The following is a 51278-nucleotide window of genomic DNA, read 5'->3' as shown; positions in this document are numbered from 1 at the left end:
ACGGCAAGAAAATCCTTCGCAGTTTCGATCGGTAATTCACGGGTCGAAATCCGGTTACCCTCACGCAGATTACTGGTGATGTAATTTTTCAGTGACTGCTGATTAATCAGGAATGCCTGATCAAGTACCTGCTGAATATAAATATCGCGGCGGGCGTCCTGATCAAAATCCATTGGACCATCATCCAGTCCGGATTCAATAGCGCGGCGCTGACGTGGCGCCTGCAACCGCACCTGCGCCGGATCAACCAGAGCGATTTCAGGCACCGCCATACGCTCAGCCGCTTTACCCAGTAATTCGTCCTGTTGTTTTTCCGGCATCGCCGCCAGACGCTTGCACACCGCCAGAACATCATTGTGCTGCTGTGACGCCAGATAACTCATCTGACGGATAATAATGTCGGCACGCTTGGTGAAGCTCTGCAGCGCTTTGCGCAGTGCCGGCAACATAATGTCTGAAGCATTGCGCAGACGCATTTCAATGCCGTCGAGAATATTCCACAACACAGACTGTTGATCACCGGCCAGTTCCGGCAACAGTTCGCGCAAACGACGCTCAGCGTTGGCTTTAAAGATTTTATCTTTTTTACGGATATCCTGAATCAGGCGACTGATCTGATCTCTGTGCTTTTCAACGTTATCCGCCGACAGTCGTACCGACAGATCCGGCTGGAAGCGGTTTTCCATAAAATCGAAGAAGGCTTCACTGGCACGCTGCACCAGCAGCTGATCTTCCATCTCCCGCACCAGATCGCGCTTACGCTCTTCCAGTTCTGCGATCACGTCGGTGAAGTCACTGATGATACGCTCGGAATATTCATAAGCATCCAGCAGATCATAAACGTCACCGCGCTCCAGAAAGGATTCCAGTGAATTACGGGTATTCCGCGTATTACGATGACGAGTACGCGCCATGCTGCGGCTTTCCGCAACAAAAGGCTCAGTAAACAGGCGACCATAGCGGGTAAAGGCAAAAGTGCTCTGCAGCGTCGCTTCATCGACCTGCTTTTCTACCCAGCCGTGTTCCAGCAGCTGATTCAACACCCATACCGCCTGATCGCGGCTGCTGCGGAAACGGCCTTCGCTGTCATCCTGAGCTGCCGGCTCATCTTCACCGTCCTGATCATTACTGGCCAGAGCCGGAGAGCGGACCAGCGCCTCCTGAAAAATTTCTATCATGGTGTCACGCGCCAGCGCCTGACCGTAATCGGCACTGCTGGAGCTGTACAGCCGCTGATATAGCTCACGCAGACATTCCATGACCTGGGCCCGGTATTTACCGGTCAGAGGCCGGAAAAACTGCCCTCGTTCCTGTTCAAAAAACATACATTCTTCTGTCTGATAGACCGCCGCAAAAGACCGGTTAGATTACTCAAAGGAGGCGCTTAAGGCCAGTAAAGAAACACCCTGGGCGGCGCCGGGTTTTATCCTTATAAATATTCCGCCAGAGGCCTTCAGCGGATGGTTTTCAGGGGCATTATCTGCGGATATACTGATGCCAAATCCCCCGGGACGTGACCATGCAGGATCAGCCAACGCCAGACAGCCCGTCGGGCTCCGATGCAGCCTTTTATCAGGTAGGCACCGAAAAGTTCATTGAGCTGACACTGGTCACCTTCGGCCTGTTTGGCTTCTGGTGGACTTACCGCCACTGGTGCGCAATCAACCAGCGCCTGCAGAATGAGCAGCAACCCGGCGTTCAGCCACTGCTGCGTACCCTGCTGTCGGTGTTTTACCAGCATGATCTGTACAAACGCATCGCTGCCCGCGCCCGGGTGGAGGGCGAACCCGTACGCTGGGACCCGACACGCCTGTTCGTATTATTTGTCGTATTCACTCTGATTCCATTCTGGCTGCTGATCACCGAACATCCATGGGGCTTTCTGGTGAACCTCATCACCCTGCTGCCCAATCTGCTGGTCAACCAGAGCGTCAACCGGGTGAACGAACACCATCTGCAGTTTTATCAGCAGAATACCGAAATGTCCGGTCTCGACTGGGCGTTGATTGTCGCCGGCCTGATTGGCTGGCTTACACTTCTTGTACTGGCTTTGACCAGTGATTTTTCTTGATACCGGGACAGTAACACTATGGCCACCATCCGGGCCCTGCTCAGCCTTTTCATTTTCAGCCTGATCCTTCCGCTCAGTAACGCACAGGCAGCAGAACCACCCCTGATGACCCTGAATTCGCCCGGTGATTTCAAGCTCGGCGAATACTCTGTCTGGTATGAAGACAGCAGCGCCGTAATGACCCCGGCTCAGGCACTGGCGCTGAGCAGCGAAGCCTGGCAGCAAAGCACCAGTGAAGCGCTTAACTTCGGCTTCACTCATTCCGCCTACTGGCTGCGCCTGAAGGTTATCAACGATTCCGTGCTGAACTGGTCGATCTGGATTCGATACTCCCTGCTGGATTACGTCGACATCTATCTGTGCCCGGCCGGCGAAACCGACATCACACAATGCCACCAGAAGCATGGCGGCGATGAGTACCCTTTCGCCGAAGGCCGTGATATCGACCATCCCAATCTTATTTTTAAAACCCCGATGACCCCGGGACGAGAATACAACGTACTGATGCGTGTTCAGACCAGTGGTACGCAGCAGATTCCGGCGGCTTTTGTCGATGATCAGACGCTTGAGCACGAACTGCTCAACAACAACATTATCCGCGGCGGCTATTACGCCACCATGCTGGTCATGGGCCTGTACAACCTGTTTATCTTCTTCTCTACCCGGGAACGCAGCTACCTCTACTATTCAGCGGTCACCCTGACCTTCCTGATGTTCCATATGAGCTACGAAGGGTCTGCCTTCCAGTTTTTCTGGCCAGGTTACGCCAACCTCAACCACTACGCACTGCCGCTGATGTTCAGTATCAATATGGTATTTATCAGCCTGTTTGTGCCGAACTTCCTGCGCCTGAAGAAATACAGCCGCCCGGCGCACCGCCTGTTCCGGGTTTACACTGCCATGTCGCTGATGTCGCTGGTGATGTTGCCACTGACCCCATATCAGCTGCTGGTGCCACTGAACAACCTGCTGTCCACCCTGCTGCTGATTTCAGCCTTGCTGGTCGGTATCCGCTTCTGGATTCAGGGTCAGTCGTCCGCGCGCTTCTTTACCATTGCCTGGGCCGCACTGATTACCGGCCTGATACTGGCCAACGCGCGCAGCCTCGGCCTGATTCCAACCAATACCCTGACACTCTATGCCTACCAGTTTGGCTCCTTTATGGAAATCATTCTGTTGTCACTGGCACTGGGTGAGCGCATCGTGCGCCTGCAGAAAGAACAACTGGAAGCCCGTCAGGCCATGATGAAGAGTCAGGAAGACGCCATTCAGTATCTGCGGGATTATGAGGATCTGTATCAGAACTCTCTCACCGGTAAGTTCCAGCTGGATGAAGACGGCTACTTTATGAAGAGCAATCCAGCCTGGCGCAAAATGCTCGGCTACAGCGATCAGGCACGCTTTACCAACGAGAATCCGCCCTTCAACAGCCTGCTGGCGGACAGCACCGAACAGCACAAACTGTGGCGCACCCTGCGTGATCAGGGCAACGTACAGGGATTTGTTGTGCAGATGCACGCACCGGGTTCAACTGAGCGCCTGTGGGTGTCACTGACCATTCGCCGCCGCGCAACCAACGAACGCGCCGCCTGGATCGGCTCCGGTCAGAACGTGACCGATGAACACCATACTGAAGTCGCGCTGATTCATCTGCAGAAAGAAAAAACCCAGGCGCTGCGCCAGCTGGTGATGGGGATCGCCCACGAAATGAACACCCCGCTGGGCAATATCCGCATGGCTGAGTCCTTCCTCAATGAGGAACACGAAGACTGGACTGAGGAAGAAATTAACAGCCACCTGAAAGAAGGCCTGAGTCATATTCATGATGGCATTGAGCGCCTGAATTCACTCAACCAGCTGATGAAAAATGCCATCGTTGAGGAAAATCAGTACCCGCAGGAAAAACTGCAGCTGCGTCCATGGCTGGATAACTGGAAACAGGAAATGCACACCCTGCATCCGCAGATCAAACTGAACGCCGAAGTACACAGCTATCTGATCGAATGGCAGACCTACCCGGACGCGCTGAGCATCGTCCTCACCCAGTTGGTCGACAACTCCTGCCGCCATAATCCGCAGCTGGTGGAAAAAGGTGAACTGTGCATCCGTATTGATTTCCGCGAGCGCAACAACCAGTTTGAAATGCAGTATCAGGACAACGGTAAAGGCATCGACGACGAGCAGCGGGAGGTCATTTTTATGCCTTTCTACACGACCCAGCGCACCGAAGCGCGCAGCAAAGGGCTGGGACTCTACCAGACCTACAACCTGGTGACGGAGTTACTGCAGGGGCAGATTGAATGGCCGCGCGATCCTGAAGGCTTTGCCCTGACCGTGCGTTTTAACCTGCCCAAAGAAAAACGTACTGACGATATGGATACCGACCTGCCACTGGACGACCTGGCCGCTGACTGATTATGGGCAGCCTTAACAGCTGCCACAGAGATGTAACACACCCGGTTTAAGCTGCGCACAAAATAAAAGACAACGCAGCTTAAACCCAATGAAATCTGCCCCAGCCTTTATTCCGCACAATCTGACCAGTCACCTGCCGTTCACGCGCGCGGGTAAACCGGGCAGGAATCTCAGAACACTCCGTGCACTCAGGCACCTGCGCAACCTGCCACAGCAAAACTTTGAAAATATTTACCTCGCGCTGGTGTGCGACGTGGCCACGGGAAATGACGACGCAATAATCTTCTGCGCCAGCTTTCCCCTAAGCCACAGCAAATATTCACCACTGCTGCGCCAGGCCGCGCGGATGCGCCATATCACGGCATTACAGAGTGCACGTCAGCAACGCAGCCGCCTGACACAACGCCTGCTACTGGCCGCCGCCACCCTTATTCTGCTGCAACTGCAAAGCAATATGGACAGTCATAACCTGATCAGTGCCGTACTCTGATTCGCCCAGGCGTTCACCGGCGGTATACTGAATCTTCTGGACTGATCCATCAGCAAATAAAGGAACACGCTTATGTACATCGCTATGAACCGCTTCCGCATTAAGCCGGGCTGCGAACAGGATTTTATCGAGATCTGGAAAAACCGTGACAGCCATCTGCAGGATGTACCCGGCTTCAAAAGCTTTAACCTGTTGCAGGGAGCCAGCAACGACGAATTTACCCTGTTCTCTTCCCACGCCGTATGGGAATCCGCTCAGGATTTTGAAAACTGGACCCATTCCGAAGCCTTCCGCAAAGCCCACGCCAATGCCGGCAGCCGCCGCGACATTTATATGGGCCCACCGCAGCTGGAATGTTTTGAAGCCGTGCTCTGAAAAACGGTGATTTATTAAACAAAAAAGCGCCATTAAAGGCGCTTTTTTGTGGATGATGGCCGCTTAACTCTCAACCATCACAACGCAAACATCACAATTCAGTCTTCACAACTCAATCTTCATTAGTTGCTGCGATTTTATGAATCGCCAGATCGGCACCGTTAAATTCATCCTCCTGCGACAGACGAATTCCGGATACGGCTTTAATCAGACCATAAACGATAAACCCGCCAACCACAGCGATCAGAATACCCGCCAGCGTACCCACCAGCTGAGCCATAAAGGTGACACCACCCAGGCCGCCAAACGCTTCTGTGCCGAAGATGCCAGCCGCGATCCCGCCCCAGGCACCGCACAGACCATGCAACGGCCATACACCCAGCACATCGTCAAAATGCGGAAAACGATTCTGAGCAGCGGTAAACACGAACACAAACAGCGCGCCGGCAACACCACCAACAACCAGAGCGCCAACCGGATGCAGAATATCGGAACCGGCACACACTGCCACCAGACCCGCCAGCGGACCGTTATGAATAAAGCCCGGATCGTTGCGGCCCACCAGCATGGCGACAATCGTACCACCGACCATAGCCATCAGACTGTTCACTGCCACCAGACCGGAAATGCCATCCAGCGTCTGCGCGGACATGACGTTAAATCCGAACCAGCCAACGATCAGTACCCAGGAACCCAGTGCCAGAAACGGAATATTGGACGGCGCAAACGCCACCACCCGGCCGTCGCGGTAACGGCCATTACGGGAACCCAGCAGGTAGACTGCAGAGAACGCGATCCAGCCACCGACACCATGCACGACCACCGAACCGGCAAAATCATGGAAGCCAGCACCAAAATTGTTTTCCAGCCAGCTCTGGAAGCCATAGTTACCGTTCCAGATCATGCCTTCGAAAAAGGGATACACAAACGCTACGGTCAGTGCTGAAGCAATCAGAATCGGATAAAACTTTGCCCGCTCAGCAATACCACCGGAGACAATCGCCGGAATCGCTGCAGCAAAGGTCAGCAGGAAGAAGAATTTGACCAGATCATAACCGTTGTTTTCGACCAGCTCAGAGGCGCTGCCAAAAAAGTTAACGCCGTAAGCGATCTGATAACCGATAAAGAAATACGCCAGCGTCGAAACACCAAAATCGGTAATGATCTTAACCAGCGCGTTCACCTGGTTTTTATGGCGGACGGTACCCACCTCAAGGAATGCAAAACCCGCATGCATTGCCAGCACCATCGCGGCGCCAAGCAGAATAAACAGGGTGTTGGCGCTTTGCATCAGCGTCTCAACTGCGCTGTTAATGCTGTTCACGTCAATAGTATCCACTGTAAGCCTCTCGTTTTCTTTTTTTAAAACACCCAGGAAGTCCAACCCATACAGGTGCTCTTCTTGATAAAAATCCCACTTTCAGTGCAGAATTTAATTTTCGCGAGGCTGATTAGCAGGTTTCATACCAGGATTGTCATCTTTGTAATTCACCAGTGGGATATTTAACCGTACTTTTGCACACTTTCAGAGCCATCGGGCCCTGAAAGCGATCAAAAACCGGTGTATTAACGGGAGATGTGGAAGCAGTGATGAATATTCTGCCGACGGGAGAAGTCAAATGGCACTGATTTTGAGCTTACATCCTTAATTGTGAACTCATTTAGTGCATCAATATCCATTTCAAAGCGGCGTAAATTGGTGGAAAAGATCAGCAGACCACCCGGATTCAAGCAAGCCATGGCCTGCTGGATCAACAGCCCATGATCACGCTGGATATCCAGCACCCCTTCCATGCGTTTGGAATTTGAGAAGGTCGGCGGGTCCATAAAGATCAGATCATAACCTTTACTGCGTCCGGGTAAGTTCTCCTCCGCCGCATCGGCCAGCCACTGCAGGCAGTCTGCCTGGATAAATTCATGACGCTGTGGATCGAGATCGTTAGCGCTGAAGTTATCGCGCCCCCAGTTCAGATAAGTGCGCGACATATCAACACTGGTGCAGAATGCTCCGGCAGCGGCGGCGTGCACACTGGCAGTGGCGGTGTAACAGAACAGATTCAGGAAGCGTTTGCCGCCAGCCTGCTCTGCAATAAACAGACGGGTTGGACGGTGATCAAGAAACAGTCCGGTATCCAGGTAGTCTTTCAGATTAACGCGCAGCTGTACCTGCCCTTCGCGCACATTGAAGTAATGCTGCTCGGTATTCTGCTTTTCATACTGCTTACGGCCGCTCTGACGCTCACGACGCTTCAGCACAATGCGCTCAGACGGAATCTCAGTAATCTCCGGCAACACTGCCAGAATATCCAGCAGGCGGCGCTCGGCTTTTGACTCATCCACAGATTTCGGCGGTACATATTCCTGCACGTGCAGCCAGTCTTCGTAACGGTCAACCGCCACAGCATATTCGGGAATATCCGCATCGTAGAGACGCAGACAATGCACATTCTCGCGCTTCGCCCATTTATTCAGCTGTTTCAGGTTCTTTTTCAGACGGTTGGCAAAAGCCTCTACCGGACCACGGATCATACTCACCTGAGGCTGTTCTGAACGCTCATCGGCAGCACCGAACACCAGCAGGCGGGTCTGAATCTGGCCATTCATAAACTTGTACTGTTTATCCAGCGGACGACGGATGCTTTTTGCCAGATCGACGTTGCCGGTAAATACCGCCAGGCGCCAGTCCGGCAGTTTCATGGTGGCATCGTGGAATTTCTGATACAGCGGCGCCAGCTGCGGCAGTTCACTGAGGCGCTCACCATAAGGCGGGTTACACACCACCAGACCACCATCTGCGACGGTATCCTGCTGAATGCGCAGATTTTCGATGTCGCGTTTTTCAAAGTGCGCTTTACCCGCCAGCGCAGAACGGCTGAGGTTGTGTGCCGCTGCACTGAGCTGGCCAGTATCAATATCAAAGCCATAAAGACGGTTCTTCATAGCATTCAGGCCTTCAGTACGACGCTTACGGGCGCTTTCCACTTCCGCCAGCCAGACATCTCGACGGTGCCCCAGCCACTCATCAAAGCCCCACTTCTGGCGGTTCAGACCCGGCGCAATATCCGCGGCGATCATGCCGGCTTCCATGACCAGGGTGCCGGAGCCACACATAGGGTCCACCAGGTGCTTACCTTCTTTGGCCATTTCGGGCCAACCGGCACGGATCAGAATGGCCGCAGCGAGGTTTTCTTTCAGCGGCGCTTTGCCCGGCTGCAGGCGATAACCACGACGGTGCAGACTGTCTCCGGACAGGTTCAGATAAAGGTAAAGCTTGCCTTTGCGCAGCTGAGCTTCGATACGGATATCCGCATCTTTGCTGACCGAAGGACGCCCGCCAAGGTCTTCCCGGAAGCGGTCGACGATGGCGTCTTTGATCTTTTGTGCGCCAAACTGGGTGTTATTGAGGTAATCGGTCCGACCGTGGAAGTCGATGCGGAAGCTGGCTTTCACCGGGAACAGCATCGGCCAGTCCACCAGATTGGCGACTCTGTAGACGTCATCGACACTGTCTACCTGACTTTCCTGCAAAGGCAACAGCAAGCGGGAGGCCAGACGCGACCACAAACAGAAACGATAGGCGGTAACAATATCACCACGCCAGTGCACGCCAAGATGCGTTTCCCGTTCAACTATCCCTCCTAAGCCGTTGATTTCATCTGCTAACAGCGGCTCGATGCCTTTTGGGCAGGCTGCCAGAAAAGTCATTGCGGCGTTCGGGGTTTCGTTTTGCATGTCGATAAAGCCTGTTTCGTCAAATAGCCAAAGACTGTAAGAAAAGCGTCTTTTAGAAGTAATAAATAATTAACAATGACCGCCTCACTTTGTTAGAAATGATAGTGCGCCTGTCATCGCTCTGTGTCGTTTTCCGGAACCCGACGGGCGCACCACTCTCTAAATGATCAGTTCACACAGCGCAGTGCTGATCCAAAAAACAATCCAGCGAGGATGCTTTCTATGAAAAAACAGAAACGCGATATGCAGGAAAGAGCTTTTGCACGTGGTTACCGCGCCGGCGTTGATCGCCGTTCCAAAGATCTCGCCCCACCGGGCTCATACCGCGACGCCTGGCTTGCAGGCTGGCGCTCTGGCCGCGCCGATAACTGGGATGGTTATACCGGCGTTTCTGGTATTCATAAAATAGCAGTCTGATTTCACGGGCCATTAAGCCCAATCCAGCGCTTCCCCTCAAAGGAAGCAAAGCCCCGCTTTTCAGCGGGGCTTTTTTATTGCAGTTTCAGTCAATCTCAATCATTGGCCTGTAATGCCGCAATGGCATCCACGGCCTCAGCGATCAATTGCGGACCACGGTAGATAAAGCCACTGTAGATCTGCACCAGATCCGCACCGGCCTGCATTTTCGCCGCAGCGCCTTCGCCATCAAGAATACCGCCCACGCCAATCACCGGCATTTTGCCATCCAGTGCGCGGCTCAGGTGTAAAACTGTTTCAGTGGCCATCTCTTCCAGTGGTGCACCACTCAGGCCGCCAGCTTCATCACCATGGCGGATACCTTCCACACCATCGCGGGACAAGGTGGTATTGGTGGCGATAACACCGTCGATGCCACTGTTCACCAGAGTCTCGGCCACCATCACAACGTCTTCGTCTTCCATATCCGGGGCAATCTTCACGAATACAGGCTTGTAGCCCCATTCGGCTGCCAGCTGCTGCTGACGCTCCTTGATCGGATCGAGCAGAGACTTCAGGGAGTCACCAAACTGCAGGTTACGCAGCCCCGGAGTGTTGGGAGAGGAAATATTCACGGTAACGTAAGTCGCGTGTTCGTAGACCTTATCGAGACACTTCAGGTAGTCAGAGGCGGCGTCTTCCACGGCTGTATCAAAGTTCTTGCCGATATTGATGCCCAGTACACCGTCAAATCGACTGGCCTTTACCCGCTCTACCAGGTAATCAACACCTTTGTTGTTGAAGCCCATGCGATTGATGATGGCGCGGCGTTCCGGCAGGCGGAACAGGCGTGGTTTCGGGTTGCCCGGCTGAGGGCGAGGCGTAACCGTGCCGATTTCGATAAAACCGAAGCCCAGGCGCGCAAACGCGTCTATGTATTCGCCGTTCTTGTCCAGTCCGGCAGCCAGACCAACCGGATTAGGGAAATCGATTCCCGCCACGGTGACCGGCAGACCAGCGACCTGAGGGGCAAGGTACTTCAGCAGGCCCAGACGCTCACCGGCGCCCAGCATATCCAGCCCCAGTTCGTGGGAAGTTTCCCCCTGCAAACGGAACATCAATGCCCGACTTACGCTGTACCAATCCATAACCACCTCAGATAACTGTATTTAAAACCGGCGGCATTATATGTCACAGCAAAGCTGCTGTAGACGGGTGGTCGGAAAAAAGTGCAGCAGCTGGCAGGAAAAAGCGCGCTGCAGGTCAGAAAACCTTTGGCACAGGACTGTTTGCAGCCTAAACCAGCCGCTCAATGCTGAGAAACTTGCCGGAATCGGAGAAATGGATGCGGAAGCGTCCGTATATGCCGTTGTGATCCACGACTTTCTGCAACACATTAGCCGGGAAACGGGCATTGCGCCCATCTGTGGTGGTCGCCACCACGTGTTTTACGCTGCCACTGTAATAGCGCAGATAATCGTCTGCAGAAATGGAAAGGTCGACCACTATGGCTTTGCTCAAAACTCTCGTCCGCCACCGGCATTGCTATAAAAGGCGGATGATAACGGCAAACAGGCTGGCGTACTATCGCCAGCCTGTCGCTGTTTACGGCCTGACGGGGTTCGGCTGGCGGCTACTGCAGTTCATCATCCACTGAAGTGGTGTGCCGACTGGCCTGGGCCAGATCCAGCAGCTCCCTGAGCGCCACAGAGACCATCGGGAAGCCCACGGTGTCGGTGGCCTTCAACTCATTGAGCATGCTCTGCCAGCGACCGATCAGGCTTTCATATTCGCTTTCCCAGCGTTCGATGGTCTGCTCCAGCGGCTCATCATCCAGCTGACCATTGAGAATACCCACGGTCAGCGCACGCTGTTGCCAGTCCAGATCATCACGCATGGTTTCCCGCGCAAGCGCTTCCCAATGGGTTACTGACGCCAGCGCGTTGACCTGCTGCATAAACCAGTTCAGTGACAGGTGCTCACCCATTTCAAAATAAGCCTGCGCTACCTGATCAATCGGTCGCCCGGTGAGATCCGCGGCCTCGATAATGCCCAGCGCGGAATACAGGTTGGCAGCACCGGCGGTCACTGCCGCCAACTCCTCCGGCACGCCGGCGTCCATACGCTGCTGGTAGGTTGCCTGCCAGCGATCATAGGCAGAACCTTTAAGCATCTGCCCGAGCTTAGCAGCAATACTGCCCACCGCCGGACGGAAGCGCTCGACCTCGGCCTTGATATCCATATTGGCGCGACGGTTACGCAGGAACCAGCGTGCAGCGCGACGCACCAGGCGCATGAGATCGACCATCATGTCTTCCTGTAGCTCAGTGGTGATCTGATAGTCCAGCGCCGTGATGGCCTGCCAGTGCTGATCAAGACAGAAGATATCCCGCGCCGTGGTATAGGCTGCGGCAATATCACAGATGGTCGCGCCGGTAGAATCATGCAGGCGGTTCACAAAGGTGATACCCATGTAATTAACCAGATCATTGGCCAGCTGGGTGGCAATGATTTCACCGCGCAGACGGTGGCGATACAGAGGTTCGTGGAAATCTTTCACCAGTCCCTGCGGGAAAGCAGTTTCCAGAATATTGGCGATGTAACTGTTTTCATTAATCTGCGGACGGTTAAGCTGCTCTTTCAGATCAGCTTTGGTGTACGAAATCAGCACTGATAATTCTGGTCGGGTAAGACCCAGATCCGCCGTTTTACGTTCAAGCAGCGTGTCTTCTGACGGCAGGAATTCCAGCGCCCGGTTGAGCTTACCCTGCCCTTCGTATTCCCGGATCAGCCGTGCGTATTCATCCAGCCGCACCTGACAGTCACGGTAAGCTAACGCAATGGCCTGGGTTTGACGGTAGTTATTATTCAGCACCAGCGCAGCGACGTTATCGGTCTGATCCATAAAGATCTGATTGCGTTGTTTACGCGTCAGGTCACCACTGTCGAGCACATCGTTAAGCATAATTTTGATGTTCACTTCGTGGTCAGAACAGTCAACGCCACCGGCGTTATCGATAAAGTCGGTATAAGACGCCCCGCCATTGAGGCCGAACTCGATCCGGCCCAGCTGAGTCACCCCGAGGTTACCGCCCTCGCCAATGACTTTGGCACGGACTTCACTGCCGTTAATCCGCAGGCTGTCGTTGGCTTTATCACCCACCTGTGAATGCCGTTCCGCAGAACCTTTAATGTAGGTACCGATACCACCATTCCAGATCAGATCAACCGGCGCCTTCAGAATCGCACTGATCAGTTCCGCCGGCTGCAGATGATCTTCGCTGATGTCGAAGCATTTTTTCATTTCCGGCGAGATATTGATGCGCTTGGCCGAGCGCAGGAAAATACCACCGCCTTTGGAAATTAATTCACGGTTATAGTCATCCCAGCTGGAGCGTGGCAGCTCGAACAGCCGCTTGCGTTCTTCATAACTGCTGGCGGAATCCGGCGTCGGATCGACAAAAATATGCATATGGTTAAACGCTGCCACCAGGCAGATATGTTTCGATAACAGCATACCGTTACCGAAAACATCCCCGGCCATATCGCCGATGCCCACCACAGAAAAGTCCGTATCCTGAACGTTAACACCCTGCTCACGGAAATGACGCTGCACGGATACCCAGGCACCACGCGCAGTAATCCCCATTTTTTTGTGGTCGTAACCAATGGAGCCACCGGAAGCAAACGCATCGCCCATCCAGAAACCCCGGTTAACCGAAATTTCGTTGGCAATATCAGAAAAGGTCGCCGTGCCTTTATCCGCAGCTACCACCAGATACGGATCATCACCGTCGTGACGGACGACGTTTTCCGGTGGGATAATCGCCCCCTCACTGAGGTTATCGGTAACGTCTAACAGCGCACTGATAAACGTCTGGTAGCTGGCAATCCCTTCTGCCATAAAGGCATCGCGGCCGCCGTCTTTCGGCAGGCACTTGGCGATAAAACCGCCTTTAGCGCCAACCGGCACAATCACCGCATTTTTAACCTGCTGGGCTTTCACCAGACCGAGAATCTCAGTACGGAAATCTTCGCTACGGTCAGACCAGCGCAGACCACCGCGGGCAACCGGACCACCGCGCAGATGCACACCTTCGACCCGTGGCGAATAAACAAAAATTTCATACATTGGCCGCGGCAACGGCATATCGGACACCGCATGCGGATTAATTTTAAACGACAGGTAAGACTTACTCTTTCCTTCGTCGTCCAGTTGATAGAAGTTGGTGCGCAGAGTCGCTTTAATTAATTCGATATAACGGCGGATGGTGCGGTCTTCATTCAGCTGATCCACATCTTCCAGTGCTGCAATCAGCGATTCTTCGCATTCACTGACCTGCTCAGCACGTTGCTCTGCACTGACATCACGCAGGTCGAAACGCAGATGAAAGAGTTTGACCAGCTGGGCACTGACATGAATATAGCGGCACAGGGTTTCGGCAATATAGCTTTCGGAAATACCAAAGCGGATCTGCTTCATATAACGGGCGAACGCCCGCAGAATGGCAATATCTTTCCAGCCCAGCTGACCACCCAGCACCAGACGGTTAAAGCCGTCGTTTTCTGAAATGCCATGCCAGATAGCACTGAATGAATCCTGAAACAGATTCTTCACTTCGGCAATGTTAATACTGTCTGACAGCGTGTAACGCAGCAGGAAATTATGAATCCAGACTTTCTTCCCATCAGAACAGGTAATTTCATACGGATGCTCACCGAGCACCCGCAGACCAAGATTTTCCAGCACAGGAATGACGTCGGATAACGGCAGAATCGTATCGCGGTTAAACAGCTTGAACCTGAGCTCGTTCTCACCTTCCTCCAGCTCGCGGTAAAAGCTCATGGCCAGATCGCCTGCCGGTTTATCACGCAGTGATTCCATATGCTGAATATCCGCCACCGCCGTGCGCGCGGTGAACGCTTCACGATAACCGGCCGGAAATGCTCCGCGATACAGGTGATACTGATGGTTACCCTGTTCTTCGCCCACCTGCTCACTGAGCGCCGCCTGCAGATCATCCGGCCAGGAACGCACCACCTGAGAAATGCGGCGTTTCACTTTTTCTTCGTCAAAATTAACCGGAGAGTCCGGATTCAGGCGCAACAGGTAATAGGCACGTGCCAGCACCGACTCAGAGAAATAGGTATTAAATTCAACATCCAGCGTATCAAATTCTTCACGCAATACCGCTTCGATTTTGAGCCGCATTTCGGTGTTGTAAACATCCCGCGGCGTGTACACCAGACAGGAAATAAATTTGCTGTAGGAATCTTTGCGCAGATAGACACGGGTCTGGCGCCGTTCCTGAATATTAAGAATACTGACCGCGGTTTTCACCAGCTCTTCGGCTGACGACTGAAACAGCTCATCGCGCGGGTACACTTCAAGAATACGGTTCAGTTCTTTCGCGCTGTGACTGCCCGGGGTAAAGTCGGCCATCGCGCGCACGGCGTTGAGTTTTTCCCGCACAAACGGAATATTGTTGGGTGTCTCGATATACACCATAGAGGTATACAGACCGAGGAAACGCACACCGCGTACCACTCGACCGTCTTTATCGAGGATTTTCACCACTACATAATCCGGATACGCCGGACGGTGTACCCGCGAGCGCGAGCCGGATTTCATAAAACTGACGATACTGGAATCGGTAATAAAATCCCGTACCTCATCTTCCAGATCCGTCAGCTTCAGACGGTCGCGGCTGGCCTTATTGTGGCGGAACAGACCAAGGTCTTTATCGCTGTCGCGCACCACGTAAGACTCACCTGCGTCTTCCTCAATATGGAATTCATCACAGGCGAGGAAGGTAAAGTGATTGGCCTGCAGCCACAGGATAAACTCGCGCGCTTCACGGTAATCCGCCTTGCGGCCTTTCTCTGCCGGTTTGGCCAGCGCCGCCGCACATTCTTCCGCGCGTTCCGAGATGGCCTGAAAATCCGCCACACAGGCGTGCACTTCGGCGATAACGTCCAGTAATTCACTTTCCAGCTGTGCCAGCAGCGCGGCATCAGAATGATGATCAAATTCAATATAGATAATGGCTTCCGGCGTACTGTCTTTTGCCGCCCGGCTCCAGTCATCTTTGCTGATCAGAGTATGTTTACGATCACGCTTTGCGTGCATCACACAATAATGGATGGCGTGCAGCGACAGCTGATGGCTGTTGAGCAGCATACGGATGGAGTCCACCAGAAAAGGGACATCCTCACAGACGATCTCCACCACAGTATGCATCGACTGCCAGCCATGGTTTTCATAGTCCGGATTAAAAACCCGCACCCGGCTTTCACCCGGCTTACGCTGCTGAATGAACTGCCAACAGGACAAAGTGGCACCGTACAGGTCCTCCAGTGCCCGGGCCATCATTTCATCTTCAGGGGCACCGGAGAAATAAATCCGTGCGAAACGCTGAAGAATATCCGCCTGTTCTGCCTGATTTCGCTCCGCGATCAGGGAATTCAGTTCAGTGAGCATAATCTTTTCCATTTTATTGTGATTTTTTCAGCTTAGAACATTTACGACAATTTAAACGCCCGGATGTTACGTTTTTGTAAGCTGCTGCGATTAACGCAGATCGTGCCCGGCCCAATGCAATACGCCATTGATCTGTGACGGTAGCGGGTAATAAGTACGGTAATAAGCCGGGCAATGGTCGACGGCCATTGCTCAGACTGCGACAATCCGTCCCGGTGTGGCCGGAACTTTCTTCAGCCACGCCGCTCTGAGCCATTGACCTGACTCTTGCAGTCAATAAAATCCCTGTTAAATCAACGCTCTGGAAGAAAGGACTATGACAGTACAAGAGGGTTTCGCCCGCCTCAATTCGTCTTTACAGGAACAGATCATCGGCCAGCCGCATCTGGTTGAACGCCTGCTTATCTGTCTGTTAAGTGACGGCCATTTACTGGTCGAAGGGGCACCCGGTCTGGCGAAAACCAAAGCCATCAATGCCCTTGCGCAACGTCTCGAAGGTGACTTCAAGCGTGTCCAGTTCACACCCGACCTGCTGCCCGGCGATATCACAGGGACTGAAATCTACCGTCCGCAACAGGAATCCTTTGATTTTCAGGCCGGTCCTATCTTCCATAACCTGATTCTTGCCGACGAGATCAACCGTGCTCCGGCCAAGGTGCAGAGCGCCCTGCTGGAAGCCATGGCAGAACGTCAGGTCACCGTGGGTGGTGTTACCCGCCCATTGCCGCCGATGTTTATGGTGATGGCGACTCAGAACCCGATCGAACAGGAAGGTACCTACCCACTGCCGGAAGCTCAGCTTGACCGCTTCCTGATGCATGTGGTGATTGATTATCCGGCAGCGGAAGCAGAGCAGCTGATTCTCCGTCTGGCCCGTGGCGAGGCACTGCAGCAAAGCACAGGCAGCGATGTCAAACTCAGTCAGGACGATGTGTTTGCTGCACGTAAAGAGGTACTGAACCTGCACATGAGCGATGCGGTTGAGCAGTATCTGGTGCAGCTGATCATGGCTACCCGCCGTGCCGAAGGCTATGGCAAAGACCTCGACAGCTGGATCGAATTCGGCGCCAGCCCACGGGGTACCATTGCCCTGGACCGCTGTGCCCGCGCCCACGCCTGGCTGAAAGGACGGGATTACGTCAGTCCGGAAGATGTTCAGGCCGTCGCCCATGATGTGCTGCGTCATCGTCTGCTGCTGAGCTTTGAAGCCGAAGCTTCCGGCATGACCGTCAACAAAGTGATTAACGAACTGCTGCAACGGGTACCGGTAATCTGATATGAGCCGCTCCGCCCGTTCCAGCGATCTGCAGTTTTCTGCCGGTGCCGTGATCGATGCCGCCAATCTGGTGCGTCTGCGTGCACTGTCAGGCTTTCTGCCGCTGCATCGCCAGCGCAAAATTCTCAACGACCTGTCCGGCAGCCATACTTCTGCCGTACGTGGCCGCGGTCTCGATTACGCCGAAGTGCGCGCCTATCAGCCGGGCGACGATATCCGTGCCATGGACTGGCGGGTAACCGCCCGCACTGGCGACGCCCATATCAAAGTGTTTAAAGAAGAACGCGAACGGCCGGTGATCATCGTCTGCGATCTGCGCTCGGGCATGCATTTCGGCACGCGCCACGCATTTAAAAGTGTACTGGCTGCCGATCTTGCTGCACTGCTGGCCTGGGCCGCCAGCAATCACGGCGATCGGGTTGGCGCGCTGCTGTTCAACGATGAAGACGAAACCGACCTGCGTCCGAAAACCGGCCGCAAACAGGTACTGCAGATCATCAATGCTCTGGCAGAAGCAAAACCGCAACCTTACCGCACGGGCCGCATGCAACAGATGTGTCGTCATCTGCGGCGCGTGGTTCGCCCCGGCAGTGCGGTATATTTCATCAGTGATTTCGCCGGATTCGACGATGAATGTGAACGTCAGCTGTTCGACCTGACCCGTCACAGTGATCTGATTGCCCTGCAGGTTTCCGATCCGCTGGAAGCCAGCCTGCCGCCACCCGGTGTTTATCAGTTTGCCTGGCAGGATAAAAAGCATCTGGTTAACGCCGCCGACCGCCGTTTGCGTCAGCAATACGAAGACGCCTGGCAGCAGCGCCGTGATGACCTTAGCGCCCACATGTTGCGGCTGAAATCGCCGTTACTGGCGTTAACTACCGACATGGCGGATCCACTCACAGCGCTGCGCAATGGTCTTGGCCTGAGCGGCAGTCGTACGAGCGGGAGGCGCGGATGAATCCGATCACCCCGCAGTTGCCGCTGGAAGATATTATTCTGCCCGCCGCGCCTGGCGCCTGGCCACTGGCACCCGGCTGGTGGCTGCTGCTGGTATTAATGCTGTTGTTGATCGCCGCCACTTTCCTGCTGCTGCGCCGGCGTAAACGCCTGCAGGCGTTGAGCCTGCCCTACCGCCACATCACCATCCGTCTCAATGATTTGCAGACGCAACATAAGCGTCTGAGCCCTGAAATGATTCAGGATATTAATACCCAGCTGAAAATCTGGTGCCGTCACCGCTATCCACAGGCGGTTAACCTGTATGGCAAAGACTGGGCGGTTTTTCTCGCCAACTCCAACAACAGTTTCAGCACAGATGAATTACGCCTGCTCGGCACCGGCGCCTATGTCCCTGAGGGACGCTTTGACGGCGATGCCGGCCAGCTGTTCGCTGCGGTAACGCAGTGGCTTGAACAGAGTGAAAAGCACTGGAGGCGTTCCAATGTCTGATGTCCTGCCCGATTTCCTGCCTCAGTTCCACTGGCTGTGGGCCTTTGCTCTGCTGCCGCTGCCGTTGCTGCTGCGTTTACTGATTCCAGCAGTGAAGCGCCAGAGCAGCGCCCTGAAAGTGCCGGTCCCGACACTGTTGCCGCAACAGAACAGCGAACACAGTGATGCGCCTGAGCGTGACGCCCTGAGCTGGATTCTGCTGGTGATCTTATGGCTCAGCCTGGTCATAGCCCTGGCGCGCCCCTATCAGGCCGGCGATGTGGTGGAAATGCCGGTCAGCGGTCGTGATCTGATTCTGGCCGTGGATTTATCCGACAGTATGAAGATGGGCGACATGCAACTGAATGGCCGTCAGGTTAACCGCCTGGATGCAGTAAAACATGTGCTGAATGATTTTATTCCCCGCCGTCAGGGCGACCGTCTGGGGCTGGTATTGTTTGGTGATGAAGCCTACCTGCAATCCCCACTGACCTTTGATACCCGCACAGTGCAAACCTTAATGAACGAGGCCCAGATTGGTCTTGCCGGTAAACGTACCGCCATTGGTGATGCGCTGGGCTTAACCATTAAACGTCTGAAAGATAATCCGGAAGACAGCCGCGTGGTCATTCTGCTCACCGACGGCGCCAATACTGCCGGTGAAATCGACCCGTTAAAAGCCGCAGAGCTGGCCGCCACCTACAAAGTAAAAATTTATACCATTGGTCTGGGGGCAGATCAGATGGAAGTCTCCAGCTTCTTTGGCAGCCGTACCGTGAACCCTAGCCGGGATCTCGACGAAAATGCCCTGCGTACCATTGCCCAAAGTACCGGCGGTGCATTTTTCCGCGCGCGCAACCCGGAAGAACTGCAGCAGATTTATGCCTTAATCGACGAGCTTGAGCCAACGGAAAAAGATCCGGAAATTTATCGGCCACAGACCAATCTGTATCACTGGCCATTATTGAGTGCGCTGATTTCTGTCCTGCTGCTGGCGCTGTGGCAAAGTCTGGGCGGATTAAAAAATACCATCATCGGCCGTTGGTCAGAAAAACACTCTGCCCGTTCCACTGATAATGCCACGGAGAAGTTCTGATGGAATGGCTGCATAATTTCCATTTTATTCGCCCATTGTGGTTACTGCTGATTATTCCGGCGTTGGCCGCCGTCTTTTTGTTCCGCCAGCGCAGAAAAAATAACGGTCAATGGCAACAGGTGATCGACCCGCTACTGCTGCCCTATCTTCTTGACGGCAACGACAGCCAGAAACCGGCATCACCTTTTATTACGCTGTTGATGGCATTGGCAGCCTTTATTGTTGCCATCGCTTTAGCCGGTCCGACCTGGCAAAAGATTCCACAGCCGGTGGCCAAAAATCAGGACGCGCTGGTCATTATGATGGATATGTCGTTATCCATGGGATCGCAGGATCTGTCGCCCAGCCGTTATGTCCGTGCCATCCAGAAAGTAACGGATATTGTCCGCTCCCGTCAGGACGGACAGACGGCGCTGATTGTATACGATGCCGATGCCTACACCGTCGCGCCGCTGACTGACGATACAGACACCATTGAAAACCTGCTGCCGTCGGTATCGCCATTTATTATGCCGGCGCCCGGCTCCCGCCCGGATAAAGCCATTGAACTGGCGCAGACGCTCGCGCGCGATTCCGGCGTTGGCAAAGTCCAGCTATTGCTGTTAACCGACGGTATCCAGAACAAAGATATTGGCCGTATTTCTGACGTATTGGATACCGGCCTTGCCAGCCTGAAAGTAATCACCATTGGAACCAGTGCCGGCGCACCGGTCCCCATGCCGGGTTCAGGTTTTCTGAAAGACGGTCAGGGCAATATTGTGATGCCCGGGCTCAACACCGGAGCGGTGGAAGCGCTGGCTTCTGCCCTGAATATTCCCTGGCGTAACATGACGCTGGATGACAGCGACTGGCAGAGTCTGATTTCACAACAGGCAGAACTTAATCCGCAGGTCGATGCTGACCCGCATGAGCAACAGCACAGGTTTGATCTCTGGGCAGACCAGGGGTATTGGCTGATATTCCTGCTGTTGCCGTTAGCCTTGCTGTTATTCCGCCGCGGTGTGGTAGTCAGTGTTTTTCTGATTCCATTTCTCTGGCCCCACGACTCTTACGCATTTGAGTGGCTGGATCTTTGGCAAACCAAAGATCAGCAGGCAGCAGAAATAATGAAAGATGACCCCAAAGCCGCCGCAGACGTATTTGAGGATCCACAGTGGAAAGGCTCCGCAGCTTATAAAGCCGGAGATTACCAATCCGCAGCTGAGGCATTCTCCCAATCCGCTGACAGCGCGGTTAACCATTACAACCGCGGTAATGCACTGGCCCAGTCCGGTCAGTTACAGGATGCTGTAAAAGAATATCAGCAGGCATTGAAAAAAGACCCGTCGCTGAAGGCGGCTGAAAAAAACCTGCAGACGGTAAAAAAAGCGCTGGAGCAGCAACAGAAGCAGCAACAACAGAACCAGAATGGCCAGCAAGATGACCAGCAGCAGGATCAGCAACAGAGTCAGGATCAGCAATCCGGGCAGCAGAACCAGCAGCAGAATGGCCAGCAAGGCGATCAGCGTCAGAATCAACAACAGAATAAACAACAGGACCAGGATCAGAAGCAAAACAATCAGAATGGCGAAAAACCCTCTGACAACGATCCGCAAAACGCTGAGGATAAACAACAGCAGGCCTCAGCTGAGCAACAGGATGATGCAGATAAAGACGATAAAACGCAGCAACAGCAGGCATCTGCTGAGAAAAATAAAGCTGATAAAGAAAATGACGGCAAGAACCCGCAACAGGCTCAGAATGACAGCGAAAGTACAATGACCCGGGAAGAACAGGCCGCAATGCAGCAATGGCTGAACCGCGTGCCGGATAAACCCGGCAACCTGCTGCAACGCAAATTTTTGTATCAATATCGCCAAAAAGATAATCAGGAAAGTGGAGACGTATTATGGTGAGGTTGCTTGGCAGTCTTATCTTTTGCCTGCTGCTCAGCACACAGGCCTGGGCCACATCGTTTAACGCCAGCGTGGACCGTAAAACCATCAGCGAACAGGACACCTTCACCCTGATTCTGCGTTACGGCGGCCAGGCAGGATTCAGCAGCCCGGACGTCTCCGCGCTGAAAAAAGATTTTCATATCCTCAATCAGCAGCAGTCACGCAAAATGACCACCATTAATGGTCAGATGGAATCTTATACCGACTGGGTACTGACACTGACACCTCAGCGCACTGGCCAGCTGACTATTCCGTCCATCGAGTACGATGACGAGAAAACCGATCCGATTACTGTTCAGGTCAATGCGGTTTCCGACGATGTAAAAGCTCAGCAGGAGAAAGAATTTTTCTTCGACATCAGTGTGCAGAAGCAGCCACAGTATTATGTGCAGCAACAGATTCTGTACACCGAAAAAGTCTATTACAGCGTACAGCATGACGAGCCTTCTCTGACCTCTCTGGACGTCACCGACGCCCGCGTCGAACCGCTTGGTGACGTGCGCCAGTACACGACGGTTATCAAAGGTCAGCGCTTTGGTGTTTATGAACGCAATTTTGCCATTTATCCGGAAGTCAGTGGCGAGCTGGTTATCCCCGGGCAACGTTTCCAGGCCTCCGTACGCGATCCTTATGACCGCTGGGGGCGTGGCCGTCAGGCATCTATTGTCAGCAAGCCCATCAGCCTGACGGTGAATTCCATTCCTGCCGGTTATCCGCAGGCGCCCTGGCTTCCTGCCAGCCAGCTGAGTATCAGCGAGCGCTTCAGTGCCGATCCTCAGGATTGGCAGCAAGGCGATCCCATCACCCGCACCATCACGCTGAAAGCCACCGGCCTGCCCGGAAATCAGCTGCCTCCGGTGCCAGTGCCTGAAATCCGTAATATCCGTTACTACCCGGATCAGACTGAATCCAGTGATGATTTATCGGAAAATGGCGTAGAAGGAACCTCGGTTCAGTCCATGGCATTGGTGCCTGCCGCAAGCGGTAAAATTACCCTGCCGGAAATCCGCATCCCCTGGTGGAATGTGACCAAAGGTCAGCTGGAATATGCGGTACTGCCTGCCCATACAGTAACCGTGGCGCCGGCACAGAACGCTGCTCAGAATTCCGGGCAAAACACAGTAAATGGCAACACACAAAGCGCTGCTGAAGCGTCTGCCTCTGACAGTCATAGCGGTAACAGCAATGGCGGAACATTGGTTTCTGCTGACAGCCATTTCAGTGGTTTCTGGCCAGTACTGTTCGCACTGTCCCTGCTGGTGAATATTGTGCTGGGCTGGCTGCTGTTGAAGAAGCCCGCTGCAGCAATGGAATCTGCAGAGTCAGACGCGCTGCAAAATGAAAAACAATGCTGGAAGGCTTTGAACACTGCCTGTCGTAATGGCGACGCAAAGGATCTTCACAGCGCCCTGTTAAAGTGGGCAAATGCCGCACTCCGGAATAACCTTGATGGTAGTGAAAGCAGCAAAGACAGAGCCATTACCAGCCTGCCACAGCTGGCAGCCCGCTATCGCGACCCGGCCTTAAATTCTGCATTAAGTGAGCTGGATGCCCTGCTGTTTTCCGCACAGGGAAATTCGGCTTACAATGGTCAGAATCTGCTGTCGCTGTTAAAAGCCAGAAAGCAACTGGATGAAGAAAAGCCGCAAAACGACAGCCTGTACCCGGCCTGAAAGCCGTAGAATCTGCGTTGATCAGCCCTGCTTTTAAGCACTGAAAATACAAACGGGAAAGGAATACTTTCCCGCATGAAAGCGCTGCTCAAAAATCCAGACAAAAGCCCGGACAAAATCTTAGGCCAAAAACGCTGCTCAGCTGTCCAGTTTACCCTGAGGCCTTATCCCGGCTGTATCGTCACTGTCTTTGGTTTCGCGGGAACTGGATTTATCCAGATACATTGCCTGATCGGCAATTTCAATCCAGGATGATGCATTGCGTACATCGGGATAGCCAACAAAGGCGACACCGATACTGAAGTGAACATGAAAGTCCCTTCCCTGTGAGCTGTATTTCAGCACATTGGCGCGCAGATTTGCCGCCGTCCGGCTGGCCTCCCTGATGCCGGTCTGCGGCAAGATAACCACAAATTCATCCCCGGCATAACGCGCCAGAATATCCGTTACCCGGATGTTGCCGGTAATATGCTGAGCCAATGCACGCAGCGTGTCATCACCAGCAATATGGCCGTAATTATCATTAATAGCTTTGAAGTCGTTCAGATCAATAAACAGGACAGAGCTTGGGGTTTTATAGCGGTTATACAGCTCCAGTTGCTTATCCAGTTCGTCATACAGAGCCTGACGGTTAAGGCAGCCGGTTAACGGATCGGTACGCACCAGCTGGTTCAGTCTTTCGGTCGCTTCTTTTTCTTTCTTCAGCGCCTTTTCCAGCTCCAGCTGGGTCTCAACCCGATCAGTGATGTCGGTCGCCAGACCAACAATATAGTCAGCACTCCCCTCTTCGCCGCGCACTTCAGTGCCGGTATCAATAATATGGCGCAGACCTTTTTGCGGATGATTTACCCGATACTGCACCTTCCATTGTCCATCCTGCCTGTGCCTGATCGCGTGCAGAACCCGCTGACGGTCCTCCTCGTGGATAGCTTCGAACAGAACAGCCGGTGCATTGTAAAAACTCAGATGGTTACGACCCCAGACGTGTTCAATCGCACGGTTAACAAACAGAATATTATCCAGCTCAGGGGATGCCATCCAGACAACCGACTGAATGGTTTCTGCCATGGTACGGAATTTCGTTTCCGACTTCTGCAGCAGTGCTTCTGAGTGTTTGCGCTCAGTAATATCCTGAATCACCGAAATAAAATAATCGGGAAAATCCTGTTCATCACGGATCAGAGATACCGTCAGGTTAGCCCAGATATCACGGCCACTGGCATGAATATAGCGCTTTTCCATGCTGTATGAATCAGCCTCACCGGCCAGCAAACGGTTAACGTGGCCAACGTCGTCCTGCAGATCCTCAGCATGCGTTACATCCTGAAAACACAGCTCCATCATCTGTTCACGGGAATAACCGAGCAGCTCACACAAATGCTGGTTAATGCGCAGAAAACGCCCGCCAAGGCTGACTTTGCAGATGCCGACGTACGCCAGTTCAAACAATTCGTCATACGCTTTGCGCTGTTCCCGCAGCTTGCGCTCTTCCCGCCACAAAGCAGACGTGTCACGGATGGTGGCCAGCGCCATGCGCTCTTTTTCCAGCTCCACCAGTGCCAGATGAATTTCGCCGTTCAGCTTGCGTCCGTTAGCGCCGCGGATCCAGATGCGGTTGTTCATGGTGCGGTCACCATGGGAGGTAAAAAAGAGAGTCACCAGATGCTGATGCTGCGCACGGATAGCGTCCGGAACAAGAATATCCACGTGTTCGCCATTGAGACTGCCCGGCGAATAGCCCAGCAGTTTGTGCGACGCCACGTTGGCCTGGCGAATGATGCCCCGGTCGTCCACCAGCACCATGGGGTCCGGACTGAGTTCAAACAGTACATCCCGCGCTTTAACAGCATAGGATGCCTTACGGCCAGCCAGATAGGCGGCAAATGCCATCAATAAAGCAACCGCTGACACCGTCAGCCAAAGTAACACTTCCATGGTTTCTCCACGCCAGATTACAGACGTCTGCGCGCCGGGCAGACGCCTGCTCAGGACGACACCGTCCCGTCCTGATAAGCATAGCAGGAAGTGGAGAATCCGCTGCTTTGTCCGGGCTAACCCCGGGAGGAATCAGGGGACTCAGCTGACAGCTTCATCCGAAAGGATGGGACAGGTTCCATAGGTAGTAAAACGGCAGGTAAATCAGCGTCATAAGGCTCATCATTGAGCCCAAACAGCGTGCGCCAGAACCAGCCACTTTCGAGGTCTTCACGGCAGGCGACCAGCTGCTGCTGATACACTTTGGCCCGGCGTTCAACTTTACGGGCCACATCGATCAGCCAACGCTTGTTTTTGTAGGTACCGCGCAGATAGCCGCCGGCACCTTCGTGATAAGCAAGATAAAGGCGATACGCATCGTGCGCTTTGATGCCGGTGCGTTTTATCGTCTGGGCGTTGTACCAGCCGATAAAATCCACAGCATCTTCAAAGTCATCACGGTCCGCACCCCAGTTACCGGTGGCTTTCATATAGCCTTCCCAGGTGGTATCCAGCGCCTGAGCATAGCCATACGCCGTGGATGGCCGCGGCCCCGGAATAATCCACAGATACCATTTACGCGGCGGGCGGTTATCACCGACGAACTTCGATTCCTGATGAATAAAGGCCATGGTTACGGCTTCCGGAATGCCGTACTTTTTCTTCACCTCTTTTGAGGCGTTATACCAGTCGTAATATTCATCGTAGATGTCACAGACATCGTTGATATTTTTCGGTGGCGCCGTACTGCAGGCGCTGAGCAACAGACTGAAAGCCAGTAACGCTATAATTCTGATATTCGCCAGCACCGGCACTTTCTCCCCGTATTTTATTCCTGCAGGTTTATCCCGGCACAGTCTCATCCCTGAGGACGAAGCCCATGTTCGTCCAGTAACTGCAGAAAACCCGCTTCATCCAGCACAGTAACATCCAGGCTCTGAGCCTTGGTCAGTTTGGAGCCTGCCTTCTCGCCAGCCACCAGAAAATCGGTTTTGGCGGAAACACTGCCTGTGACTTTGGCACCAAGCTGCTCCAGCAGAGCTTTGGCATCATCGCGGCTGAGACCACTCTCTGTCAGCGTACCGGTAATCACCGCAACCTGACCCGATAATGGCAGTTCGCCGGAATCCTGTACGGGTTCTTTCTCCGTCCAGTTCACGCCCGCCTTCTGCAATTGCTCAATCACAGTAAGGTTATGCGGTTCAGCAAAGAAATTATGCACGTGTGCCGCAACAATGGCGCCAACATCCGGCACGTCAATCAAGGCTTCTTCGGAGGCGGTCATAATGCGTTCGAGAAAGCCAAAATGCGCAGCAAGATTATTGGCCGTTACCACACCCACTTCACGGATACCGAGCGCGTAAAGGAAGCGCGGCAAAGTGGTATTTTTGGCTTTTTCCAGCGCATCGAGAACATTCTGCGCCGACTTTTCCGCCATGCGTTCCAGGCCCGCCAGCTGTTCCAGTGTCAAGTGAAATAAATCATCCACGGAATCAATCAGCCCGGCATCCACCAGCTGATCGATCAGTTTATCGCCCAGCCCTTCAACATCCAGCGCTTTGCGCGAGGCAAAATGCTTGATGGCTTCTTTACGCTGAGCAGAACATACCAGACCACCAGTACAGCGGGCGACGGCTTCGCCCTCGACTTTTTCCACCAGCGAATCGCACACCGGACAATGATCCGGCATAACAATATCCTGTGCCTCCGCTGGACGCTTTTCCGCCACCACGGAAACCACCTGTGGAATAACATCGCCGGCACGACGGATAATAACGGTATCGCCGACCTTCACATCCAGCCGGGCAATTTCATCCATATTATGCAAGGTGGCATTGGATACAGTAACACCAGCCACATGCACAGGTTTTAATCGTGCCACCGGCGTTAAGGCACCGGTGCGGCCAACCTGAAAATCCACGCCCTGCAGTTCAGTCATCTCTTCAACCGCCGGAAATTTATAAGCTATCGCCCAACGCGGAGCACGGGCAACAAAGCCCAGAGTTTCCTGCAGATCGAGACGGTCAACTTTGAATACCGTACCGTCGATTTCGTAATCCAGTGAATGACGTTTTTCACCCAGCTGTTCAAAAAACGCCTGGGCTTCCTCAACACCGTTGACCACGCGCATTTCCGGGTTAATTTTAATCCCCCAGGTTTTTACCTGCGCAAGAATGCCGCTGTGAGTATCCGCCATATCCGCATCGTCGCTTACCACACCAATACTGTAGGCACAGAACTCCAGTGGTCGCTTCGCGGTAATTTTCGGGTCCAGCTGACGCAGCGAACCGGCGGCGGCGTTACGTGGATTGGCAAAGACTTTTTCGTCGTTTTGCCGCGCATTGTCGTTGTACGCATCAAACCCTGCTTTCGGCATATACACCTCACCACGGATCTCGATCCGTGATGGATAGTTATCGCCATACAGTTTCAGCGGGATATTTTTAATGGTGCGCACATTCTGGGTAACATTTTCCCCGGTCTGACCATCGCCACGGGTCGCGGCCCGTACCAGTACACCATCGACATACAGCAGACTGATGGCCAGCCCATCGAGCTTAGGTTCGCAGGCGATGGCAATGGTATCTGTGGTCTTTAACCTGTCCTGAACGCGCTGATAAAAAGCCGCAAATTCCTCAGCGTTCATCGCATTATCCAGCGACAGCATGGGAATATCGTGTACCACTTCTTCGAATTCGGTCAGTGGCTGCGCGCCGACACGCTGGGTTGGAGAATCCGCAGTGACCAGCTCAGGATACTGCGCTTCCAGCCCCTGCAGTTCACGCATCAGGCGATCGTATTCTGCGTCTGGAATACTGGGTTCATCCAGCGTGTAATAACGATAATTATGCTGATTTATTTCCTGACGCAGTGCATCCACTCTGCTGCTGACGGATTGTTCGTCGGTCATGGATTCCTTTCCTGTTGCACTGCTTTTCATGGTATCGGAAGACGCAGAGGAGCCATTTGGCTCCTCTGCAAAAAGATCATTTTGTTCGTTCATAATGGTATTTCAGAATTTATTTAAGACCCTGCTTTTTACGGGCCAGTTTCTGTCGCCGTTCGTATTCCATAATCTGCTGACGCTCGTGCTCAATGGTCTGAGTGGTCAGCGCACTGCGCGCCCCATCAATCAGATCGGCACCGAGATTACGGGCTATAACCCGCGCCATTTCCGACATGGCTTCGTACGCCTCCGGCGCCTTTGACGGACCCGGCAGGCTCATAAAGAAACTCAGTCCGCGGAAATGCTGCTGCGCCATGGCGGCCGGTACGAAGATACCTGGCTCATAACTCTGCGCCACAGAAAACTGAATATTGCCACGGCCATCGGCCTGCTCGAAGCGGTGGAAAATATCCATCTCGCCAAAACGCAGATCGCAGCTGTTAAACAGGTAAAGAATATCTTTGCCACTGAACCCCAGCTCATCCCGGGCAACGCAGTGAATTTCCAGCACCATATCCGGCTGCGGACGGTCTGCCAGTTTCTCCGCATCGGCGGATGCGTAATTAACGGGCTGCACAATGGTTTGTGGCGGCACTTCACTGACTTCGTTCTGCAGATCGTCTTCGTCGGGGTATTCCCCTTCGGAAATAAAATCATTGTGTACCGGATCTTCAGCGTCGTTCACTTCCGCTTCAGCGTCTGCAACTTCATCTGCCGCGTCCATCGAATTGCGGCCAAACAGATCGCCGCTAACGGGCTCGGCTGCTGGCTGAATGTCATCGTCGCCCAGCTCTTCCACTTCCAGCAGGACCGGGAATTCTTCATCAAGATTAACCGGACGGGCTTTCGGAATCAGGCTGGACGCTGGAATATCGAAATCCTGAATACTGTCTTTATTGGGTTCACTATGGACCGGCGCACTGTCAGCCTGTTTACCGACCACCCGTACCGGGCCAACATCGTCTTCCCAGGATACCAGGGTGTCTTCATCATCGGTGGCGGAGAAAGATGGCAGATCCCAGCCCGATGACGAGTCCGCCGTAGCCGGGGCTGCGCGCTCTTCCGCTCTGGGCTTATGCTCAGCAACAGAGGGCTTATGCTCAGCAGTGGAAGGCTTATATTCCTCAGCTGATGGCTTTTGTTCAGTAACTGAAGGCTCTGACTCAACAACCTGACGTTCAGCGGTGGGCTTATCAGCCGCTGCAACAGTACGCGCAGGTGACAGATCCTCGTCAGCAAAATACGGCACGCTGCTGTCTTCACGCTCTGCCAGATCATCAGCCGGCGTATCGTCAAAACGCGGGCGAAAATCGTCAGGCTGCACTTTGCTGAGTGGTGCGGCACCCTCACCCGGCTCACGATCACCAATCACACGGAAACCGCCGCTGGGCAGCTCCGGATTGTGCGGATCTTCCGGGAAATTGAATTCGTTGGTGACATCAAGACGCAGAGCTTCCGCCCGGGCACGCCGCATCCTGCGGAAACCATCAATCAGAATTGCTGCCATCACCATCAAACCGATGATGATAAGAACCGTACGCCAGCTCCATTCCATTTTTACCTTAAACCCCTGCTAACCTGTGCCTGATTACAACCGCTCGTGTGGACCGGAAAAACGCTCGATATGACATCGGAACCACAAAAAATCTCCGGGCAGAGTGTTACATATTGGCCATAGCGAAAACAGCCCCTGCAACACTCTGCGAGCAGAAAAGCCGACAACTTTCCCTGTCTGACCCTCTCTGCCCGATTCAGTCGTGCGTTATCTGTCCGTTTATTGATCAATCATCTGCGCGGCTTCCTCCACATCCACAGAAACCAGACGGGATACGCCAGGCTCGTGCATGGTGACGCCCATCAGCTGATCCGCCATCTCCATGGCGATTTTGTTGTGCGTAATATAAATAAACTGCACTTTTTCAGACATTGCCTTCACCAGTCGCGCATAACGTCCGACGTTGGCGTCATCCAGCGGCGCGTCCACCTCATCCAGCATACAGAACGGTGCCGGATTCAGCTGGAAGATAGAGAACACCAGCGCGATCGCGGTCAGGGCTTTCTCACCACCGGACAGCAGATGAATGGTGCTGTTTTTCTTGCCCGGCGGGCGCGCCATAATGGCCACACCAGTGGTCAGCAGGTCTTCGTCGGTCAGTTCCAGCGAGGCATGACCACCGCCGAACACTTTCGGGAAGAGTTCGGCCAGACCGGCGTTCATCTTGTCGAAGGTTTCCTGGAAACGGGTACGGGTCTCGCGGTCAATCTTCTGAATCGCGCCTTCCAGTGTCTGCAGCGCTTTCTGCAGATCATCATTCTGGTTGTCCAGATACACCTTACGCTCAGACTGCACCTTGTATTCTTCAATGGCAGCAAGGTTAATCGCGCCCAGACGCTGAATACGCTCGGCGATTTTTTCCAGATCCGCCTGCCATTGTTCGGCGTTGGCTTCTTCCGGAATGTTCTCCATCACATCTTTCAGGGTCAGTTTTTCTTCGGCCAGGGATTCCACCAGCGCCTGACGGCGGATATCCAGCGCCTGACACTCCATGCGCACTTTTTCCAGTTCGTTACGCACTTCGAGCGCTTTTTTCTCGGCTTCCGCCCGGCTCTGCTCGAGCTCCCGTAAGCGGCTGTCGACGGTTTCCAGCGCATGGCGGGCGGCCTGCATGGCCTGTTCGGCACTGAGGCGGCGCTCAAGCATTTCTTCCAGCTGTGCCTTCAGTTCGTCCAGATCCGCACTGTGATCGCGGTTCTGATTTTCCAGCACCTGCTCACGACGTTCGCGCAGGCGCGTCATCTGTTCCGCCAGACGATCAATCGCCTGTTGCAGGGATTGTTCGCGGCTGGTCAGGGTCTGCATCTTCAGCTGCATCTGGTGGCCGCGGTCTTTATTCTGACCGGCTTCCATCCGTGCGGTCTCCAGCAACTGCTGCACCCGCGCACGCTCATCCTGCAGACGCTGACGTTCATCCGTGTCTTCATCCACCGCGCTCATGGCTTCCTGCCAGGTCATGCGCAGCTCTTCCAGATTCTCCCGTTCCAGCGCCTGGGTTTCCCGCGCCTCAGAGATGTCGCGGTTAATCTTGTCACTGCGCAGGGCGAACTGTTCTGCCCGCGCCTGTTTACCGGATAGCTGCGATTTCAGCGTAATCAGCTTCTGACTTACCTGCTGCTGTTCGCGCTGTGCGGTCTCACGCTGCTGCTCCAGCGAGCGCAGCTTAAGCTGGTTGGCTTCCAGGTCGGCATCCCATTCTTCCACCTGAATATCCAGATCTTCGATTTGCTCTTCCAGCGTTTCCAGTTCCTGCTGACGCGCCAGCAGACCGCCTTCACCGTCCGCTTCCCGCGCCACACGCAACCAGTGCTTACCCAGCCAGATACCATCCGGGGTAATCACGGATTCATCGTCAGCCAGTGAACTGCGCACTGCCAGAGCGGCCTGAATGCTGTCGGCGGTTTTCACGCCAGCCAGCAATCCGGCGACATTCTGTTGGCTGCTGACTTTGCTCTGCAGTGTGCCCGGCTGCGCCGCGGGCATACTTTCAGAGCCCTGCTGCCAGAGAATCAGCTGGCCTTCTTTAAAGCTATCAAGCCAATGCTGGGCCGGATCGAGCTGATCAACCATCACCGCCTGCAGATAACCGCCCAGTACGGTTTCCACCGCGCGCTCCCAACCGGATTCGACCTGCAGCTGTTCTGCCAGACGCGGTTTACGTGCCAGCTGATGGCTTTCCAGCCAGTGACTGACGGCTTCACTGCCCTGCCCCAACGCGGCTTTCTGCAGTGCATCCAGCGTGGCTTTGCGGTTCAGCATCTGTTGCAGACGACGCTTGCCATCGTCCAGCTGCTTACGCTGCTGCTCCAGACTTTCGCGCGCGTCGGTGACCTGTTCAGCCAGTTCATCCACCCGCGCCTGCTGACTTTCAGCCGCCAGTTCCTGTTCGCTGACTTCTTCACCCAGCAGCTGAATTTCTTCCAGCTCCGGATTTTCCGTCACCTGCTGCAGCTCTTCCTGCAGTCGCAGGATCTGCTGATCGATACGGGTCAGCTGTTGTTCGGTGTTCTGAATGCGGGTCTGGGCCACTTCTGCCTGACGTGCCGGCTCACTGGCGCGCTGGGTAAAGGCATCCCAGCTGTCCTGCCAGCGGCGTTGTGCATCTTCGGCTTCTTCCAGTTTCAGTGCCGATTCTTCTTCACCGGCGAGCAGCATTTCCAGCTCCGGTTCCAGCATCAGACGTTCTTCGCTGACGGTTTCCAGATTCAGCTGATCTTCTTCCAGCGAACGCTCGGTATCCATGATGGCTTTTTCGACTTCGGCCAGATCACGGTCGAGCTGCAGCGACATCTGTGACTGATGCTCGAGCTTCTGCTCCTGACGGGCAATCTGTGCACCGACTTCGTAATACTTACTCTGCGCTTCGTTGAACTGATCGCTTTTTTCCTGATGCTCCAGACGCAGGCCTTCAATCTCAGTATCTGCCGAGCGCTGATTGGCCATGTGCGATTCAAACTGCGCTTCGAACTGCGCAATCTTCAGTTCGCGCTGCTGATAATCTTCGTTCAGGGTCTGCCATTTCAGCGCCTGCAGCTGAGCCTTTTTCTCACGTTCCTGCGACTTCAGCTCTTTGTACTTTTCCGCCGCCTGAGCCTGGCGATGCAGGTGCGACAGCTGGCGCTCCAGCTCTTCACGGATGTCCTGCAGACGTTCGAGGTTTTCATGGGTACGGCGCATGCGGTTTTCGGTTTCACGGCGGCGCTCTTTGTACTTGGAAATACCGGCAGCCTCTTCCACGTAAACACGCAGTTCTTCCGGCTTGGCTTCGATCAGACGCGAAATCATGCCCTGTTCGATAATGGCGTAAGAACGCGGGCCGAGGCCGGTGCCGAGGAAGATATCGGTAATGTCTTTACGGCGGCATTTGGTGCCGTTTAGGTAATAGGTGGACTGTCCGTCACGACTGACCTGACGGCGCACGGCGATCTCACTGTATCCGGCGTATTCGCCTCTTAACGTACCGTCACTGTTGTCGAACACCAGGTCTACGCTGGCTTTGCCCACCGGCTTACGCTCCGACGAGCCGTTAAAAATAACGTCGGTCATGGCGTCGCCACGCAGGTACTTGGCCGAGCTTTCGCCCATTACCCAGCGCACAGCGTCAATGGTGTTCGATTTACCACAGCCGTTAGGGCCGACAATGCCCGTCATATTGGTGTTAAAAGGAACCGTGGTGGGATCAACGAAGGACTTAAAACCTGCCAGTTTAATGGCTTTCAGGCGCATGCAGAGGTCTCCTCAGCCAGTGCCGCGAGCACGGTGCTGCACTGGTGTTTGCCATAAGCTTTTATAATGGTTGGGATGGCGTTGCGGTCGCGCCGGGCAACAGCCTGAATCAATTCGGCAAAAAAACGGAATGCATGGCTGACTTCCGCCGGACGGTAACGTACCCCGAGCGCATAGGCGCGGTGCAGTGCCGGTTGTAGGTTGGAGAGGATTTCGCTCAGATAATCGTTTCTGGCGATCTGACAGGCTTCATGCATCAGGCGGAACCCGGCCGCGACAAAGGCCGCACGGTCTTCGTTCTGATTGCAGTCACGCATCTTTTCCCATTCACTCAGAACCGGGTCCAGCGCATCATCCTGCCAGTTGTCCGCCACACGCACAGCCAGCATCACCAGCAGGTTAATGTACAGATCGTACAGCTGGCTGACGTTTTGTTCACTCAGTTCAGCAACGACAGCGCCGCGACGGGGAAGAATATTAATGAGATAACGTCGTTCAAGGATCAGCAGTGCTTCCCGCACTGAGCCGCGACTGACACTGAGCTCATTCACTACCCGGGCTTCCTGAATACGCTCTCCGGGCTTCATCTTGCCAGAAATAATGCTCGCTGCCAGATACTTGGCTATCTGCTCAGAGAGGCTTTCCGGGGCAGTAAAGCTCATGCGGTATCTTCCGTTTTTATTGCCGTATAAAAGCGGGATGTTACCACAGAAACGGCGCCTGCCGAACGTTGACAGAAAGCACGGCAGGCCGTGCGTCTCAGTGGCGTCAGAGAGTGCAGCAAAGCGGACAGAATGGGCGCTTCCGCTCCCGGAAGCGATGATCAGACGTTAATCTGCTCAGAGCATAAACATATCAGAAGCAAACAGCCCGGAAGTTAATCAGTCGCTCTCGCCCCAGAGAAATTCGTCGATCTCCTTCATCAGGTAGGGGTTATCCGAAATATTGGCCGCTACCTGCTCTGCCTCCTCACGGCTGTAGCCATGCAGATTAAAACTGGTGGTACCGGCAGGCTCACCGTCGTAATCCAGCCGCAGTAACAGCAGCCAGGTCGTCTCATCTGCGGTGGGACGCAGCTCAATGGCGGCTTTGAGTTTACCTTCCAGCAAGGAAATATAATGGGATGCATCCACGTCCATAGTTACTGCTCCGCCTGCGCCCGTTTGACAAACTCCACCAGCGCGCTGTCCATGGTGGCAACGTGCAGATCAAACCAGCGCGGTAACTGCTCAGCAACGTACGCCCGGCCAAACATTATCCGCCCGGCCTCAACCCGCTTGCCAAACTGTGTCAGCTCGCCCAGCACCCGGTTATGCTCGCCACGATGCTCTGCCATAGCCGGATAGCCACAGTCCGCCATAAGGCGGTTTTCACGCTCAAAATGCTCAGCCGTATGCTGTTCCAGTTCAGCAAACAGGCGGGCAAATTCCGCATTGTCTGCACTCGCCATACGCTGACACAGGGCGGCGAACGCCAGATGATCCTGATCGATGGCAGCGTGACCTAGGGTCATCGGTTGATTGGAGGTTTGTGCAGGCAGAGATTGCGTTGCCGTCATGGGGTTCTCCTGAGGTTAACGATTACAGCGCTGTAACCCCGGGTTATTGCAAGCACCAGACCATTTACCCTTGTAAATTTATACATTAAAAATCAATAAGTTACATAAAACCGATGTGTTACTTCAGAGCAGATGTCGCGTTTGCACTGGCGGCTTTACCACACAAACAACAGGGTTTAAGAGTCAGACTCAGCTGCATTGGCAGGAATACGACAAATATGCAGCACAACCCGGTCCCCTGTCGTCTTTACGACGCCCGCTCCTGCTCTGAAAAGCAGAAAAGCCGTGCCCCAAGGCACTATTGAGACCTTCCTGAGACGCTGCTAAGACGCTCCCAAAACACACCCGAAACACCCCAGCCGCTCAAGCCTCCAACGCTCCAACAGACAGTGAAAAGCCGTCATTACCCGTGGTTTCTTTAAGTCACCCGCTTCAATGGAGCTGCTGATCTGACCCGGCCCTGACCCGGATATGCCTCTGAATTGCGGCTGTGCGCATTGACGCCTGGCCATTCTGGTTCAAAGGTTGCAGAACGGATAAAGACGTTAACTGACTGTTAACCGACCCAGACCCTGACCCCGGAGATCCGCTATGAATGCTCTTTCCTGTGTGGCTGACGCCCCGATGAATCAGAATGCGCTGCTGGTTGCTTTTGCTTCCATGGACGGCGATATGGTCGATCAGCATTTTGGTTCTGCTCAGGCGTTTTACCTCTACGAAGTCACCGCCGACAGCGCGGAATTAATTGCTTCCCAGCGTTTCGCGCAGGAAAAAATGGACGGCAACGAAGACAAGCTCAAACCGAAACTGGCCTGGCTGGTCGGAGCGGATGTGGTCTATTGCGGTTCTATCGGCGGCTCAGCGACCCGCCAGTTAATAGCGCTTGGCGTTAACCCGATCAAAGTCAGTGGCGGCCCGGATGTGGAAGAACTGATCGAAGAGTTGCAGGCGCAGCTGAATGGCACCCCTGAATTCTGGCTGGCAAAAATTCTGAAAAGCAAAAAGGCCGACACCTCGGATTCACGCTTCGATGCTATGGATGATGAAGGCTGGGACGGCTGATCCGGATTCATCTGGCGGAGTCACTGACTCCGCGGCCCTTCTTTTTCCAATACCCTCACTACCCGCGACTATCCTCTCTCACTATCCTCTCTCACTATCCTCTCTCACTATCCTCTCTCACTCCCCACTATTCTCTTTCTCTGCAAACACCTTTCTGCCCAAATCTCTTTCTGCCCAAACCTCCTGCAGAATTTAAATGTCTGCAGTCTCTGCACAGAATCCTTTACCGCGTCGCTAATGGCTTCTGCTTCTTATGACCCGTGAGACTCTGCCAGTGTTCATCCCAAAATCCAGGGGTACATCCGACAAAGATTGTCGGGTTTTTGCGTTATTTCCGACAATTGTGCAGGGATTTCCTGCAATGCATCGAGCCGCAATCTGCTCAATATTTTCACACACAAATAAAGTGGATTTATAAGCAAATGATTTCTAAACAGAATTTTGCACTGATAGCGCATGGCTATAACAGTCACGCGTGGCACAGGGATTGAAAAAGACTCAGTACATTGAGCAAAACTCAGTGTAAACGTGGACCGCAGACCGCGTTTTATTAAAAGGGTCCCTTAACAAAGGAAAGTCCCGGAGCAGGTACTTAAACGCAATCAGGAGATTAGCTATGGCGCTTTATTTTATTGATACAGAAAAAAAAGGTGATGCAGGACATCAGGTACACCGTGAAGGCTGTGCGCACTTACCGGAGAAGGACAAACTCTATTTTGTCGGCTCTTTTGCCACAGCCAAAGCGGCTTATGACGTATCGCCGCTGATTTATTCACCAGCCAGCTATTGCCCGGAATGCAGCGGCAAAGCAGCCTGAGCAGGCGCAGAAGTAAAGAAGCAGCTCCGGCTGCTTTTTACTTACCGGTCAGAATTAATTCATTTTCTGCTGAATGATATCCGTCAGCCACTGCATAAATACTCTGACACGCTGTGGCTGAAAACGCCGTTCCGGATAGAGCACAGAGAGTGGCAGAGGCGCGCAGACAAAATCGTCCAGTACCGTGAGCAAACTGCCGTCATTTATCAGGGACGCAACGCCCGCATAAGGCGTCTGAATAATCCCCAGACCGGCAAGACAGGCACTGGTATAGGCCACCGCATTATTCACCGTCACCAGGGTTGTCATACGCAGCTGCTGCACCTGCCCTCGCGCATCGACATAATCGAACAGATCACCACCGCGGCCTAAGGTGGCCGAATAACCGATTAACTTATGTACCTTTAAGTCGTCGAGTGACTGCGGCGTGCCATAACTCTGCTGATAACCGCGGCTGATGCAGTTGACCATGCGATGCTCTGCAATGCGCCGGGCGATCAGGCTCGAATCGGATAAATCCCCGGCACGCAGTACCAGATCAAAGCCCTCTGCCATGGGATCAACCTGCCGGTCTGTACTGCTCAGTTCAACCTGCACCTGAGGATACCGCGCGAGAAATTCAGCCAAACACGGCAGCACCATGTCGCGTGCTACCACCACCGGCATATCCACGCGGATAACACCTTTCAGCGTATGCTCGCCACAAAACATAGTGCGCAGCTCATCGGCATCATGCAGCAGGCTGCGGGCGCGCTCCATAAAGCGCTCGCCTTCGGCCGTTACCATGACTCTTCTGGTTGTGCGCTGCAGCAAACGCACATCCAGTTCATTTTCCAGTTGCTGCACCGCTGCCGATACCGTCGAGCGCGGCAGGTCCAGTACATCCGCTGCAGCAGAGAAGCTCTTCTGCTCAGCGACCTGCAGAAAAATGCGCAGGGCATCCAGTTCTTTCACTTAATTATCCAGTCAAATCGAATAGTCATGTCAGATTAGCAACATTTATCCAGATAACTAAGCAAATTAACCTGTATGAACTGATTATTCAGACCACCCGAATTTCAACAACATTATCTGACAGGAGACTTTTATGTCTGAACCCAAAATTGCATTAATCACGGGCGGCAGCCGTGGCCTTGGCGCCAATGCTGCACTGGCACTGGCTGAACGTGGTGTGGATTCCATTGTGACATACAGAAACAACCGCTCAGCGGCTGACGTCATCGTCGATAAAATCAGAGCACTGGGCGGCAAAGCCCTGGCTCTGCAACTGGATACCGGCGACAGCAGCAGTTTCAGCGATTTCAGCCGCAGCCTGCAGACCGCGTTAACGGAACACTGGCAGACTCAGGCAATTAACTATCTGGTGAACAATGCCGGTCATGGCCACTCAGCCCTGATTGGTGAAATGCGCGAAGACGACTTTGATGAGCTCTACCGTGTGCATGTGAAAGGCCCCTACTTTCTTAGCCAGACACTATTGCCGGTTATCGCCGACGGCGGTGCTGTACTCAATATCTCCAGCGGACTGGCGCGCTTCTCGTTGCCGGGCTCTTCAGCGTATGCCTGTATGAAAGGTGCAGTGGAAGTGATGAGCCGTTATCAGGCGAAGGAGCTGGCACTGCGCGGCATCCGTGTTAATACTCTTGCTCCGGGCGCGATAGCCACAGATTTTGCAGGCGGTACGGTGCGGGATAATCCGGACGCCAATGGTTTTGTGGCTTCCGTCACGGCCCTTGCCCGCGCCGGTGAAGCGGATGATATCGGTCCGGTGATTGCCTCTTTACTGAGCGACGACAATCACTGGATTACCGGCCAGCGCATTGAAGCTTCCGGCGGTATGTTCCTGTAACAAGCCGGGCTCAGGCCAACGTCAGCCAGGCGGTGGCGGCGACAATAACCGCCATCAGCGCCAGCTGCCAGCGGCTGATGCTTTCTTTAAACAGCCACACACCCCACAACGCTGCCCCCAGAATACCAATGCCGCGCTTAATGGTTTCGACAATGCCCGGGTGAATATGAGTAATAGCACCCCACTGACAACTGACAGCAACCGCAAACACAGCGACGGCCATCAGTAACAAATGCAATGGTGCAGTAAAACGTGGAAACAAACTGACTTTATGAGGACGCACTTCCAGCACTAAATAAGCGATATAGGTAAGTACAGCAGTACCGCCACTCTGATAAATACCGTGAAAGCTCAATGGCGCGGACTGCAGTGCCCATTTATCAAAGACAGCCCCAACACCCCAGCACACCGACACCAGCAGCATCAATCCAAAACCCGGACCGGCATGCGCCGGATCACGCAGCAGTTTCCATCCGCCCTGCAGCAAAAAGATAGAAACCACGATAATGACAATCGCGAAAGCCTGCGAAGCATTAATGATTTCGTCGAGCAAAAACCAGCTGAACAGTGAGGCAAACACGGGCGTCAGCGACAGCACCGGAATCAGGCGCGCAATACTGCCGCTGGCCAGCGATTTGATAAAAGAGAAACTCGCTATTGCAGCCACCACCAAAGAGACGCTGCCGGGCAACCAATAGCCCGCCTGCGGCCAGTGAGCACCGTAAACCAGCCAGGCAATGAAATATACCGGAGCGACACAACCCGCCAGCCATAAAGACAGCACCAGCGGAGGTACCGACGCGGTCAGATGTTTTCTGGCCAGATCAAACAACGACCAGGCGACCGCAGAAATCAGAGAAAAAAGCATATTCAATCCGTTAACAGTGGCAGCTGATTATGTCACGTATCCACGGAATGCTCATAAATCACTGTGTTGCCGCCAGCTGAATTGGTATCCTTATTCGATATTTCCCAGCACTGCGATGCGTCCAATGACCGAATCCTCTTTGACGACTGAAGACTTTTTACTGGCGGCCAAACAATCTGAACTCAATGGCCTGCGCCAATTGCTGATCAGCTGTGATCTGGTGACTAAAGTGGCCGGGCTGATTCATGAACTGCAGCGCGAGCGTGGTTTAAGCAACAGCTATCTGGTTTCCGGCGGCCAGCGCTTCAGCACTCAGCGGGAAGAAGAGCTGCTTGCCTGTGTTCAGGCAGAAAACGAACTGCGCGAAGCGCTGAAGCAACTCAATATCAAAGATTGCTCTCCTTCTTCTTCACGCCTGTACAGTGCCATTGCCTTTGTTCTGCACTGTTTTGAAGAGATGCCAGCCCTGCGCGCGCAGATTACGGCAAATCAGCTGCAGGCTACGGAAAACACGCAACGCTATAACCGCCTGATCGCCGGTCTGCTCAACGTTATCTTTGAAGCGGCCGATATTTCCGGTGATCCGGATATTACCCGCGCACTGGTTGCCCTGTTTAACTTTGTGCAGGGTAAAGAATACGCTGGTCAGGAACGCGCCTGGGGGGTTATCGGTTTTACTGCCGGCACCTTCACCAACGATAACCGTGAACGCCTGAAAGCCTTACAGGATGCCCAGCAACGCTGCTTTGATATCTTCAGCGACTTCACTCAAACCATTACCGCCGCACAATGGCGCCAGCTGGAAAGCAGTGAAGCCGCAGGAGAGCTGGAACGGCTGCGACAGATGATTGCCCGCTTCACCTCAGGCGATACCCTGCCCACGGCCATCAGTGAAGTATGGTATGAAGTCGCGACCAACCGCATTGATGGCATGCAGGACATAGTCAACGAACTGGCCACCAACCTGCTCGCCCTGTGTCAGGAAAAAATTGTCCAGGCGGAGGAAGATCTGCGTCTGCACAGTGAACATATGAAAGAACTGGCGACCATCGAAGAACCGCCGATGTCATCCCTGTCGATGATTTCAGACTCTGGCGATCAGCCTACGGTCAACGTCACGCCGGGGGTTAATGTCAAACTTGCCCGTTCTATTTACGAGTTAGTCCAGGGTCAGGCTGAACGCCTGCAACGTATCAGTGATGAGCTGACAGAGGCGCGTCTGGCGCTGAACGAACGCAAAACCATTGAAAAAGCCAAAGGCATTCTGATGCAGTCCCAGGGGCTGGATGAAGATCAGGCCTATAAGCAACTGCGCCAGGCAGCCATGGATAACAACAAGCGTATTCTGGATGTCGCAGAGAACGTCATCAGCGTAGCGGAGATGCTGCAACTGAAAGGCTGAACACGGCCGCAATCAGCAATCAGCAATCAGCAAAAATTGACCATCTGATCAGCTGGCCCGTTATGCAGGCGTCAATGGCAAACTCCGCACCAGCGGAGTGCATAAAATCAGCAACATCAGTCAACAAACTGGGCGCATGGCATCCCGCATCAGCAGCAAAGCCTTAAAAAACGCTGCATTCTGAAAACTGGCACACGCGTTGCTATATTCAAATCAGTGAAATGGCAGCCAAAGGCGGCTGGCTGTTAACACGACCGAAAAGGACAATGGCGTCCATCGTTATCCCTGAATAAGGGGAGAGAACGGTGGGCGTTTTTTTTTGGCCGCGATTTGACCGGTACCGCCTGGGGGATGCCGGACATAAAAAACTCGCAGATACTTTTTACAATTCGAAAAAACAGGGGCTTACCATGTCTTATTTAATGCCATCCGAATTCGCCACCAAAATGGTCGATGCCGGTGAAGAAAAAATCTTTATGTCCACCAAGGACACTCTGATCCGTGCCTTTATGGCCGGTGCGATTCTTGGCCTGGCGGCGGTATTTGCTATTACCGTTGCAATGAAAAGTGGTTCTCCGATTCTGGGCGCCTGTCTGTTCCCGGTCGGTTTTATCATGCTGTACCTGATGAAATTTGACCTGCTGACCGGTGTATTTACTCTGGTACCCCTGGCATTAATCGACAAACGTTCCGGCTGTACTGTTGGCGGCCTGCTGCGTAACTGGGGTCTGGTCTTTATCGGCAATTTTGCCGGTGCACTGACCACCGCGTTTATGGTGTCTTTTATTCTGACTTACGGTTACAACACTGACGGCGGCGCACTGGCAGCCAAAGTTGCGACCATTGGTGAGTCCCGTACTCTGGGTTACGCATCTCATGGTGTTGACGGCTGGTTCACTATTTTCATCCGCGGCATGCTGTGCAACTGGATGGTTTCTATGGGTGTTGTTGGCGCCATGATTTCTACCTCCGCTACCGGTAAAATGGCTGCGATGTGGATGCCGGTTATGCTGTTCTTCTTCATGGGCTTCGAACACTCCATCGTAAACATGTTCCTGTTCCCATTTTCTATGATCATGGGTGGTGACTTCACTTTCATGCAGTACCTGGTATGGAATGAACTGCCAACTGCACTGGGCAACCTCGCTGGTGGTTTCCTGCTGGTTGGTCTGCCACTGTATTTCACTCACGTACGTGAGAACAAAGCTGCTAAGTAATTCTTAACAGCTTCCCCGCTCCACCTCAGGAAGACGGGACCCAAATAAACAACAAAGCCCCGGTTAATGCCGGGGCTTTGTCTTATACTCGCTTTATTTCAGATGTATTCAGGGACAGCTATGCAGACTCATCTGACAGTCTCCGTCGGTCAGGCCAGCGATAAGGGCGTTAAAGCCGTTAATCAGGATTTTTACGGTGTTCTGATTCCCGAAGATCATTTGCTGGCATCGAAAGGGATTGCTATTGCACTCGCCGATGGCATCAGCAGCAGCAGTGTCAGCCAGCTGGCCAGTTCGGCCGTGGTAAAGAGTTTTCTCGATGACTATTTCTGTACCTCTGAAGCCTGGTCGGTAAAAAAATCGGCACTGCAGGTACTGCTTGCCAGTAATTCCTGGCTCTATGCGCAAAGCCGCCGCAGTGAATTCCGCTCCGATATGAACCGCGGTTACGTCTGTACCTTTTCCGGCCTGATTATCAAATCATCCACCGCACATCTGTTTCATGTTGGCGATACCCGGGTTTACCGTATACAGGGCAACCGGCTGGAACAGCTGACCACAGACCACCGCTATTATGCTTCCGCAGAAAAAAGCTATCTGACCCGCGCCATGGGCATGGAGCAGCAGCTGGATCTGGATTATCAGTCACTGACCGTACAAGCCGGTGATACCTTTATTCTCGCCACCGATGGCATTTACGAATTCGTTAATGCGCAGCGGATAACGGAAATTATTGCAAGCAATGCAACCGATCTGCAAAGCGCAGCAGAAGAAATACTGCAGGCGGCAATGGACAACGCCAGTGACGACAACCTGACCATTCAGATTATCCGTATCGACAATACGCCGGCCGCTAATACCGATGATATTCACCAACAGTTAACTGAACTCCCCTTCCCTCCGGAACTTAACCCGCGCGACGAATTTGATGGTTACCGCATCCTGCGGAAAGTGCATTCAAGCCCACGCAGTCATGTTTATGCTGCACAGGACATCGACAGCGGCGAGCAGGTTATTATCAAAACGCCATCCGGTGAACTGCGCGACAACACGGCTTATCTTGAACGTTTTTTAATGGAAGAGTGGATCGCCCGCCGCATCGACAGCGCCCACGTACTGAAACCGGTCAAAAATAAACGTAAACCGAATTACCTGTACGTTGCCACCGAATTTATTGAAGGCATCACACTTGCTCAGTGGATGCGTGATAACCCGCGCCCACAACTGGACGAGGTGCGCAATATTATTGAGCAGACCGCAGCCGGTCTGCGGGCCTTTCATCGTCTGGAAATGCTGCATCAGGACCTGAAGCCTGACAACATCATGATCGACAAAAACGGTACGGTGAAAATCATTGATTTTGGTTCGGTACGGGTGGCTGGTATTCTGGAAATCGATACGCCGGTTGAGCGCCTGGAGCTGTTGGGCACCGCGCAATATTCCGCACCTGAGTATTTTTTAGGTGTCAGCGGCACGCCGGCTTCCGACGTATTCGCGCTGGGGGTGATCACTTATCAGATGCTGACCGGCAGACTGCCTTACGGCACAGCGGTATCCAAAGCACGAACAGCAAAAGCGCAAAACCGCCTGAGCTACCCCCCCATTCACTTTATCGATGAAGCAACGGAAATTCCGCACTGGGTGGATATGGCGATTAAAAAATCGCTCACGCCCGAACCGCATAAACGCTATCAGGAACCGTCTGAGTTTATGTATGACCTCAGCCACCCGAACAAGCAGTTTCTGCGGCTGGCGAAAGAACCTCTGCTGCAGCGTAATCCGGTGCAGTTCTGGCAAGGGGTATCTTTGTTGCTGGCGATTGCTGTGGTGGTCTTGCTGTACCGGGATTTGAGTTAATTTCAGATCCGGGCTCAGGCCTTGCGCCAGGCAAGGTCCATCCCCAGCGGTGGATTAGCCTGCGCGTGCTCCAGGTCCGCACAGACATTGCCTATGTTGTAAGGCAGCTCCTTAAAATGCTCCAGTACCAGCCCGTGCTTAATCGCAGCAGTAAACAAATCCGACAGCGGGTGCTGAAACCAGTAGTTTTCTTTGGCCTGATATTTCTGCCCGGTAAAATAATCCAGGCCAGCGTCATCCCGGTAAGGTTCACGGTTAAAATAGGATGCCTGTAAATAAGAAGGCTCTCCTTCTTCGTACATATTCAGCACCGGATGAATCTCTTCCATCAGAAGCACCCCACCCGGTTTTATTAGTGATGCGCAGATACGTATAAACTCATCCAGATCCGGCATCCAGTTAATAACACCAACGGTAATCATAGCCACATCGAATTGATGCAGCCATTTCTCCGGCAATTCATAAATATTGGACTGGATGTATTCAACATCATGGTGACCAGCCAGAGCCGCCAGTTTTTCAGCCTGCGCTATAAAAGACGGGGCACCATCAATACCGAGACAGAAACCTGCGCCTTTATTTTTAACCGATAATAAGTCACGACCATTATTGCAGCAGATCTGCACCACGGATTTTCCGGCGGGTGAATAACTGTCCACCAGCGCATTAAAATCGTCGTTTAAATTATTGTAATCCAGCTGCTGCACCGCCTGTTCGAGTTGCGGGTTAACTGCCGCATGGTAAGGCGCCGCTTCATCCCATGAAGCCAGATTATTGCGGGTATAAAACTCGTCAGAATCTTCCATAATGCTTCCTGCTAAAAACACACCCAAAAGCACATCCCAAAAAACCGAACAACACAGCAAAAGAGCAAATAATGGTGAGCTCAGATAATTATCGCATACGCCCGCGCGTTACACCTTTAACGCCGGCCTTCGCCACCAGACTGGCACTGGTATGCGCATGGCAAATGGCAATGGCCAGAGCATCGGCGGCATCGGCCTGGGGTTTGCCCGGTAATTTGAGCATGTATTGCACCATATGCTGTACCTGCTCTTTATCGGCGCCACCCTTACCCACGACCGCCTGTTTGATGGTCCGCGGCGCATATTCCGCCACCGGTAAGCCATGGTTAACTGCGGCCAGAATCGCCACCCCCCGGGCCTGCCCGAGCTTTAATGCGGAGTCGGCATTTTTGCCCATAAACACCTGTTCAATGGCAAATTCCTGTGGCTGATAGGTTTCGATCAGCTCGGTAACGCCATCGAAAATTTTCTTAAGCCGCGCCGGCAGCTCGCCTTCCCCGGTACGGATACAACCACTGACGATGTACTCGGTTTTCTGGCCAATACGGCGGATCACACCGAAGCCGGTCAGTCGCGAACCCGGGTCAATACCCAGAATAATCATTGTGCCGCAGAGTCCGGATACAGCCCGGTATCATCCAGCGGTGTCAGCATGATTTCTGAACCATTTATTTCATGGCGTACCGTCACCTGCTGCCAGTCTTTCGGCAGAATGACCTGAGCACAGGGCTGAGTAATCATCTGCGCATAAACAAGGCCCGCCTGGGGTTTGGTTTCGCGGTAAATAAATTCATATTCACCACTGTCTTCCTGCTGACCGACAATCTGTACGCCGTAGCCGGTAGACGGACGATCACCAAGCGCAATGGTCAGGGTGCCGTAGCGCACACTGACACCCACTGGCGCAGCACAGTGATTCATACTGCTCATAGGCAAGGTGTTTTCCTGCACTGCCACTGTGGTACAGGCAGGCAGCGCCAGCACAGCACTGACACACAATGCCGCCCGGGCAGCCGATCGAAAGCCTGACATAAATAACTCCAACTATCGTATGTGCCGAGTATACCCCAGCCAGAAACAGGGCGTATAACCATGTATTTGATGGCGCAGATAAAAATAAACCCCGCCCGGGTTACCGGGCGGGGTTTGTTCTCTGGCCAGAGCCAGTTTCTGCGTGAGGCTTCTGCCCCTTATTATCAGGTCTTAGTTGCTGTTAAAGACCAGATGATCACCATCCACATCCGCGACGATGGTACTGCCCGGCATAAATTTGCCCGACAGAATATCCTGTGCCAGCGGGTTTTCGATCCATTGCTGAATCGCCCGTTTCAGCGGACGTGCGCCATACACAGGATCATAGCCCACATCCACCAGCTTACTGACGGCCGCATCAGAGAGTTCCAGTGACAGGTCACGTTCTTTCAGGCGACCACGCAGCAGATCCAGCTGGATATCGGCAATGCCACGGATCTGATCTTTCTGCAGTGGATGGAAGACCACGGCTTCATCAATCCGGTTGATAAATTCCGGACGGAAATGAGAACCAACAATTTCCATCACAGCTTCACGCATCATTTCGTAGCTGCTTTCATCATCGCCTGCCAGGGTCTGGATAACATCTGAACCCAGGTTGGAGGTCATGACCAGTACGCAGTTTTTAAAGTCTACTTTCCGGCCCTGTCCGTCGGTCAGCTGACCGTCATCCAGTACCTGCAGCAGGATGTTAAACACATCCGGGTGCGCTTTTTCCACCTCATCCAGCAGAATCACCGAATAAGGTTTGCGGCGTACCGCTTCGGTCAGCAGACCACCCTCTTCATAACCAACGTAACCCGGAGGTGCACCGATTAAACGGGCCACGGAATGCTTCTCCATGTACTCCGACATATCAATGCGCACCATGGCGTCTTTACTGTCGAACAGGAACGTTGCCAGCGCTTTACACAGCTCGGTTTTACCCACACCGGTTGGCCCTAAGAACAGGAAAGACCCGTTCGGACGGTTCGGATCGGATAAGCCCGCCCGTGAGCGGCGCACCGCATTGGATACGGCTTTAATGGCCTGATCCTGACCAACCACCTGATTGTGCAGAACCTCTTCCATGCGCAGCAGTTTGTCGCGCTCGCCTTCCAGCATTTTGCTTACTGGCACACCGGTCCACTTGGACACGACTTCGGCAATTTCATCTTCGGTCACTTTGTTACGCAGCAAGGTGAATTCCTGCGTGCCGGAAGTTTCCGCTTCATTAGCCGAGGCCAGCTGTTTTTCCAGTTCCGGAATACGGCCATACTGCAGCTCAGACATTTTCTGCAGATCACCGGCACGGCGTGCTGCTTCCAGTTCAAGCTTGGCCTGCTCCAGCTCTTCTTTCGATTTGCTGGCGCCTTCCAGTAAGGCTTTTTCTTTCTTCCACACTTCTTCAAGTTCAACGTAGGCGTGACCGGCTTTGTTAATCTCTTCATTGAGATCACTCAGACGTTTTTTCGCTGCTTCGTCTTTTTCTTTGCGCAGTGCTTCACGTTCAATTTTCAGCTGAATCAGACGACGTTCCAGCTTATCCATTTCCTGCGGTTTGGAATCGATTTCCATACGGATCACAGATGCCGCTTCGTCCACCAGGTCGATGGCTTTGTCCGGCAGGCGGCGATCGGTAATGTAGCGCTGAGACAATTTAGCCGCAGCGATAATCGCACTGTCAGTGATCTGCACGCCATGGTGTACTTCGTAGCGTTCTTTCAGACCACGCAGGATGGCGATGGAATCTTCCACGCTCGGTTCATCAACAATGACTTTCTGGAAACGACGTTCCAGCGCGGCGTCTTTCTCAATGAATTCGCGATACTCATCCAGTGTGGTTGCGCCCACACAGTGCAGTTCACCACGGGCCAGTGCCGGTTTCAGCATATTGCCGGCGTCCATCGCACCTTCGCCTTTACCTGCGCCCACCATGGTGTGCAGCTCATCGATAAACAGCACGATATTACCTTCGGCTTTGGACACGTCTTTCAGCACCGCTTTCAGACGCTCTTCAAATTCGCCGCGGTATTTGGCACCGGCCAGCAGAGAACCCATATCCAGCGACAGAATACGTTTGTTCTTCAGATTTTCCGGCACTTCACCATTGATAATACGCTGCGCCAGACCTTCCACCACGGCGGTTTTACCCACCCCAGGCGGTCCGATCAGCACCGGGTTATTTTTGGTACGGCGCTGCAGCACCTGAATGGTACGGCGGATTTCATCATCACGGCCGATCACCGGATCCAGTTTGCCTGCTTCTGCCCGTTCGGTCAGATCGATGCAGTATTTGTCCAGCGCCTGACGGCTGTCTTCGGCATTGGCGTCGTTCACGCTTTCACCACCACGCATATCTTCAATGGCTTTTTCCACATTTTCTTTATTCAGGCCAGACTCTTTCAGCGTTTTACCGGCTGCGCCCTTGTCTTCCAGCGCGACCAATAAAAACAATTCGCTGGAAACATACTGGTCACCGCGTTTCTGCGCTTCTTTGTCGGCCAGGTTCAGTAAACGGCCAAGTTCCGGTGCAATCTGAATATTGCCATCCGGGGAACTCACAGTAGGCAATTGCTGCAGCACGTCACGCAGCGAGCGCTCAAGCGCCCCCACATTGCCGCCACAGCGACGCACCACGTCTTTTACGCTGGAGCTGGTCTGCTCCATCAGGGCCAATAAAACGTGTACGGTATCAATCTGGTTATGATCCTGTCCCAGAGCCAGACTCTGACTCTCGGCCAGTGCGTTTTGCAGACTGGTTGTCAGCCGATCCATTCTCATAAATTTTCTCCTGTACTTCCTGCCGCCGCCCGGCTGCAGGTTAAATCTTGTCTGAAACCTTAGATATGTCCTTATTAGATTTGTTCAACCCCTTTTAAATAAAGTTTAGTAAATCTAATAATCCAGCCCATGATCTGCAGCAATAAACTGTTTTCAGCAACTGCTGACAAAACTGCGTATACTGGCGCCGCCTGCGGGACTCTATTGTGCTGCACTTCGCTTTCCGCATCAGGTTCAGGGCTCAGGCTCTGACTCCGCCGGTACCTCTTTCGCTACCGGTTATATAGTGGCTAACATTCCTATTTAAAGACGCATGACTGACGAAATACGACTCGGCGCCCTCTATCTTCTTCTGGGGGAGGCCCTGCTGGCCATTATGGGCGCCATCATCAAACATCTTTCCGATGATCTGAGCACAGACCAGATCGTCTTCTTCCGCAACGTCGCCGGCCTGATCGTGCTGCTGCCTCTGATCATGCGCACCGGCATCAGCGAACTGAAGACCAGCGTCTGGCACTGGCACCTGATGCGCGGCCTGGTTGGTGTCAGCGCTATGTACTGTTATTTCTGGGCTCTGGGTCACCTGCCGTTAACAGAAGCCTTTCTGGTAAAACTGTCGGCCCCGCTGTTTATGCCATTCCTCGCCTTATGGTGGCTGCGCGAACCGGCCGGCCGCTACAGCTGGCTGGCTTTGCTGATTGGCTTTGCCGGTGTGGTGGTGATCCTGCGTCCGGGCGGAGAGCATACTTTTACCCTGGCAGCGATTATCGGTCTGGCCGGCGCCGTACTGGCAGCACTGGCCAAAGTCACCATCCGCCGCATGTCAGTCACTGAATCCAGCCAGCGTATCGTCTTTTACTTCGCTCTGATCTCAGCGCTGGTGTCAGCTCCGGGCGCTGTTCTGTCGTGGCAGCCTATTCCGCCGCTCGCCTGGCTGTGGATTGCCGCGCTGGGCATCGTCGCCACCACCGGCCAGCTGGCACTGACCAAAGCCTATCGTATTGCGCCCACCGGCAAAGTCGGCGTCTATGTCTACAGTGCGGTGATTTATGGTGCGCTGATGGGCTGGTGGTTCTGGGGTGAGATTCCGGCCTGGACAACGGCGGCCGGAGCTGCACTGATCATCAGTGCCGGAGTCATCAATCTGAAAGGCGGCAAAAAAGCCAAAGCCGCCTGACAGCGGGCTGTACAGCAGTGCATTGCAGAACCGGTAGTGCCTCCCGTGCCCTCTGGCTTCAATCTGTAACCTGCAGCCAACGCCCTGTAACCTGCAGGCAACGCCGGAATTGTCCCAACTAAATACACAATCGGAGAACTATTGCATTAATTCCTGTCAGGCACAGGAATTTTCCCGATTCACCTATTAGATTTAAGTCTAATTTAGGTGCAACAGCGCTTATTATTTCCTTTGGTTTAAATATAATTGCCAAATAACCCTGATTAATCATCAAGAGTCATTAATTATGTCCCGCATCGACTCTCTGCAAACCTTTGTCGCCGTCGTCCGTTCGCGCAACTTCACTTCGGCCGCTGACGCTCTTGGCGTTACCCCGTCTGCCGTCAGTAAACAGATCAGCGGACTTGAGGAACGTCTTGGTGTTCGTCTGCTTAACCGTACAACCCGTTCGGTCAGCCCGACGGAAGCCGGTCAGATGTTCTATCAGCACAGCGAGAATATCCTGGAGTCCATTACCGAAGCCGAAAAGCTGGTAACCGACTTTGATGTGACGCCACGTGGCCGTCTGCGCATTACTGCGATGTCAAACTTCGGCCGTCGTGAGCTGGCGCGCATATTCACCGATTTCGCCCAGAAATATCCGGACATCAGCTTCGATCTGCATATTTCCGACCGCCCGCTGGATATCGTAAAAGAAGGCTATGACTTCGCTCTGCGTCTGGGCACGCTGGAAGACTCACGCCTGATCGCCAAACCGGTGGCTGAACAGAAGATTTCCATCGTTGCCTCCCGTGAATACATTGAGCGCTGGGGCATGCCGGAAAAGCTGGAAGATCTCAACGATCACCGCATTCTGGTCATCAACAACGCCGAATACGCCCGCTCCAACTGGTTGCGTCAGTTCGAGAAAGACCACGGTTTCAGCATTTCCAATGTGGAACGCAAACTGACGGTGAACGACATTGATCTGGTGTATGAAGCGTGTCTGGCCGGCATGGGCATTACTGCTCTGCCGACTTACATCGCTGATACGCACCTGCAGAACGGTGAGCTGGTGCAGCTGTTTCCACAGGTGGATATTCCGGTTCGTACCATCAAGGTGGTATTCCCGCAGAACCGCTATCTGGCCAACAAAAGCCGGGCATTCCTCGACTTTATTACCGCCTACTTTGAAGACGCCAGCGGCGAATAAAACCCGCTCTGACGCCGCGCTGAGTACTCTCGGCGCACGCACAAAAAAAGCCGGCAACTGCCCAATGCTGTTCACTTAAGCAGAGCAGCATTGCGATTCACCGGAT

39 protein-coding genes are annotated in these 51278 nt (G+C 53.6%); 19 read left to right on the top strand and 20 right to left on the bottom strand.

Annotation, left to right across the window (positions count from 1 at the left end; genetic code table 11):
* A partial coding sequence (locus tag B2Z72_RS18560) for a Wadjet anti-phage system protein JetA family protein (protein WP_297005543.1) occupies nt 1-1325 on the bottom strand: 1325 nt, incomplete at its 3' end.
* A 194-nt stretch (nt 1326-1519) separates the two neighbouring features.
* On the opposite strand from B2Z72_RS18560, the gene B2Z72_RS18555 reads away from it, so the two are divergent.
* The 4 genes from B2Z72_RS18555 to B2Z72_RS18540 all read left to right on the top strand — a co-directional run bounded on the left by B2Z72_RS18555 (nt 1520) and on the right by B2Z72_RS18540 (nt 5351).
* On the top strand, nt 1520-2071 hold the full coding sequence (locus B2Z72_RS18555; protein WP_296983349.1) for a hypothetical protein: 552 nt from the start codon (nt 1520-1522) through the stop codon (nt 2069-2071).
* 105 nt (nt 2072-2176) lie between these two features.
* Entirely contained in the window at nt 2177-4486 is a 2310-nt protein-coding gene (locus B2Z72_RS18550) for a 7TM diverse intracellular signaling domain-containing protein (RefSeq protein WP_296983350.1), read from the top strand.
* Between the two features lie 88 nt (nt 4487-4574).
* Nucleotides 4575-4976 (top strand): hypothetical protein, encoded by a 402-nt coding sequence (locus B2Z72_RS18545; RefSeq protein WP_296983351.1) that lies wholly within the window; start codon nt 4575-4577, stop codon nt 4974-4976.
* 72 nt (nt 4977-5048) lie between these two features.
* A complete protein-coding gene (locus tag B2Z72_RS18540; RefSeq protein ID WP_296983353.1) occupies nt 5049-5351 on the top strand; it encodes an antibiotic biosynthesis monooxygenase family protein in 303 nt (100 codons plus the stop codon).
* A gap of 112 nt (nt 5352-5463) precedes the next feature.
* On the opposite strand, the gene B2Z72_RS18535 is transcribed toward B2Z72_RS18540, so the two are convergent.
* Nucleotides 5464-6675: an ammonium transporter gene (locus tag B2Z72_RS18535; protein ID WP_296983367.1), complete on the bottom strand. Its 1212-nt coding sequence runs from the start codon at nt 6673-6675 to the stop codon at nt 5464-5466.
* Nucleotides 6676-6917: 242 nt separating this feature from the next.
* Nucleotides 6918-9083, bottom strand: coding sequence for a bifunctional 23S rRNA (guanine(2069)-N(7))-methyltransferase RlmK/23S rRNA (guanine(2445)-N(2))-methyltransferase RlmL (gene rlmKL / locus B2Z72_RS18530; protein ID WP_296983354.1), 2166 nt, complete (start codon nt 9081-9083; stop codon nt 6918-6920).
* A gap of 222 nt (nt 9084-9305) precedes the next feature.
* Between rlmKL and rmf the strand changes: the two genes are divergently transcribed.
* Nucleotides 9306-9500: a ribosome modulation factor gene (rmf, locus tag B2Z72_RS18525; RefSeq protein WP_296983355.1), complete on the top strand. Its 195-nt coding sequence runs from the start codon at nt 9306-9308 to the stop codon at nt 9498-9500.
* 95 nt (nt 9501-9595) lie between these two features.
* Here rmf and B2Z72_RS18520 read toward each other — a convergent pair whose 3' ends face one another.
* From B2Z72_RS18520 to B2Z72_RS18510, 3 genes are all read right to left on the bottom strand, one after another.
* Entirely contained in the window at nt 9596-10627 is a 1032-nt protein-coding gene (locus B2Z72_RS18520; protein WP_296983356.1) for a quinone-dependent dihydroorotate dehydrogenase, read from the bottom strand.
* Between the two features lie 148 nt (nt 10628-10775).
* Complete coding sequence (locus B2Z72_RS18515) at nt 10776-11000, bottom strand: DUF2835 domain-containing protein (RefSeq protein ID WP_296983357.1); 225 nt, start codon at nt 10998-11000, stop codon at nt 10776-10778.
* Between the two features lie 112 nt (nt 11001-11112).
* On the bottom strand, nt 11113-15960 hold the full coding sequence (locus tag B2Z72_RS18510) for an NAD-glutamate dehydrogenase (protein ID WP_296983359.1): 4848 nt from the start codon (nt 15958-15960) through the stop codon (nt 11113-11115).
* A gap of 316 nt (nt 15961-16276) precedes the next feature.
* Between B2Z72_RS18510 and B2Z72_RS18505 the strand changes: the two genes are divergently transcribed.
* From B2Z72_RS18505 to B2Z72_RS18480, 6 genes are read left to right on the top strand one after another with little or no spacing between them, the layout of a single operon-like run.
* On the top strand, nt 16277-17236 hold the full coding sequence (locus tag B2Z72_RS18505) for an AAA family ATPase (RefSeq protein WP_296983360.1): 960 nt from the start codon (nt 16277-16279) through the stop codon (nt 17234-17236).
* Nucleotide 17237: 1 nt separating this feature from the next.
* Nucleotides 17238-18194, top strand: a complete 957-nt coding sequence (locus tag B2Z72_RS18500; RefSeq protein ID WP_296983361.1) for a DUF58 domain-containing protein — start codon at nt 17238-17240, stop codon at nt 18192-18194.
* Entirely contained in the window at nt 18191-18685 is a 495-nt protein-coding gene (locus B2Z72_RS18495) for a DUF4381 domain-containing protein (RefSeq protein WP_296983363.1), read from the top strand. The genes B2Z72_RS18500 and B2Z72_RS18495 overlap by 4 nt, the downstream gene beginning before the upstream one ends.
* Nucleotides 18678-19760, top strand: a complete 1083-nt coding sequence (locus B2Z72_RS18490; protein ID WP_296983364.1) for a vWA domain-containing protein — start codon at nt 18678-18680, stop codon at nt 19758-19760. The genes B2Z72_RS18495 and B2Z72_RS18490 overlap by 8 nt, the downstream gene beginning before the upstream one ends.
* A complete protein-coding gene (locus B2Z72_RS18485) occupies nt 19760-21655 on the top strand; it encodes a vWA domain-containing protein (protein ID WP_296983365.1) in 1896 nt (631 codons plus the stop codon). The genes B2Z72_RS18490 and B2Z72_RS18485 overlap by 1 nt, the downstream gene beginning before the upstream one ends.
* Entirely contained in the window at nt 21649-23370 is a 1722-nt protein-coding gene (locus tag B2Z72_RS18480) for a BatD family protein (protein ID WP_297005540.1), read from the top strand. The genes B2Z72_RS18485 and B2Z72_RS18480 overlap by 7 nt, the downstream gene beginning before the upstream one ends.
* A gap of 138 nt (nt 23371-23508) precedes the next feature.
* Here the strand turns inward: B2Z72_RS18480 and B2Z72_RS18475 are convergent, their stop codons facing one another.
* From B2Z72_RS18475 to B2Z72_RS18440, 8 genes are all read right to left on the bottom strand, one after another.
* Entirely contained in the window at nt 23509-25305 is a 1797-nt protein-coding gene (locus tag B2Z72_RS18475; RefSeq protein WP_296980136.1) for a PAS domain S-box protein, read from the bottom strand.
* Nucleotides 25306-25421: 116 nt separating this feature from the next.
* Entirely contained in the window at nt 25422-26153 is a 732-nt protein-coding gene (locus B2Z72_RS18470; protein ID WP_296980140.1) for a transglycosylase SLT domain-containing protein, read from the bottom strand.
* A 50-nt stretch (nt 26154-26203) separates the two neighbouring features.
* On the bottom strand, nt 26204-28255 hold the full coding sequence (gene ligA, locus B2Z72_RS18465; RefSeq protein WP_296980167.1) for an NAD-dependent DNA ligase LigA: 2052 nt from the start codon (nt 28253-28255) through the stop codon (nt 26204-26206).
* Between the two features lie 109 nt (nt 28256-28364).
* Complete coding sequence (locus B2Z72_RS18460; RefSeq protein ID WP_296980143.1) at nt 28365-29846, bottom strand: cell division protein ZipA C-terminal FtsZ-binding domain-containing protein; 1482 nt, start codon at nt 29844-29846, stop codon at nt 28365-28367.
* A 219-nt stretch (nt 29847-30065) separates the two neighbouring features.
* Nucleotides 30066-33572, bottom strand: a complete 3507-nt coding sequence (gene smc / locus B2Z72_RS18455; RefSeq protein WP_297005537.1) for a chromosome segregation protein SMC — start codon at nt 33570-33572, stop codon at nt 30066-30068.
* Nucleotides 33563-34234: a GntR family transcriptional regulator gene (locus B2Z72_RS18450; protein WP_296980147.1), complete on the bottom strand. Its 672-nt coding sequence runs from the start codon at nt 34232-34234 to the stop codon at nt 33563-33565. Before B2Z72_RS18450 ends, smc begins: the two co-directional genes overlap by 10 nt.
* Before the next feature lie 219 nt (nt 34235-34453).
* Complete coding sequence (locus tag B2Z72_RS18445) at nt 34454-34711, bottom strand: hypothetical protein (protein WP_297005533.1); 258 nt, start codon at nt 34709-34711, stop codon at nt 34454-34456.
* A 2-nt stretch (nt 34712-34713) separates the two neighbouring features.
* Nucleotides 34714-35130, bottom strand: coding sequence for a bacteriohemerythrin (locus B2Z72_RS18440; RefSeq protein WP_296980149.1), 417 nt, complete (start codon nt 35128-35130; stop codon nt 34714-34716).
* Nucleotides 35131-35721: 591 nt separating this feature from the next.
* On the opposite strand from B2Z72_RS18440, the gene B2Z72_RS18435 reads away from it, so the two are divergent.
* Entirely contained in the window at nt 35722-36192 is a 471-nt protein-coding gene (locus tag B2Z72_RS18435; RefSeq protein ID WP_296980152.1) for a NifB/NifX family molybdenum-iron cluster-binding protein, read from the top strand.
* A gap of 616 nt (nt 36193-36808) precedes the next feature.
* Nucleotides 36809-37009: a hypothetical protein gene (locus B2Z72_RS18430; RefSeq protein ID WP_296980154.1), complete on the top strand. Its 201-nt coding sequence runs from the start codon at nt 36809-36811 to the stop codon at nt 37007-37009.
* 54 nt (nt 37010-37063) lie between these two features.
* Here B2Z72_RS18430 and B2Z72_RS18425 read toward each other — a convergent pair whose 3' ends face one another.
* Complete coding sequence (locus tag B2Z72_RS18425; RefSeq protein WP_297005531.1) at nt 37064-37963, bottom strand: LysR family transcriptional regulator; 900 nt, start codon at nt 37961-37963, stop codon at nt 37064-37066.
* A gap of 133 nt (nt 37964-38096) precedes the next feature.
* Here B2Z72_RS18425 and B2Z72_RS18420 point away from each other — a divergent pair, with 133 nt between their 5' ends.
* A complete protein-coding gene (locus tag B2Z72_RS18420) occupies nt 38097-38858 on the top strand; it encodes an SDR family NAD(P)-dependent oxidoreductase (RefSeq protein WP_296980158.1) in 762 nt (253 codons plus the stop codon).
* Between the two features lie 10 nt (nt 38859-38868).
* Here B2Z72_RS18420 and B2Z72_RS18415 read toward each other — a convergent pair whose 3' ends face one another.
* Nucleotides 38869-39726, bottom strand: a complete 858-nt coding sequence (locus B2Z72_RS18415; RefSeq protein WP_296980160.1) for a DMT family transporter — start codon at nt 39724-39726, stop codon at nt 38869-38871.
* 124 nt (nt 39727-39850) lie between these two features.
* Here B2Z72_RS18415 and B2Z72_RS18410 point away from each other — a divergent pair, with 124 nt between their 5' ends.
* From B2Z72_RS18410 to B2Z72_RS18400, 3 genes are all read left to right on the top strand, one after another.
* Nucleotides 39851-41128, top strand: coding sequence for a nitrate regulatory protein (locus B2Z72_RS18410; protein WP_296980162.1), 1278 nt, complete (start codon nt 39851-39853; stop codon nt 41126-41128).
* A gap of 410 nt (nt 41129-41538) precedes the next feature.
* A complete protein-coding gene (locus tag B2Z72_RS18405; protein ID WP_296980163.1) occupies nt 41539-42345 on the top strand; it encodes a formate/nitrite transporter family protein in 807 nt (268 codons plus the stop codon).
* 120 nt (nt 42346-42465) lie between these two features.
* Complete coding sequence (locus tag B2Z72_RS18400; RefSeq protein WP_296980165.1) at nt 42466-44202, top strand: bifunctional protein-serine/threonine kinase/phosphatase; 1737 nt, start codon at nt 42466-42468, stop codon at nt 44200-44202.
* A 14-nt stretch (nt 44203-44216) separates the two neighbouring features.
* Here the strand turns inward: B2Z72_RS18400 and B2Z72_RS18395 are convergent, their stop codons facing one another.
* From B2Z72_RS18395 to clpB, 4 genes are all read right to left on the bottom strand, one after another.
* Nucleotides 44217-45008 carry a class I SAM-dependent methyltransferase gene (locus B2Z72_RS18395; RefSeq protein WP_297005528.1) on the bottom strand — a complete coding sequence of 264 codons (792 nt, stop codon included), beginning with the start codon at nt 45006-45008 and terminating at the stop codon, nt 44217-44219.
* Between the two features lie 88 nt (nt 45009-45096).
* Nucleotides 45097-45612, bottom strand: a complete 516-nt coding sequence (gene ruvC / locus B2Z72_RS18390) for a crossover junction endodeoxyribonuclease RuvC (protein ID WP_297005525.1) — start codon at nt 45610-45612, stop codon at nt 45097-45099.
* Complete coding sequence (locus B2Z72_RS18385) at nt 45609-46040, bottom strand: protease complex subunit PrcB family protein (RefSeq protein ID WP_297005524.1); 432 nt, start codon at nt 46038-46040, stop codon at nt 45609-45611. The genes ruvC and B2Z72_RS18385 overlap by 4 nt, the downstream gene beginning before the upstream one ends.
* 171 nt (nt 46041-46211) lie before the next feature.
* Nucleotides 46212-48803, bottom strand: coding sequence for an ATP-dependent chaperone ClpB (gene clpB / locus B2Z72_RS18380; protein ID WP_297005520.1), 2592 nt, complete (start codon nt 48801-48803; stop codon nt 46212-46214).
* A gap of 313 nt (nt 48804-49116) precedes the next feature.
* Between clpB and B2Z72_RS18375 the strand changes: the two genes are divergently transcribed.
* Together B2Z72_RS18375 and B2Z72_RS18370 are read left to right on the top strand one after the other, a co-directional pair.
* Entirely contained in the window at nt 49117-49980 is an 864-nt protein-coding gene (locus B2Z72_RS18375) for a DMT family transporter (RefSeq protein ID WP_296980878.1), read from the top strand.
* Nucleotides 49981-50266: 286 nt separating this feature from the next.
* Nucleotides 50267-51172: a LysR family transcriptional regulator gene (locus tag B2Z72_RS18370; protein ID WP_297005517.1), complete on the top strand. Its 906-nt coding sequence runs from the start codon at nt 50267-50269 to the stop codon at nt 51170-51172.
* The last annotated feature ends 106 nt before the right edge of the window (nt 51173-51278 follow it).

Source organism: Thalassolituus sp. UBA6592 (genome assembly GCF_002433655.1).
In the GTDB taxonomy this organism is placed as follows: Bacteria; Pseudomonadota; Gammaproteobacteria; order Pseudomonadales; family Oceanobacteraceae; genus Venatoribacter.
The sequence above is the reverse complement of the archived record's forward strand: the minus strand, read 5'-3'. Positions and strand labels throughout refer to the sequence as shown.

Bases quoted from the DNA above. Each gene is read 5' to 3' on its own strand.
- B2Z72_RS18555 (WP_296983349.1), top strand. From the start codon at position 1,520: ATGCAGGATCAGCCAACGCCAGACAGCCCGTCGGGCTCCGATGCAGCC.
- B2Z72_RS18550 (WP_296983350.1), top strand. From the start codon at position 2,177: ATGACCCTGAATTCGCCCGGTGATTTCAAGCTCGGCGAATACTCTGTC.
- B2Z72_RS18545 (WP_296983351.1), top strand. From the start codon at position 4,575: ATGAAATCTGCCCCAGCCTTTATTCCGCACAATCTGACCAGTCACCTG.
- B2Z72_RS18540 (WP_296983353.1), top strand. From the start codon at position 5,049: ATGTACATCGCTATGAACCGCTTCCGCATTAAGCCGGGCTGCGAACAG.
- rlmKL (WP_296983354.1), bottom strand. From the start codon at position 9,083: ATGCAAAACGAAACCCCGAACGCCGCAATGACTTTTCTGGCAGCCTGC.
- rmf (WP_296983355.1), top strand. From the start codon at position 9,306: ATGAAAAAACAGAAACGCGATATGCAGGAAAGAGCTTTTGCACGTGGT.
- B2Z72_RS18520 (WP_296983356.1), bottom strand. From the start codon at position 10,627: ATGGATTGGTACAGCGTAAGTCGGGCATTGATGTTCCGTTTGCAGGGG.
- B2Z72_RS18510 (WP_296983359.1), bottom strand. From the start codon at position 15,960: ATGCTCACTGAACTGAATTCCCTGATCGCGGAGCGAAATCAGGCAGAA.
- B2Z72_RS18505 (WP_296983360.1), top strand. From the start codon at position 16,277: ATGACAGTACAAGAGGGTTTCGCCCGCCTCAATTCGTCTTTACAGGAA.
- B2Z72_RS18500 (WP_296983361.1), top strand. From the start codon at position 17,238: ATGAGCCGCTCCGCCCGTTCCAGCGATCTGCAGTTTTCTGCCGGTGCC.
- B2Z72_RS18495 (WP_296983363.1), top strand. From the start codon at position 18,191: ATGAATCCGATCACCCCGCAGTTGCCGCTGGAAGATATTATTCTGCCC.
- B2Z72_RS18490 (WP_296983364.1), top strand. From the start codon at position 18,678: ATGTCTGATGTCCTGCCCGATTTCCTGCCTCAGTTCCACTGGCTGTGG.
- B2Z72_RS18485 (WP_296983365.1), top strand. From the start codon at position 19,760: ATGGAATGGCTGCATAATTTCCATTTTATTCGCCCATTGTGGTTACTG.
- B2Z72_RS18480 (WP_297005540.1), top strand. From the start codon at position 21,649: ATGGTGAGGTTGCTTGGCAGTCTTATCTTTTGCCTGCTGCTCAGCACA.
- B2Z72_RS18475 (WP_296980136.1), bottom strand. From the start codon at position 25,305: ATGGAAGTGTTACTTTGGCTGACGGTGTCAGCGGTTGCTTTATTGATG.
- ligA (WP_296980167.1), bottom strand. From the start codon at position 28,255: ATGACCGACGAACAATCCGTCAGCAGCAGAGTGGATGCACTGCGTCAG.
- B2Z72_RS18460 (WP_296980143.1), bottom strand. From the start codon at position 29,846: ATGGAATGGAGCTGGCGTACGGTTCTTATCATCATCGGTTTGATGGTG.
- smc (WP_297005537.1), bottom strand. From the start codon at position 33,572: ATGCGCCTGAAAGCCATTAAACTGGCAGGTTTTAAGTCCTTCGTTGAT.
- B2Z72_RS18450 (WP_296980147.1), bottom strand. From the start codon at position 34,234: ATGAGCTTTACTGCCCCGGAAAGCCTCTCTGAGCAGATAGCCAAGTAT.
- B2Z72_RS18445 (WP_297005533.1), bottom strand. From the start codon at position 34,711: ATGGACGTGGATGCATCCCATTATATTTCCTTGCTGGAAGGTAAACTC.
- B2Z72_RS18440 (WP_296980149.1), bottom strand. From the start codon at position 35,130: ATGACGGCAACGCAATCTCTGCCTGCACAAACCTCCAATCAACCGATG.
- B2Z72_RS18435 (WP_296980152.1), top strand. From the start codon at position 35,722: ATGAATGCTCTTTCCTGTGTGGCTGACGCCCCGATGAATCAGAATGCG.
- B2Z72_RS18430 (WP_296980154.1), top strand. From the start codon at position 36,809: ATGGCGCTTTATTTTATTGATACAGAAAAAAAAGGTGATGCAGGACAT.
- B2Z72_RS18420 (WP_296980158.1), top strand. From the start codon at position 38,097: ATGTCTGAACCCAAAATTGCATTAATCACGGGCGGCAGCCGTGGCCTT.
- B2Z72_RS18415 (WP_296980160.1), bottom strand. From the start codon at position 39,726: ATGCTTTTTTCTCTGATTTCTGCGGTCGCCTGGTCGTTGTTTGATCTG.
- B2Z72_RS18410 (WP_296980162.1), top strand. From the start codon at position 39,851: ATGACCGAATCCTCTTTGACGACTGAAGACTTTTTACTGGCGGCCAAA.
- B2Z72_RS18405 (WP_296980163.1), top strand. From the start codon at position 41,539: ATGTCTTATTTAATGCCATCCGAATTCGCCACCAAAATGGTCGATGCC.
- B2Z72_RS18400 (WP_296980165.1), top strand. From the start codon at position 42,466: ATGCAGACTCATCTGACAGTCTCCGTCGGTCAGGCCAGCGATAAGGGC.
- B2Z72_RS18395 (WP_297005528.1), bottom strand. From the start codon at position 45,008: ATGGAAGATTCTGACGAGTTTTATACCCGCAATAATCTGGCTTCATGG.
- ruvC (WP_297005525.1), bottom strand. From the start codon at position 45,612: ATGATTATTCTGGGTATTGACCCGGGTTCGCGACTGACCGGCTTCGGT.
- B2Z72_RS18385 (WP_297005524.1), bottom strand. From the start codon at position 46,040: ATGTCAGGCTTTCGATCGGCTGCCCGGGCGGCATTGTGTGTCAGTGCT.
- clpB (WP_297005520.1), bottom strand. From the start codon at position 48,803: ATGAGAATGGATCGGCTGACAACCAGTCTGCAAAACGCACTGGCCGAG.
- B2Z72_RS18375 (WP_296980878.1), top strand. From the start codon at position 49,117: ATGACTGACGAAATACGACTCGGCGCCCTCTATCTTCTTCTGGGGGAG.
- B2Z72_RS18370 (WP_297005517.1), top strand. From the start codon at position 50,267: ATGTCCCGCATCGACTCTCTGCAAACCTTTGTCGCCGTCGTCCGTTCG.